Source organism: Ensifer sp. ENS07, assembly GCF_014852185.1.
In the GTDB taxonomy this organism is placed as follows: domain Bacteria; phylum Pseudomonadota; class Alphaproteobacteria; order Rhizobiales; family Rhizobiaceae; genus Ensifer; species Ensifer adhaerens.
The window spans coordinates 111767-167066 of the sequence record NZ_JACVBE010000015.1; the positions used below are offsets into that span (position 1 = coordinate 111767).

56 protein-coding genes (1 of these 56 only partly in view) are annotated in these 55300 nt (G+C 63.7%); 19 read left to right on the plus strand and 37 right to left on the minus strand.

Annotated features, from left to right (window positions below):
• Positions 1 to 46 precede the first annotated feature (46 nt).
• The 4 genes from IB277_RS31420 to IB277_RS31435 are packed head-to-tail and all read left to right on the plus strand — an operon-like array spanning position 47 to position 3589.
• Positions 47 to 952 (plus strand): metal ABC transporter substrate-binding protein, encoded by a 906-nt coding sequence (locus IB277_RS31420; RefSeq protein WP_034802475.1) that lies wholly within the window; start codon positions 47 to 49, stop codon positions 950 to 952.
• The gene (locus tag IB277_RS31425) at positions 949 to 1884 is read left to right on the plus strand and encodes a manganese/iron ABC transporter ATP-binding protein (RefSeq protein ID WP_034802478.1); all 936 of its coding nucleotides are present in this window, start codon (positions 949 to 951) and stop codon (positions 1882 to 1884) included. The genes IB277_RS31420 and IB277_RS31425 overlap by 4 nt, the downstream gene beginning before the upstream one ends.
• A complete protein-coding gene (locus IB277_RS31430; RefSeq protein ID WP_034802481.1) occupies positions 1881 to 2741 on the plus strand; it encodes a metal ABC transporter permease in 861 nt (286 codons plus the stop codon). The genes IB277_RS31425 and IB277_RS31430 overlap by 4 nt, the downstream gene beginning before the upstream one ends.
• Positions 2738 to 3589 carry a metal ABC transporter permease gene (locus IB277_RS31435; protein ID WP_060611074.1) on the plus strand — a complete coding sequence of 284 codons (852 nt, stop codon included), beginning with the start codon at positions 2738 to 2740 and terminating at the stop codon, positions 3587 to 3589. The genes IB277_RS31430 and IB277_RS31435 overlap by 4 nt, the downstream gene beginning before the upstream one ends.
• A 40-nt stretch (positions 3590 to 3629) precedes the next feature.
• Here IB277_RS31435 and IB277_RS31440 read toward each other — a convergent pair whose 3' ends face one another.
• Both IB277_RS31440 and IB277_RS31445 read right to left on the minus strand, forming a co-directional pair.
• Positions 3630 to 4379: a F0F1 ATP synthase subunit A gene (locus tag IB277_RS31440; protein ID WP_090295342.1), complete on the minus strand. Its 750-nt coding sequence runs from the start codon at positions 4377 to 4379 to the stop codon at positions 3630 to 3632.
• Positions 4380 to 4709: 330 nt separating this feature from the next.
• Positions 4710 to 5615: an aminoglycoside phosphotransferase family protein gene (locus IB277_RS31445; RefSeq protein WP_090295339.1), complete on the minus strand. Its 906-nt coding sequence runs from the start codon at positions 5613 to 5615 to the stop codon at positions 4710 to 4712.
• 41 nt (positions 5616 to 5656) lie between these two features.
• Here IB277_RS31445 and IB277_RS31450 point away from each other — a divergent pair, with 41 nt between their 5' ends.
• Both IB277_RS31450 and IB277_RS31455 read left to right on the plus strand, forming a co-directional pair.
• Complete coding sequence (locus tag IB277_RS31450) at positions 5657 to 5818, plus strand: hypothetical protein (RefSeq protein ID WP_192372584.1); 162 nt, start codon at positions 5657 to 5659, stop codon at positions 5816 to 5818.
• Between the two features lie 81 nt (positions 5819 to 5899).
• Positions 5900 to 6814 (plus strand): DUF6030 family protein, encoded by a 915-nt coding sequence (locus tag IB277_RS31455; protein WP_060521384.1) that lies wholly within the window; start codon positions 5900 to 5902, stop codon positions 6812 to 6814.
• A 36-nt stretch (positions 6815 to 6850) separates the two neighbouring features.
• Here IB277_RS31455 and IB277_RS31460 read toward each other — a convergent pair whose 3' ends face one another.
• Positions 6851 to 7282 carry an Lrp/AsnC family transcriptional regulator gene (locus IB277_RS31460; RefSeq protein WP_043619168.1) on the minus strand — a complete coding sequence of 144 codons (432 nt, stop codon included), beginning with the start codon at positions 7280 to 7282 and terminating at the stop codon, positions 6851 to 6853.
• Between the two features lie 125 nt (positions 7283 to 7407).
• Between IB277_RS31460 and IB277_RS31465 the strand changes: the two genes are divergently transcribed.
• Entirely contained in the window at positions 7408 to 8511 is a 1104-nt protein-coding gene (locus tag IB277_RS31465; protein ID WP_034802496.1) for a saccharopine dehydrogenase family protein, read from the plus strand.
• A gap of 86 nt (positions 8512 to 8597) precedes the next feature.
• On the opposite strand, the gene IB277_RS31470 is transcribed toward IB277_RS31465, so the two are convergent.
• The 8 genes from IB277_RS31470 to IB277_RS31505 all read right to left on the minus strand — a co-directional run bounded on the left by IB277_RS31470 (position 8598) and on the right by IB277_RS31505 (position 18271).
• A complete protein-coding gene (locus IB277_RS31470; protein ID WP_110818908.1) occupies positions 8598 to 10025 on the minus strand; it encodes a mannose-1-phosphate guanylyltransferase/mannose-6-phosphate isomerase in 1428 nt (475 codons plus the stop codon).
• 178 nt (positions 10026 to 10203) lie between these two features.
• Positions 10204 to 10605 carry a F0F1 ATP synthase subunit epsilon gene (locus tag IB277_RS31475; protein ID WP_034803086.1) on the minus strand — a complete coding sequence of 134 codons (402 nt, stop codon included), beginning with the start codon at positions 10603 to 10605 and terminating at the stop codon, positions 10204 to 10206.
• 120 nt (positions 10606 to 10725) lie between these two features.
• Positions 10726 to 12243: a F0F1 ATP synthase subunit beta gene (atpD, locus tag IB277_RS31480; RefSeq protein ID WP_034802502.1), complete on the minus strand. Its 1518-nt coding sequence runs from the start codon at positions 12241 to 12243 to the stop codon at positions 10726 to 10728.
• A gap of 24 nt (positions 12244 to 12267) precedes the next feature.
• Entirely contained in the window at positions 12268 to 13149 is an 882-nt protein-coding gene (locus tag IB277_RS31485; protein WP_034802504.1) for a F0F1 ATP synthase subunit gamma, read from the minus strand.
• A gap of 27 nt (positions 13150 to 13176) precedes the next feature.
• Complete coding sequence (gene atpA, locus IB277_RS31490; RefSeq protein ID WP_034802507.1) at positions 13177 to 14706, minus strand: F0F1 ATP synthase subunit alpha; 1530 nt, start codon at positions 14704 to 14706, stop codon at positions 13177 to 13179.
• The gene (locus tag IB277_RS31495) at positions 14706 to 15272 is read right to left on the minus strand and encodes a F0F1 ATP synthase subunit delta (protein ID WP_034802509.1); all 567 of its coding nucleotides are present in this window, start codon (positions 15270 to 15272) and stop codon (positions 14706 to 14708) included. Before IB277_RS31495 ends, atpA begins: the two co-directional genes overlap by 1 nt.
• 257 nt (positions 15273 to 15529) lie before the next feature.
• On the minus strand, positions 15530 to 15916 hold the full coding sequence (locus tag IB277_RS31500; protein ID WP_034802512.1) for a hypothetical protein: 387 nt from the start codon (positions 15914 to 15916) through the stop codon (positions 15530 to 15532).
• A 138-nt stretch (positions 15917 to 16054) separates the two neighbouring features.
• Positions 16055 to 18271, minus strand: a complete 2217-nt coding sequence (locus tag IB277_RS31505) for a primosomal protein N' (RefSeq protein WP_090295334.1) — start codon at positions 18269 to 18271, stop codon at positions 16055 to 16057.
• Between the two features lie 179 nt (positions 18272 to 18450).
• Here IB277_RS31505 and fsa point away from each other — a divergent pair, with 179 nt between their 5' ends.
• Positions 18451 to 19104, plus strand: coding sequence for a fructose-6-phosphate aldolase (gene fsa / locus IB277_RS31510; RefSeq protein WP_034802519.1), 654 nt, complete (start codon positions 18451 to 18453; stop codon positions 19102 to 19104).
• Between the two features lie 55 nt (positions 19105 to 19159).
• On the opposite strand, the gene IB277_RS31515 is transcribed toward fsa, so the two are convergent.
• Entirely contained in the window at positions 19160 to 20293 is a 1134-nt protein-coding gene (locus IB277_RS31515) for an AAA family ATPase (protein ID WP_090295332.1), read from the minus strand.
• A 68-nt stretch (positions 20294 to 20361) separates the two neighbouring features.
• Entirely contained in the window at positions 20362 to 21285 is a 924-nt protein-coding gene (locus IB277_RS31520; RefSeq protein WP_034802530.1) for a GNAT family N-acetyltransferase, read from the minus strand.
• Between the two features lie 135 nt (positions 21286 to 21420).
• On the opposite strand from IB277_RS31520, the gene IB277_RS31525 reads away from it, so the two are divergent.
• Positions 21421 to 22356: a tyrosine recombinase XerC gene (locus IB277_RS31525; RefSeq protein ID WP_034802532.1), complete on the plus strand. Its 936-nt coding sequence runs from the start codon at positions 21421 to 21423 to the stop codon at positions 22354 to 22356.
• 99 nt (positions 22357 to 22455) lie between these two features.
• Positions 22456 to 23541 carry a TraB/GumN family protein gene (locus tag IB277_RS31530; protein WP_110818907.1) on the plus strand — a complete coding sequence of 362 codons (1086 nt, stop codon included), beginning with the start codon at positions 22456 to 22458 and terminating at the stop codon, positions 23539 to 23541.
• Between the two features lie 44 nt (positions 23542 to 23585).
• On the opposite strand, the gene IB277_RS31535 is transcribed toward IB277_RS31530, so the two are convergent.
• Positions 23586 to 24824, minus strand: coding sequence for an MFS transporter (locus IB277_RS31535; RefSeq protein ID WP_090295326.1), 1239 nt, complete (start codon positions 24822 to 24824; stop codon positions 23586 to 23588).
• Between the two features lie 124 nt (positions 24825 to 24948).
• Here IB277_RS31535 and IB277_RS31540 point away from each other — a divergent pair, with 124 nt between their 5' ends.
• On the plus strand, positions 24949 to 25545 hold the full coding sequence (locus IB277_RS31540; protein ID WP_090295324.1) for a TetR/AcrR family transcriptional regulator: 597 nt from the start codon (positions 24949 to 24951) through the stop codon (positions 25543 to 25545).
• On the opposite strand, the gene IB277_RS31545 is transcribed toward IB277_RS31540, so the two are convergent.
• Entirely contained in the window at positions 25542 to 26018 is a 477-nt protein-coding gene (locus IB277_RS31545; RefSeq protein WP_090295322.1) for a DUF2867 domain-containing protein, read from the minus strand. The two genes, IB277_RS31540 and IB277_RS31545, sit on opposite strands and share 4 nt — an antisense overlap.
• A 199-nt stretch (positions 26019 to 26217) precedes the next feature.
• On the opposite strand from IB277_RS31545, the gene IB277_RS31550 reads away from it, so the two are divergent.
• On the plus strand, positions 26218 to 26712 hold the full coding sequence (locus IB277_RS31550) for an acyl-CoA thioesterase (RefSeq protein WP_034802542.1): 495 nt from the start codon (positions 26218 to 26220) through the stop codon (positions 26710 to 26712).
• Between the two features lie 149 nt (positions 26713 to 26861).
• On the opposite strand, the gene lpdA is transcribed toward IB277_RS31550, so the two are convergent.
• The 17 genes from lpdA to sdhC form a co-directional block, all read right to left on the minus strand.
• On the minus strand, positions 26862 to 28268 hold the full coding sequence (gene lpdA, locus IB277_RS31555; RefSeq protein ID WP_090295320.1) for a dihydrolipoyl dehydrogenase: 1407 nt from the start codon (positions 28266 to 28268) through the stop codon (positions 26862 to 26864).
• A gap of 24 nt (positions 28269 to 28292) precedes the next feature.
• Positions 28293 to 29045: an SDR family oxidoreductase gene (locus IB277_RS31560; RefSeq protein WP_090295465.1), complete on the minus strand. Its 753-nt coding sequence runs from the start codon at positions 29043 to 29045 to the stop codon at positions 28293 to 28295.
• The gene (locus IB277_RS31565) at positions 29042 to 29542 is read right to left on the minus strand and encodes a hypothetical protein (RefSeq protein WP_089044341.1); all 501 of its coding nucleotides are present in this window, start codon (positions 29540 to 29542) and stop codon (positions 29042 to 29044) included. Before IB277_RS31565 ends, IB277_RS31560 begins: the two co-directional genes overlap by 4 nt.
• A 2-nt stretch (positions 29543 to 29544) precedes the next feature.
• Positions 29545 to 30186 carry a LysE family translocator gene (locus tag IB277_RS31570; RefSeq protein ID WP_090295318.1) on the minus strand — a complete coding sequence of 214 codons (642 nt, stop codon included), beginning with the start codon at positions 30184 to 30186 and terminating at the stop codon, positions 29545 to 29547.
• A complete protein-coding gene (locus IB277_RS31575; RefSeq protein WP_090295317.1) occupies positions 30183 to 30608 on the minus strand; it encodes a VOC family protein in 426 nt (141 codons plus the stop codon). Before IB277_RS31575 ends, IB277_RS31570 begins: the two co-directional genes overlap by 4 nt.
• A 31-nt stretch (positions 30609 to 30639) precedes the next feature.
• Positions 30640 to 31053 (minus strand): MAPEG family protein, encoded by a 414-nt coding sequence (locus IB277_RS31580; protein WP_060521399.1) that lies wholly within the window; start codon positions 31051 to 31053, stop codon positions 30640 to 30642.
• A 151-nt stretch (positions 31054 to 31204) separates the two neighbouring features.
• A complete protein-coding gene (gene odhB, locus IB277_RS31585) occupies positions 31205 to 32437 on the minus strand; it encodes a 2-oxoglutarate dehydrogenase complex dihydrolipoyllysine-residue succinyltransferase (RefSeq protein WP_192372586.1) in 1233 nt (410 codons plus the stop codon).
• A gap of 56 nt (positions 32438 to 32493) precedes the next feature.
• Complete coding sequence (locus tag IB277_RS31590) at positions 32494 to 35490, minus strand: 2-oxoglutarate dehydrogenase E1 component (RefSeq protein WP_060521400.1); 2997 nt, start codon at positions 35488 to 35490, stop codon at positions 32494 to 32496.
• A gap of 244 nt (positions 35491 to 35734) precedes the next feature.
• Positions 35735 to 36637, minus strand: coding sequence for a succinate--CoA ligase subunit alpha (gene sucD / locus IB277_RS31595; RefSeq protein WP_034802559.1), 903 nt, complete (start codon positions 36635 to 36637; stop codon positions 35735 to 35737).
• A gap of 15 nt (positions 36638 to 36652) precedes the next feature.
• Positions 36653 to 37846 carry an ADP-forming succinate--CoA ligase subunit beta gene (sucC, locus tag IB277_RS31600; protein WP_090295314.1) on the minus strand — a complete coding sequence of 398 codons (1194 nt, stop codon included), beginning with the start codon at positions 37844 to 37846 and terminating at the stop codon, positions 36653 to 36655.
• A 108-nt stretch (positions 37847 to 37954) separates the two neighbouring features.
• Positions 37955 to 38920 (minus strand): malate dehydrogenase, encoded by a 966-nt coding sequence (gene mdh, locus IB277_RS31605; protein WP_034802565.1) that lies wholly within the window; start codon positions 38918 to 38920, stop codon positions 37955 to 37957.
• 183 nt (positions 38921 to 39103) lie between these two features.
• On the minus strand, positions 39104 to 40258 hold the full coding sequence (gene zapE, locus IB277_RS31610; RefSeq protein ID WP_090295312.1) for a cell division protein ZapE: 1155 nt from the start codon (positions 40256 to 40258) through the stop codon (positions 39104 to 39106).
• A 59-nt stretch (positions 40259 to 40317) separates the two neighbouring features.
• Positions 40318 to 40866, minus strand: a complete 549-nt coding sequence (locus IB277_RS31615; RefSeq protein ID WP_034802570.1) for a protease inhibitor Inh/omp19 family protein — start codon at positions 40864 to 40866, stop codon at positions 40318 to 40320.
• Positions 40867 to 41165: 299 nt separating this feature from the next.
• Positions 41166 to 41945 (minus strand): succinate dehydrogenase iron-sulfur subunit, encoded by a 780-nt coding sequence (locus tag IB277_RS31620; protein WP_034802573.1) that lies wholly within the window; start codon positions 41943 to 41945, stop codon positions 41166 to 41168.
• 18 nt (positions 41946 to 41963) lie between these two features.
• Complete coding sequence (gene sdhA, locus IB277_RS31625; protein ID WP_060521403.1) at positions 41964 to 43805, minus strand: succinate dehydrogenase flavoprotein subunit; 1842 nt, start codon at positions 43803 to 43805, stop codon at positions 41964 to 41966.
• Positions 43806 to 43812: 7 nt separating this feature from the next.
• Entirely contained in the window at positions 43813 to 44193 is a 381-nt protein-coding gene (sdhD, locus tag IB277_RS31630; RefSeq protein WP_034802578.1) for a succinate dehydrogenase, hydrophobic membrane anchor protein, read from the minus strand.
• Positions 44194 to 44209: 16 nt separating this feature from the next.
• Positions 44210 to 44602, minus strand: a complete 393-nt coding sequence (gene sdhC / locus IB277_RS31635) for a succinate dehydrogenase, cytochrome b556 subunit (protein WP_060586452.1) — start codon at positions 44600 to 44602, stop codon at positions 44210 to 44212.
• Between the two features lie 305 nt (positions 44603 to 44907).
• Here sdhC and IB277_RS31640 point away from each other — a divergent pair, with 305 nt between their 5' ends.
• Positions 44908 to 45729 carry a hypothetical protein gene (locus tag IB277_RS31640; RefSeq protein WP_090295311.1) on the plus strand — a complete coding sequence of 274 codons (822 nt, stop codon included), beginning with the start codon at positions 44908 to 44910 and terminating at the stop codon, positions 45727 to 45729.
• A 76-nt stretch (positions 45730 to 45805) separates the two neighbouring features.
• On the opposite strand, the gene IB277_RS31645 is transcribed toward IB277_RS31640, so the two are convergent.
• The 5 genes from IB277_RS31645 to tsaD are packed head-to-tail and all read right to left on the minus strand — an operon-like array spanning position 45806 to position 49425.
• Positions 45806 to 46465, minus strand: a complete 660-nt coding sequence (locus tag IB277_RS31645) for a methyltransferase (RefSeq protein WP_110818903.1) — start codon at positions 46463 to 46465, stop codon at positions 45806 to 45808.
• A 48-nt stretch (positions 46466 to 46513) separates the two neighbouring features.
• Positions 46514 to 46945: an EVE domain-containing protein gene (locus IB277_RS31650; RefSeq protein WP_090295307.1), complete on the minus strand. Its 432-nt coding sequence runs from the start codon at positions 46943 to 46945 to the stop codon at positions 46514 to 46516.
• A 7-nt stretch (positions 46946 to 46952) separates the two neighbouring features.
• The gene (locus IB277_RS31655) at positions 46953 to 47246 is read right to left on the minus strand and encodes a YciI-like protein (RefSeq protein WP_034802587.1); all 294 of its coding nucleotides are present in this window, start codon (positions 47244 to 47246) and stop codon (positions 46953 to 46955) included.
• A gap of 56 nt (positions 47247 to 47302) precedes the next feature.
• The gene (locus IB277_RS31660; RefSeq protein WP_090295306.1) at positions 47303 to 48304 is read right to left on the minus strand and encodes an NAD(P)H-dependent glycerol-3-phosphate dehydrogenase; all 1002 of its coding nucleotides are present in this window, start codon (positions 48302 to 48304) and stop codon (positions 47303 to 47305) included.
• Positions 48305 to 48330: 26 nt separating this feature from the next.
• Entirely contained in the window at positions 48331 to 49425 is a 1095-nt protein-coding gene (tsaD, locus tag IB277_RS31665; RefSeq protein ID WP_077968123.1) for a tRNA (adenosine(37)-N6)-threonylcarbamoyltransferase complex transferase subunit TsaD, read from the minus strand.
• A gap of 74 nt (positions 49426 to 49499) precedes the next feature.
• On the opposite strand from tsaD, the gene hemC reads away from it, so the two are divergent.
• From hemC to IB277_RS31695, 6 genes are all read left to right on the plus strand, one after another.
• A complete protein-coding gene (gene hemC / locus IB277_RS31670) occupies positions 49500 to 50429 on the plus strand; it encodes a hydroxymethylbilane synthase (RefSeq protein ID WP_089044334.1) in 930 nt (309 codons plus the stop codon).
• A gap of 4 nt (positions 50430 to 50433) precedes the next feature.
• The gene (locus tag IB277_RS31675) at positions 50434 to 51147 is read left to right on the plus strand and encodes a uroporphyrinogen-III synthase (RefSeq protein WP_090295304.1); all 714 of its coding nucleotides are present in this window, start codon (positions 50434 to 50436) and stop codon (positions 51145 to 51147) included.
• 102 nt (positions 51148 to 51249) lie between these two features.
• Positions 51250 to 52530 (plus strand): COG4223 family protein, encoded by a 1281-nt coding sequence (locus tag IB277_RS31680; RefSeq protein ID WP_192372588.1) that lies wholly within the window; start codon positions 51250 to 51252, stop codon positions 52528 to 52530.
• An 11-nt stretch (positions 52531 to 52541) separates the two neighbouring features.
• Positions 52542 to 54188 carry a heme biosynthesis protein HemY gene (locus IB277_RS31685; protein ID WP_090295301.1) on the plus strand — a complete coding sequence of 549 codons (1647 nt, stop codon included), beginning with the start codon at positions 52542 to 52544 and terminating at the stop codon, positions 54186 to 54188.
• Positions 54189 to 54214: 26 nt separating this feature from the next.
• Entirely contained in the window at positions 54215 to 54697 is a 483-nt protein-coding gene (locus IB277_RS31690) for a TerB family tellurite resistance protein (protein WP_090295299.1), read from the plus strand.
• Position 54698: 1 nt separating this feature from the next.
• A protein-coding gene (locus IB277_RS31695) for a glutamine amidotransferase (RefSeq protein ID WP_371589731.1) crosses the window boundary here: on the plus strand, positions 54699 to 55300 show its 5' portion. Its footprint extends 139 nt past the window's final position; the window shows 602 of its 741 coding nt (coding positions 1–602); the start codon lies at positions 54699 to 54701; the stop codon falls past the right edge of the window.

Consider the following 55300-nt stretch of genomic DNA (forward strand, 5'->3'; position numbering starts at 1 on the left):
CAAATCATTCCCCTACTCCTGTGAGCATCAACACTGGGAGTAGAGAATGATCGATCAGACGAGGCGCGCGATCCTGGCGGCAATGACGGCCGTCGCAGCCATTGCGCTCGTTCCAGGCGCCGCTTACGCGCAGGAGAAATTCAAGGCAGTGACGACTTTTACGGTCATTGCCGACATGGCAAAGAACGTCGCGGGCGACGCGGCCATCGTCGAATCGATCACCAAGCCGGGCGCCGAGATCCACAACTACCAGCCGACGCCGCGCGATATCCTGAAGGCGCATGACGCCAAGCTGATCCTCTGGAATGGCCTGAACCTGGAGCGCTGGTTCGAGAAATTCTTCCAGAACTTCGACGATGTTCCCGGTGTCGTCGTCTCGACCGGCATCGACCCCATGGGCATTGCCGAGGGCCCCTATACCGGCAAGCCCAATCCGCATGCCTGGATGTCGCCATCGGCCGCGTTGATCTATGTCGACAACATCCGCGACGCCTTCGTGAAGTATGACCCTGATAATGCCGAGACCTACAAGGCCAATGCCGAGGCCTATAAGCAGAAGATCGAGGCGACCATTGCACCGATCCGCGCCGAGATCGCCAAGATCCCCGAGGACAAGCGCTGGCTGGTCTCGAGCGAAGGCGCCTTCAGCTACCTGATCCGCGATTTCGGAATGAAGGAACTCTATCTCTGGCCGATCAACGCCGACCAGCAGGGTACCCCGCAGCAGGTCCGCAAGGTGATCGACGCCGTCCGGGCGAACCATATCCCTGTGGTCTTCTCCGAAAGCACGATTTCGCCGGACCCGGCAGAACAAGTGGCGCGCGAGACCGGTGCAAAATACGGCGGTGTGCTCTACGTTGATTCCTTGAGCGAAGCGGACGGCCCGGTTCCGACCTATGTCGACCTGCTGCGCGTCACATCGGAAACCATCGCCAAGGGTCTTGCACAATGAACCTTCAGGTGAAGACGCGCTCCGGGCCAGCACCTTCTTCCGGTGAGCAAGGAAGCGGCATCCGCGTCGCGGGTGCCACCGTCACCTACCGCAACGGCCTGCGGGCGCTGCGTGACGCCAGCTTCGAGATCCCGACCGGCACGATCACCGCGCTCGTCGGCGTCAACGGCAGCGGCAAGTCGACGCTGTTCAAGGCGATCATGGGTTTTGCCCGCCTGTCGCGCGGCGAGATCGCGATCCTCGGTCTTTCCGTGCCGGACGCGCTGAAGAAAAACCTCGTCGCCTATGTGCCGCAGGCCGAAGAAGTCGACTGGAACTTCCCGGTGCTGGTCGAGGACGTGGTCATGATGGGCCGTTACGGCCACATGAACATGTTGCGCATCCCGAAGAAAGTCGATCACGAAGCGGTCGAGGCAGCCCTTGCCCGCGTCGGCATGAGCGACTACCGCAAGCGCCAGATCGGCGAACTCTCCGGCGGCCAGAAGAAGCGCGTCTTCCTCGCACGCGCCCTTGCCCAGGACGGCAAGGTCATCCTGCTCGACGAACCCTTCACCGGCGTCGACGTCAAAACCGAGGACGCGATCATTCGGCTTTTGATCGGCCTTCGCGACGAGGGCCGGGTCATGCTGGTCTCGACCCACAATCTCGGCAGCGTACCGGAATTCTGCGACCGCACCGTGCTTCTGAAGAACACCGTGCTCGCCTATGGCCCGACCGAGACGACCTTCACCCGCGAGAACCTCGAGCTCGCCTTCGGCGGCGTGCTGCGGCACTTCGTGCTCGGCGGCGATAGCCTGCACGACGACGCCGATCCCCGCCAGCTTGCCGTCATCACCGACGACGAGCGTCCGCTCGTCATGTATGGCGACAAGGACCGCATGGTGGCGCAACCGGCAAAGCCCGAGACCAACGGGGAACAGAACGGCAAATGATCGCCACGCTCTCCGAACCCTTCACCTACGGCTACATGCTCAACGCCATGTGGGTGAGCGCACTGGTCGGCGGCGTCTGCGCCTTCCTGTCCTCCTATCTGATGCTGAAAGGCTGGTCGCTGATCGGCGACGCGCTCTCGCACTCGATTGTGCCCGGCGTTGCCGGCGCCTACATGCTCGGCCTGCCCTTCTCGCTCGGCGCCTTCTTCTCCGGGGCCCTTGCCGCCGGCGCCATGCTGTTTCTCAATCAGCGCACAAGGCTCAAGGAAGACACGATCATCGGGCTGATCTTCACCTCCTTCTTCGGCCTCGGCCTCTTCATGGTCTCGCTGTCGCCGACGTCGGTGAACATCCAGACAATCGTGCTCGGCAACATCCTGGCGATCACGCCCGCCGACACGCTGCAATTGGCGATCATCGGCATCGTCTCGCTCATCATCCTGACGGCCAAGTGGAAGGACCTGATGGTGACCTTCTTCGACGAGAGCCACGCCCGCTCGATCGGCATCCCGACGACCTTCCTCAAGGTCTTGTTCTTCACGCTGCTTTCGGCCTGCACGGTCGCGGCCCTCCAGACCGTCGGCGCCTTTCTCGTCATCGCCATGGTCGTAACACCGGGCGCCACCGCCTATTTGCTGACGGATCGTTTTCCGCGGCTGATCCTCATCAGCGTCGCCATCGGCACGCTGACGAGCTTCTTCGGCGCCTATTTCAGCTATTTCCTCGATGGCGCCACCGGCGGCATCATCATTGTGCTACAGACGCTGATCTTCCTCACGGCCTTCGTCTTTGCCCCGAAGCACGGGCTTCTGGCCGCGCGCCGGCGCGGCGCCGAACCGGTGGAGGCCGGCCGATGATCTCGCTCGACATGATGCTTGCCGTGTTCGAATTCGAGTTCATGCGCAACGCGCTTTTGATCTCGGTGCTGGTGGCGATCCCGACCGCGATGCTCTCCTGCTTCCTGGTGCTGAAGGGCTGGTCGCTGATGGGCGATGCGATCTCACATGCCGTCTTTCCCGGCGTGGTGATCTCCTACATCGTCGGCCTGCCGCTCGCCGTCGGTGCCTTTGCCGCCGGCATGTCCTGCGCGCTGCTCACCGGCTATCTCAAGGAAAACAGCCGCATCAAGCAGGATACCGTCATGGGCGTGGTCTTCTCCGGCATGTTCGGTTTCGGCCTGGTGCTCTACACCAAGATCCAGAGCGACGTGCACCTCGATCACATCCTCTTCGGCGACATGCTCGGCATCGGCTGGCCGGACATTGTCGAGACCGGCGCGATCGCGCTCGTCGCCGCCGGCATCCTCGCGGTCAAGTGGCGGGATTTCCTGCTGCATGCCTTCGACCCGGCCCAGGCCAAGGCGGTCGGCCTGCCGGTCAACTGGCTGCACTATGGGCTGCTGGCGATCCTGTCGCTAACGATTGTCGGTGCGCTGAAGGCGGTGGGGCTGATCCTCGCCATCGCCATGCTGATCGCGCCCGGCGCCATCGCCTTCCTGATCACCCGGACAATGGGCATGATGCTCATCGTCGCCGTGCTGATCGCGATGACGGCGTCCTTCACCGGCGTCTATCTGTCCTTCTTCATCGACAGCGCGCCGGCGCCGACCATCGTGCTCCTGATGACCGCAATGTTCCTGATGGCCTTCGCCTGGTCGTCCTGGCGGACCTACCGCAACGAAGCCCGGCGCGTGGCGGCCGAATGAAAAAGAGGCTCCCCTTGGCGGGGGAGCCTCTTGCCTTTTCTCAGTGGCTCGGATGCAGCGCGTCGTTGAGATACATGCAGGTCAGCATGGTGAAGATATAGGCCTGGATCAGGGCCATCAGCAGCTCCAGCCCCGTCAGCGCCACCGTCATCAGCAGGGGCATGATCGCCGCCAGAATGCCAAGCGCGCCGAAACCGCTCAAGCCCACGACGAAGCCGGCGAAAACCTTGAGCGTGATATGACCGGCGAGCATGACCGCGAACAGACGGACCGAGTGGCTGACCGGGCGCGACAGGTAGGAGACCACCTCGATCGGGATGATGATCGGTGCCAGGATCAACGGCACGCCTGAGGGCATGAACAGCCTGAGAAAGCCGAGGCCGTGCCGGTAGAGGCCGTAGAGCGTGACCGTCAGGAACACCAGCATCGCCAGCGCGAAGGTGACGGCGATATGGCTCGTTACCGTGAAGGCATAGGGAAACATGCCGATCAGGTTGGCGGTCAGGATGAACATGAACAGCGAGAACACCAGCGGGAAGAAGCGCATGCCCTTTTCGCCGGCGTTGTCGCGCAAAGTCTTTGCCGCAAACTCATAGAGGATTTCGGCAGCCGACTGCGCCCGGTTCGGCACGAGGCCGCGTCTCCTGGTCGACAGGATCAGGAAGAGGCTGGCGATCGCGATCGTCAGCACCATGTAGGCGGCCGAGTTGGTAAAGCTGATCTGGTGGCCGCCGACTTCGGCGATTGGGAAGAGCGACTTGATCTCAAATTGTTCGATGGGTCCGGCCATCATCAACCTCGTGCGTTGGTGACGAAACGTCGGCGGCGCGCGCAGGCGGCCACCTGCGCGCTTCAATATGTTGGGAAAGCGATCGGCGGCCGAGATCGTTCCACGAAACGATGGCTTCCGGCGGGGCAATTGGGCTGCTCGATGAAGGAATTGGTCACGCGGACGTGCCGCGGGCTACAGGGCTGCATGGTACGATCGTCTCCAATATCTCGGTCGAGATAATGGGGCCGTCCCCAGGCGAAACACCGACGCGGGTCGTCCCGCGTCCGCCTGACCTAGAGGCAATTTGCGCCGGGGTCAAGTCGGCGCTTGGCCGCCGCGCAACCGGTCTCAGCCGTAGCGACGGTGATCCGCAAGCACCTCGTCGATCACCACGCGCTGCTTTGCCTTTTCGCTCGCGGGCGCGCCAGTCATGTCGGCAAGGACGATCAGCGCCTTCCACAGCGTCCAGCCGCGGCCGCGCGCCCAGGCGCCGCGATCGAGAGCCATGCCGTCGCGGAAAACCTCGCGGCTCTCGCCGTCGAAAAACGTCCAGGCGATCGCCAGATCGCAGGCCGGATCCCCGACGCCGGAGGTGCCGAAGTCGATGACGCCGCTCAAGCTGCCGTTCTCGACCAGCAGGTTGCCCCAGGCGATATCGCCGTGAAACCAGACAGGCGCTCCTTCGAAAGACGCGGCAAGTGCGGCCTCCCACACCTCTGCTGCCACTGTCGTATCGACATTGTCCGCAAGCAGCGTGAGCGCCTGACGCGTCTGCGCGTCATAGAAGGCGGGCGGTCCGCCGCGATGGAAATTGTGATCGCCGGGCAAGGGTGCCCCGATGGCATCCGCTTGCATCAGCGCGCGCAGGAACCGCGCCAGGTCCTTCGCCACCTGACTGACATCGTCGACCCGCTCGACAGCCAGTGTTTGCCCGGGGAGATAACGATAGACCGACCAGGGCCAGGGAAAACCTTCTCCCGGCACGCCCTTGCCGAGAGGCACCGGAATGGGCAGCGGCAGTTGCGACGCCAGCAGCGGCAGCCAGCGATGTTCCTTTTCGACCTGCAGAACGTAGTGTTCGGCGCTCGGCAACCGGACGGTCATCCGGTCGCCGAGGCGAAACGTCCGGTTATCCCAGCCGCCCGGTTCGATCGGCCGTACGTCGAGTTCCGACCATTGCGGAAACTGCGCCGCGAGCAGCCGGCGCACCAGTGGTACGTCGATCGAGGGAGTTGCGGATGTCGGCTCTGTCATGACGAACGTACGCCCCGTTTGAATGTCTGCGGACGCAAGCTATGCAATCGCTTCCGGATTTCTACTTTTTAGTTCACGCCGACAACCATTCACCGGCGCGTTGCACCGGGATGCAACAGTCGCCGCGCGGTTATCGGCGGTTGCATATTGCCGTCGCGACGGATTTCGAGGATGAAGAAAGCTTGGACATCTTGCTAGCCTGAGATCATGGAAACCCGGCAGACCGATCGCCCTTCGCTGGAGGCTCCGCAGCTCATCGCCCATCATCGGGCGGGCGAGGCTGCATGAGCACGGCCAAGGGCAAGACGCCCGCCGGCAAGCCGGCCCGCAGCACCGGTCTGCGCTTCTTCATCGTGGCCCTGCTGCTGATCGTCACCGCAATCGTCGCGACGGCCCTGCTCGCCAACGAGCAGCGCAATCTGAAAAGGGTTCTGCTCGCATTCGGCCTGCCGACGACCTTCCTCGAACGGGGAAAGCCAGACGAGACGACGGGCACGAAGCGCGCGAGGCGCGTGCCACCGCGCATCGCCCTGCCCGCCTGGACCTTCCAGGATCTGCAGACGCCGGAGCAGCCGTTCCTGCGCGCCATCCGCAGCGACCCCAAGGCGCTTTGCGACGAGTTGCGCGACGCCGGGTTTCGGGAACTCGAATGGAAATCGAGCGCCGGCGAACAGGCCCAATGGGAATGCTCCTCGCTCATTTCCTTCCCCCGGCCGGGCGAGGACAAACCCTCCTCGATCTTCATCTTCGTCAAGGGCAGCGGCGAGGAAGAGATCTCATCGTTCCGGGTCAAGCTCAACATCGAGCGCCAGGAGGACAGCCAGGCGGTGACGACGGCGGCGGCCCGCGCGGCATCCGTGTTCCTCGACCACGTGCGCTGGGCGGATGCGGCCAGCGTCACCTTGCAGATCCAGGCGCTGAGGGAATTCGACCTCAAGCGCTTCGGCAGCCGCATCCAGCTCAAGCGTGAATCCGACGAGGAGACGCAGCGCTACAATTTCCTCGCCAATCAACCCGCCCGCGCCCGCCCGAAGAACATTGCCGAACAATATTTCGACCGCAGCAAGTGGCTCGCCTATGGCGATGGCAGCCTGCGCAGTTTCGTTCGGGGGCCGAGCGCCTGGAACGCTCCAGCCAAGGTGCCCGACGGAACGGGTAGCAACAAAGAGGAATCCGCGCCGTCCGCTAGCCCACCCTGACGGCCGCGTCGCTTGTCGCTTGAGCCGAAGGACGGCCTAGCGGTCGATCCGCGTCGAGAGGATGATCGACGACAGCGTCCGGTCGACACCGTCGATTTCGCCGATCCGATCGATCAGCAGATCGAGTTCGCTGATCGACGTCGCGGCGACCACGGCGATCAGATCGAAGCTGCCGCTGACCGAATGCAGCGTCTGGATTTCCCGGATGGCGCTCAGTTCTGGGGTCACGCGCGAGAGCGCCCGCGGCGCAATGGTGATCAGCACATGCGCCTTGACTAGCCCCTTCTCGTAGCTTTCCGAGAGGCGCACGCCATAGCCGGCGATGATGCCTTCGCGCTCCAACCGCTCGATACGGGCCTGCACCGTCGTGCGCGACAGACCAAGCCTTCGGGCAATCGTCGCCGTCGGCATGCGGGCGTTCTCGCTCAAGATGGCGAGAAGCTCGCGATCCTTGTCGGTGATCTGCATTTCGTCGATCCTGTTGGGCAATCTGCCGAATTTAGATAGGCGATTTAGTCATATCAGCGCTTCAAATCAACAGCCCCTCCCGCGACAATAGAGACACAAACAGTTCTCATACCCCGGGGGAAAGAATGAAGAATATCGTCGTCATCGGAGCAGGCAAGATCGGCTCCACCATCGCTCGCATGCTGGCCCACACCGGCGACTACAGCGTCTGCGTCGCCGACCGCGCCGCCGAGCAGCTGGAACAGGTCGAAAAGCATGCCGCGATCACGACGGCAACCGTCGACATCGGCGACAAGAAGGCGCTCGTCGCCCTTCTCTCCGGCAAGTTTGCCGTGCTCAGCGCCGCTCCGTTCCACCTGACGGTCGCAATCGCCGAAGCCGCTGCCGAAGCCGGCATCCACTACCTGGATCTTACCGAAGACGTCGAATCCACCCGCCAGGTCAAGGCGATCGCCGCCAAGGCGAACACCGCCTTCATCCCCCAGTGCGGCCTCGCACCGGGCTTCATCTCGATCGTCGCCAACGATCTCGCCAGCCGCTTCCAGACGCTGGAAAGCGTGCGCATGCGCGTCGGCGCCCTACCGCAGTACCCGTCGAACGCTCTGAACTACAACCTCACCTGGAGCACCGACGGCGTCATCAACGAATACATCGAGCCCTGCGAGGCGATCGTTGAGAGCAACCTGATCGAAGTTCCGGCCATGGAAGAGCGCGAAGAATTCTCGCTCGATGGCGTCACCTACGAAGCCTTCAACACCTCGGGCGGCCTCGGCACGCTCTGCGAGACGCTGAAGGGCAAGGTCCGCACGCTGAACTACAAGACGATCCGCTACCCGGGTCACGCAGCCATCATGAAGGCGCTGCTGAACGACCTCGGCCTGCGTCACCGCCGCGAAGTCCTCAAGGACATCTTCGAAAATTCGCTACCGACCACCACCCAGGACGTCGTCGTGATCTTCGTTACCGTTTCGGGCTTCCGCGACGGTCGCCTGATCCAGGAAACCTACGCCAACAAGGTCTATAGCGGCGTCGTTGCCGGTCGCATGCAGAGCGGCATCCAGATCACCACGGCCGGCAGCATCTGTGCCGTGCTCGATCTGCTCGCCGAAGGCAAGATCGCCCAGAAGGGTTTCGTTCGTCAGGAAGACATCGGCCTCGACACCTTCCTCGCCAACCGCTTCGGTCACTACTACGCCCAGAAGGGCGAGAGCGCGCGCGTCGCCGGCTGAGCCAATCAGTCCTGACGCGCCGACTTCAATGCCCGGGTTCAGCCCGGGCATTTTTCGTTTCACGGTCCGCCAACGATGCGATGCGCTTAGTTGCGGCCGAATTCGTCTTCAATGCGAACGGTGTCGTCGTCGCCGAGATAGGAGCCGGTCTGCACCTCGATCAGCTCGAGCGGAATCTTGCCCGGGTTGTGCAGCCGGTGCACCGTGCCCTGCGGAATGAACACGGACTCGTTCTCGTGCAGGAGCCGCGTCTCGCCGCCCATAGTGATCTCCGCCGTGCCGCGCACGACGATCCAGTGCTCGGCGCGGTGATGGTGCTTCTGCAGGGAGATCTTCTTGCCGGGCGTCACACGCAGCCGCTTCACCGAGAAGCGCTCGCCGTCGGAAAGCGCGGCCACCGCGCCCCAGGGACGGTAGGCAGTGGGGTGCACTTCCGTCAGCGCTGCGGTTTTGGGAGAACGCGCGAGCGCCTTGACGATATGGCCGACGCTCTGGCTGTCGTCTAGCCGCCCGACATAGACGGCGTCCTCGCCGGCGATGACGGCCACGTCTTCCAACCCCTGCACCGCCAGGTGAATGTCGCGTGACAGAACCAGCGAGTTGCGGGTGTTCGACACCGTCGCCCGGTCCGTGACGACATTGCCGTCGTCATCCTTGCGCCCGGTCTTCCACACCGCATCCCAGCTTCCGAGATCCGACCAGGGGAAGGACGACGGCACAACGGCTGCATGGTCGGTCTTTTCGAACACGGCGTAGTCGACGGAAATATCCGGAGCGGCTGCAAAGCTCTCGCCGTGCAGCCGGGTGAAATCGAGATCCTTGTAGGCACCTTCGACCGCAGCCTTCGCTGCGTCGAAGACTTCGGGCGCAAAGCGCTTCAACTCGTCGAGGAAGAGCGTCACCGGCAGCATGAACAGGCCGGAGTTCCAGAGATAGCGCCCGGTCGCGATCATCGACTCGGCTTTCGCCCGATCCGGCTTCTCGACAAAACGCACCACCCGGTTCGTACCTTCGGCCAGCTCGTCGCCACACTCGATATAGCCGTAACCGGTGGCCGGCTCGGTCGGCGTGATGCCGAAGGTCACCAGCTCTCCCCGCCCGGCGGCCGCCTGCGCTCTCAGGATGCAGTCCTCGTAGAGGACGCCGGCATCGATCTCGTGATCGGAGGCGAGCACCTGCATGATCGCCCCTTCGCCGTAGCGGCCAAGGACTGCAAAGGCGGCGGCGGCAAGGGCCGGTGCGGTGTTGCGCGCCACCGGCTCCAAGAGGATGTCGCCGAGCTCAGCCTCGATCGCACGGGCTTGCTCGGCGACGATGAAGCGAAAGTCGCTGTTGGTGACAACGATGGCAGGTTCGTATCGCGTGCGGTCGCCCACGCGTTCGAGCGTCTGCTGGAACAGCGATCGCTCGGAAAGAATCTGCAGGAACTGCTTGGGCGCGGCGGAGCGCGAGAGCGGCCACAGTCGGGTGCCCTTTCCGCCGGCCATGATGACAGGAACAATCTTCGACGTCATGCCAGCGGTCTCTCTTCCTAGGCTGAACGATGCCGGCTCAGTACAGCAGCTCTAATGAAGAATGGCTAAAGCGGCCGGTCCGGCTGCTATTGGTTACAAGATCGGACAAAACAGGCAACAAAAAACCCCGCTCGAGGGCGGGGCTTTCTCATTCGCTTCACCCTTCCGGGTGTCCCTTTCAGGCCGGGATCACGATCTCGCCGAGCTTCGTCAGTTCGGCGACGAACTGCTCCAGACGGGTCTTCTTTTCGTCGCCGGCGCCTTCCAGCTCGGCACGAACCGCGTCGATACGGCTTTCGAGAGCCGTGCGGTCGAGTTCATCGACATGAACGGCGGATTCGGCGAGCAGCGTGCAGCCGGTCGGCAGGATGTCGGCAAAGCCGCCAAACACCGCAAAGCGCTCCGTCTTGCCGTCGGCCAGCTTCACCGTGACCACGCCGGGCTTCACCGTCGTCATCGTCGGCGCGTGATTGGCCATCACGGTCATCTCGCCCTCGGTCGCCGGGATGACGACTTCCGTCACCTTTTCAGAGACGAGCAGGCGCTCGGGGGAAACAAGCTCAAAGTTGAAATCGGCCATGACCATTCACTTCTTGTGGGCGCGCCACCTGAGAGGCGGCTGTGCATGTCTTCCCTATCCTTGCGAAAGGACAGGATGAAAGCCTCGGCGCTTGTGCAGCGCCGAGGCTTAACAGTGCTATCAAGCGGCTTCGGCAGCCAGCTTCTTGGCCTTTTCAATCGCTTCTTCGATCGAGCCAACCATGTAGAAGGCAGCTTCCGGCAGGTGGTCGTACTCGCCGTTGACCAGGCCCTTGAAGCCCTTGATCGTGTCTTCGAGAGCGACGAGCTTGCCCGGCGAACCGGTGAAGACTTCGGCGACGAAGAACGGCTGCGACAGGAAGCGTTCGATCTTACGAGCGCGGGCAACGGCCAGCTTGTCTTCTTCAGACAGTTCGTCCATGCCCAGGATGGCGATGATGTCCTGGAGCGCCTTGTAGCGCTGCAGGGTCGTCTGCACCTTACGCGACACTTCATAGTGCTCTTCGCCGACGATCATCGGGTCGAGCATGCGCGAGGTCGAGTCGAGCGGGTCAACGGCCGGGTAGATACCCTTTTCGGCGATCGAGCGCGACAGAACGGTCGTTGCGTCCAGGTGGGCGAACGAGGTTGCCGGTGCCGGGTCGGTCAAGTCGTCGGCCGGAACGTAGATGGCCTGAACCGAGGTGATCGAGCCCTTGGTCGTCGTGGTGATGCGTTCCTGCATCTGACCCATGTCGGTCGCCAGCGTCGGCTGGTAACCCACGGCCGACGGAATACGGCCGAGCAGAGCCGACACTTCGGAACCTGCCTGGGTGAAGCGGAAGATGTTGTCGACGAAGAACAGAACGTCCTGGCCCTTGTCGCGGAAGTCTTCAGCGATCGTCAGACCCGTCAGGGCGACACGAGCGCGGGCGCCCGGCGGTTCGTTCATCTGGCCGTACACGAGAGCAGCCTTGGAGCCTGCGCCACCGCCGTGCTTGTTAACGCCGGACTCGATCATTTCGTGGTAAAGGTCGTTGCCTTCGCGGGTACGTTCACCCACGCCTGCGAACACCGAGTAACCACCGTGCGCCTTGGCGACGTTGTTGATCAGTTCCATGATGAGAACGGTCTTGCCGACGCCTGCGCCGCCGAAGAGGCCGATCTTGCCGCCCTTTGCGTAAGGAGCGAGAAGGTCGACGACCTTGATGCCGGTGACGAGGATCTGCGCTTCCGTCGACTGCTCGACGTAGGACGGCGCTTCCTGGTGGATGGCGCGCTTGCCCGAGGTGACGAGCGGGCCTGCTTCGTCAACCGGCTCGCCGATGACGTTCATGATACGGCCGAGCGTTTCGTCGCCAACCGGAACCGTGATCGGTGCGCCGGTGTCGGTGACCGACTGGCCGCGGACGAGACCTTCGGTCGAGTCCATGGCGATCGTACGGACGGCGTTTTCGCCGAGGTGCTGTGCGACTTCGAGAACGAGGCGGTTACCGTTGTTGTCGGTTTCCAGCGCGTTCAGGATCTGCGGAAGCTGGCCTTCATCGAACGCGACGTCGACGACGGCGCCGATGACCTGCGTTACGCGACCGACAGCGCCGGTTGCGGCTGCTGCTGCGGTCTTGGCGGAAGCTGCCTTCCTCGGTGCAGCGGGCTTCTTCTCCGCTGCGGTTTCTTTCGGGGTAGCTGCCTTAGCCATAATCCTTACCCTCTTCTCGTGACCTTAGAGCGCTTCCGCGCCCGAGATGATTTCAATGAGTTCCTTGGTGATCTGAGCCTGGCGCTGACGGTTGTAGTTCAGCGTCAGCTTGTTGATCATCTCACCAGCATTGCGCGTCGCGTTATCCATCGCGCTCATCTTGGCGCCCATTTCGCCGGCGACGTTCTCGAGCAAGGCCCGGAAGATCTGCACCGAAATGTTGCGCGGAATGAGATCGCTGAGGATCGCGCCCGCGTCCGGCTCATATTCGTAGACAGCGGAAGCATCCGATGCTTCCGCTGCGACCGGGCCGGCCGAAGCGGGGATCAGCTGCTGAGCCGTCGGAATCTGGGCGATAACGGACTTGAACTCAGAATAGAACAGCGTGCAGACATCGAACTCGCCCTTTTCGAAGAGCGCGATGATCTTGTGGCCAATCTGGTCGGCGTTTTCAAAGCCGATCTTCTTGACCTCACGCAGGTCGACACGATCGATGATCAGCGACGCGTATTCGCGGCGCAGAATATCGAAGCCCTTCTTGCCGACGCAGATGATCTTGACCGTCTTGCCGGCTGCAAGCAGCTTGCGAACGTGGTCGCGGGCATGACGGGCGATCTGCGAGTTGAAGCCGCCGCAAAGGCCGCGTTCAGCCGTGCAGACGACCAGAAGGTGCGTATCGTCCTTGCCGGTTCCGGTCATCAGCGCAGGCGCGCTGTCGTCCGCGCCAACCGCCTGGGCGATGTTGGCGAGAACGGCAGCCATACGCTGCGAGTAAGGCCGGGCGGCCTCGGCCGCCTCCTGCGCGCGCCGAAGCTTCGCCGCGGCGACCATTTTCATCGCCTTGGTGATCTTCTGCGTCGCCTTGACGGAGGCGATCCGGTTCTTCAGATCCTTAAGTGAAGGCATCCGTTATCCGTCCTAAATGAAATCCGCTCAGGCGAAAGACTTGGCGAAGCTGTCGATTGCAGCCTTCAGCTTGCCCTTGACGTCGTCGGAGATCGCCTTGTCCTTGCGGATGGTTTCCAGGATGTCCTTGCCTTCCGAACGCATGTACGAAAGCAGGCCCTGCTCGAACTTGCCGACCTGGTTGACCGGCAGCTTGTCGAGGTAACCGTTGACGCCTGCGAAGATGACAGCGACCTGTTCTTCCGTCTTCAGTGGCGAGAACTGCGGCTGCTTCAGGAGTTCGGTCAGGCGGGCGCCGCGGTTCAGCAGGCGCTGCGTAGCGGCGTCGAGGTCCGAGCCGAACTGCGCAAAGGCGGCCATTTCGCGATACTGGGCGAGTTCGCCCTTGATCGAGCCGGCAACCTGCTTCATCGCCTTGATCTGCGCGGCCGAGCCAACGCGCGAAACCGACAGACCGACGTTAACGGCCGGACGAATGCCCTGGTAGAACAGGTCGGTTTCGAGGAAGATCTGGCCGTCGGTGATCGAGATCACGTTCGTCGGGATGAACGCCGAAACGTCGTTACCCTGCGTTTCGATGACCGGCAGAGCCGTCAGCGAGCCAGCGCCCATGTCGTCGTTCAGCTTTGCAGCGCGCTCGAGCAGACGGGAGTGCAGGTAGAAAACGTCGCCCGGGTAAGCTTCGCGGCCCGGCGGGCGGCGCAGCAGGAGCGACATCTGGCGGTAGGAAACAGCCTGCTTCGACAGGTCGTCGTAGCCGATCAGGGCATGCTTGCCGTTGTCACGGAAGTATTCGCCCATCGCGCAACCGGCGAACGGTGCGAGGTACTGCATCGGAGCCGGGTCGGAAGCGGTCGCAGCAACGATGATCGAGTACTGCAGAGCGCCACGCTCTTCCAGAACCTTCACGAACTGGGCAACGGTCGAACGCTTCTGGCCGATTGCGACGTAGACGCAATACAGCTTGTCACCTTCCGGACCATTGTCGTGAATGGCCTTCTGGTTGAGGATCGTGTCGAGGATGATCGCGGTCTTGCCGGTCTGGCGGTCGCCGATGACGAGTTCGCGCTGGCCACGGCCAACCGGGATGAGGGCGTCGATGGCCTTGAGGCCGGTCGACATCGGCTCATGCACCGACTTGCGCGGAATGATGCCCGGAGCCTTGACGTCAACGCGCGAGCGCTGCTTGGCGTTGATCGGGCCCTTGCCGTCGATCGGGTTGCCGAGCGCGTCGACGACGCGGCCGAGCAGTTCCGGACCAACCGGAACGTCCACGATGGCGCCAGTCCGCTTGACGGTGTCGCCTTCCTTGATGTCGCGGTCCGAACCGAAGATAACGACACCGACGTTGTCGGCTTCGAGGTTCAGCGCCATGCCGCGAATTCCACCCGGGAATTCGACCATTTCGCCTGCCTGGACATTGTCGAGGCCGTAGACGCGGGCAATACCGTCACCGACGGAAAGCACCTGACCGACTTCGGAGACTTCTGCTTCCTGGCCGAAATTTTTGATCTGATCTTTGAGAATTGCGGAAATTTCCGCGGCGCGGATATCCATCAGCCGACCTCTTTCAGTGCAAGCTTAAGGGTAGAGAGTTTGGTGCGAAGGGAAGTGTCAATCTGGCGGGACCCGACCTTGACGATCAGACCTCCAAGAATAGACGGGTCGACGGTGACGTTGACCGCCACGTCTTTGCCGGTGACGCTCTTCAGCGTCGCCTTCAATTCAGTTTCCTGCGCCGCGGAGAGCGCATGGGCCGACGTGACGTCGGCGGAAATTTCACCACGATGGCGCGCGGCGATCAGGCGGAACGCCTTGATCATGCCCGGCAGCGCGAAGAGGCGGCGATTGCGGGCAACGACCTTGAGGAAGTTACCGACGAGCCCGGAGATGCCAGCCTTCGCGGCAACTGCCGAAATGGCCTTGAACTGGTCGTCTGCAGAAAAGACCGGGCTGGCGATCAGCCGCTTCAGATCGTCGCTGCCGTCGATCAGGGCCTGGACGCGGGTAAGATCCGCACCGACTGCCTCGACCGAACCGGCGCTGAGCGCGAGTTCAAAAAGCGAGGACGCATATCTTTCTGCAACACCGGAAATAAGCTGGGATGTGTCTGCCACGGGCACAAGCTTCTCTCAATTTCATCCAAGAACTGCGCTGGCGGTGGGCCGTCAACTTAAAATCTTGAATTTGCTGCAATAATTTGCAGGATATCGAGGCCTGGCGACCCACTTCCCCCGCAATTCGCGGTTCGTCTAGCATAGGATGTTTGGACTCGCAACACGCGAAGGGCAGGAATGCGGCATAAGTCGGCCACCTTTGGCCGAATTTTGCCGTAAATTCGGTCCTGCGCTGTGAATCGCGGGGAAGCCCGCAATCGCAATCAGATCATGCCGAAGACATAGGCGAGCGGAAGGATGGCGAGTGCCGCCTGAACGATGAGCGCCGCCCAGTTGTAGAGCGTGCTGCCGTTGTCGCTCATCATCGAGAGGATTCGGCCGAAGGCGGCGAGCGCAAAGGCCGCGCCGACAGCGAGATAAACCATCGGCTGGGCGAGCAGAATGGCGGCAAGACCGAGCCCCACATGCATGCCGCCCATGGTCGAGCGCGCCTCGGCAAGGCCGCCGCGCCGCCCCTCGGCAATACCGATGCCGGCTGCGCGAAAGGTCAGCCGCGGAGCAAACAGCATGACGACGCCGATCAACGCTGCTACCGCCGCCGCGCAGAAGGCGAGGAACTCGCCGGTTTCCGTCGGAATATAAAACTCCATGCCCGTTCCCGCAGATGAGCCCGTTGTCATGCTGCCCCGTCGTCGGCCGGAGCAATGCGTCCCTGACCTCTAGCGCATGTAGCCCCGGTTGTGAATCGCCCACGGGCTTCAGAATGCGGCGATCACAGGAAACTTGAACTACAGGAAGCTCTGCGGATCGATGTCGAGCTGGACGCTGATCGAGCCGCGCTCCTTGGGACCGGCGGCGATCATCGCCTTGACGAAGGCCTGCATGTCGCTGTTACGCCGGCCATGCACCAGCAGCCGGAAGCGATGCCGCCCACGCACCAGCGCCAGCGGCGCCTCGGCCGGACCGAGAATACTGATACCCTCGGTGCGGGGGGCGGCCATCCGCAAGCCGCGCGCGTGGCCCTCGGCATCCTGGCGCGTGTCGGCCGAAACGATCAGCGAGGCAAGCCGGCCAAAAGGCGGCAGCAGCGCTTTCTCGCGCTCGGCGATCTCGCGGTCGTAGAAGGCGTCGGCATCGCCGGAAACGATCGCCTGCATCACCGGATGCTGCGGCTGATAGGTCTGCAGCAAGCCGAGGCTTTTGAGACCCGTTCGGCCCGCACGACCCGTCACCTGCGAGAGCAGCTGGAAGGTCCGCTCCGCCGCACGCGGATCGCCGTTCGCAAGACCCAGATCCGCATCGACAATGCCGACCAGTGTCATCAGGGGGAAGTTATGTCCCTTGGCGACGAGTTGCGTGCCGATGACGATATCGGCTTCGCCACGCGTGATGGCTTCAAGCTCCAGCCTCAACCGTTTGACGCCCATCAGGTCGGAAGAAAGCACGATGGTGCGCGCCTCGGGGAAATGCCGCTCCACCTCTTCGGCGATGCGCTCGACCCCCGGCCCGCAGGCCACCAGATGATCGAGCGTGCCGCATTCCGGGCAGGCTTCCGGCGTGCGCTCGGAGTAGCCGCACTGGTGGCACTGGATCTGCCCGCGGAAGCGATGCTCGACGAGCCAGCTCGAACAATCCGGGCACTGGAAGCGATGGCCGCAGACGCGGCAGAGCGTCAGCGGTGCGTAGCCGCGACGATTGAGGAAGAGCAACGCCTGTTCGCCACGCTCGACCGCCTTGCCGACCTGGTTCAAGAGCACCGGCGACAGAAAGCCGCCGCGTGCCGGCGGGTGCTGACGCATGTCGACGACGCCGAGCCGCGGCAGCGCCGCATCGCCGAAACGGGTCGGCAGGTGGATCGGCTTGTAACGGCCGACGTCGCCATTGACCCGGCTTTCGAGCGACGGCGTCGCCGAGACGAGCACGACGGGAAAGCCGGTGATGCGACCACGAACGACCGCCATGTCGCGCGCATTGTAGAAGACGCGATCTTCCTGCTTGTAGGCGGGGTCGTGCTCTTCGTCGACGATGATGAGGCCCAGTTCCTCGAAGGGCAGGAACAGCGCCGAGCGGGCGCCGGCCACGACGCGGACGGTGCCTGTCGTCACCTGGCGCCAGACCTTTTCGCGGGTGCGGGGAGCCAAGTCCGAATGCCACTCGGCGGGCTTGGCGCCAAAACGATCCTGGAAGCGCTCGAGGAAGCTCGACGTCAGCGCGATTTCGGGAAGCAGGATCAGCACCTGCTTCCCGGCGCGAAGGGTCGCAGCGATCGCCTCGAAATAGACCTCGGTCTTGCCGGATCCGGTGATGCCGTCGATCAGCGACACCGAGAAGCCGCCCTCCTCTACCGCTGCCAGCAGATCGGCGGCCGCATCCTTCTGTGGGCCTTCGAGCCGGGGCGCGGCGAAATCGGGATCTGGCAAGGCGACGACAGGCGGCGGCGCCATGAAGACGGTCTCGAAGACGCCTTGCTGGGTTAGCCCTTCGATCACACTCGACGACGTGCCGGCGGCATGCGCCAGCCCCGAACGAGTCCAGGAAAAACCGTCACTGGCGGCAGCGATTACGCGCTCGCGCGCAGCCGTCATGCGCTCCGGCCGCATCTCGGTGAGTCGCAGTGCCTCCACCATCGGTTCGGGATCGAACGCCGCCGGTGCGCGGAGCGCCATACGCGCCACCAGCCCCGGCGGCGTGACGGTATAAGCGGCCACCCAATCGAGAAAGGTCCGCATGTCGCGCGTCAGCGGCGGGCAGTCGAAAGCCTTCTCGATCGTCTTGAGTTTCTTGGCATCGACGCTCCCGTCATCATCGCCATCCCAGACCACGCCGACGACGAGACGGGGGCCCAGAGGCACCTGCACGATCGAGCCCGGTTCGACCGCCATGCCGTCGGGAACCGCATAGGAATAGGCTTTCGGCGCCGGCATGGGCACCAGGACCGGCACGACGCGACGGGCCGAAACGGGCCCGAGCAAATCGCCGAATAAATCGGTTGAATCGCGAGTCATTTTGCCGTGACCTTGCCACGTGTTTCGGTTAAAGAAAACTGCGCTGCGAACCGCAGCCTTGCAGGCCGCAGGGTTTGTCACGGTTCCACCAGAGTTTCAACGCGCGCGATCTCTGCCAACGGAATTCCTCCCCGGTAGATATGCGCCGAACGGCAATCGTGCCCCAAGGGAGTGACCCCATGAAATTTTTCGTTGATACCGCCGACGTCAAGGAAATCCGTGAGCTGAACGATCTCGGCCTCCTCGATGGCGTCACCACCAACCCGTCGCTGATCCTGAAGTCGGGCCGTGACATCACGGAAGTCACCAAGGAAATCTGCGGCATCGTCGAAGGCCCGGTTTCGGCTGAAGTGACCGCAACCGAATACGCCGAGATGATGAAGGAAGCCGCCGTTCTCTCGAAGATCGCCGACAACATCTGCATCAAGCTGCCGCTGACGCTCGACGGCCTCAAGGCCTGCAAGGCGCTGACGTCTGACGGTCACCAGACCAACGTGACGCTGTGCTTCTCTGCCAACCAGGCCCTGCTCGCCGCCAAGGCCGGCGCGACCTTCGTCTCGCCTTTCGTCGGCCGCCTCGACGACATCGCGTTTGACGGCATGGACCTGATCCGCGAGATCCGCCACATCTACGACAACTACGGCTACGAGACCGAAATCCTCGCAGCTTCGATCCGCACCGTGAACCACGTCAAGGAAGCCGCCCTCATCGGCGCGGACGTCGTCACCGCACCGCCGGCAACGCTGAAGGCGCTGGTCAAGCACCCGCTGACCGACAAGGGCCTCGAAACCTTCCTGGCCGACTGGGCCAAGACCGGCCAGAAGATCGCCTGATACTTTCAGGAAAGTTCAGAAAGAGCCCGGCCACCGCGCCGGGCTTTTTTGTTGCCTACTCGTCATCGTCCATCAGCCCTGTCAGCCGCATGCCGTCGATCCAGGTGGCGCTGTCCTTGCGGATCACTCGCCGCGGACGAATGCCCGAGCGTTGACGCACTTCCTGCGCCAGCCGCTCCGAATGGGTGACGATCCAGACCTGGCTTTCGCGCGACGCGCTGGCGATCATGTCGGCAAGCGCCGGCAGCATGTCCGGGTGCAGGCTCGTCTCCGGCTCGTTGAGCGCGATGAAGCGCGGCCGGCGATAGGAAAGCAGTGCGGCCGCCAGCGCCAGAAAACGCATCTGCCCGTCGGAAAGCTCGCGCGGCGAAAACGGTCTGTTGGGAAAATCCGGAAAGACCAGCGAAAACTCGGCGAACTGGCCAGGTTCGGGAACACCGAGGTAAGCGCCGCCGAACGCGTCGGCGATGGCCCGGTCGAGATCGACCGTGTCCTCGCGCGTGTGACGGAGCGTTGCAAAGACGGCCGCCATATTGACGCCGGTCTCGTCGAGCATCGGCGCGGTCACCGCAAGGCAGGGCAGCCGCAACGGCGAATCGCGGTCGGTGCGGAAGCCGTGAAAAAAGCGCCACTGCTCGACCGCACGGCGGAAGGTGCCGACCTCCGGATAATGGCCGGCATCGCCGAGCAGCGAGATCGCCGTTTCGGACGTCAGCGCCTGCTCCGGATAATCCTCCATCCGCCCGCGTTCGCCGCGCACGAAGATGCCGGGGCCCACGCGTTTCATCATCGTCACCGGGCGGCGGCCGGTTTCGACCGTCAGTTCCTCTTCCTTGACCTGTGGCTCATAGGCGAACCCGGCCGCAGCCTTCGGCGGACGCAGCCCGGCCTCGATGCGGTAGCGGAAGGTGATGGCCCGCTCCTCGTCCAGAAGCTCGGTTTCGAGCCTTATGCGCGCCGGCTTGTCGGCACGCCGGCGGCCGCTCCAGAGCGCCGACGACATTCCGCCCTCTTCGGCAATCTCGCGCGCCAAAGTGCCCCGCGTGGCGGCTTGCACGAGTTGAAGCGCCCGGTAGAGATTGGACTTGCCGACGCCGTTTTCGCCGATGAACAGGTTGACCCCGGTCAGATCCATGCGGATCGACCTCAGCGAACGGTAGTTTTCGGCAAACATGGATTGAAGCTGCATGGCTCAGACCTAGCCGATCCGCCGCGCGGGGTGAAGCCCGCCAGCGTTTCCGTAAGCCACGACAGTCGCTAGAGCGCGGCCGCCGTTTGCAGCCGGGGCTTGAAGGCCGCGTCGGCATCCAGCGCCAGATCGAAGACCGTGTGTCGTTCGAGCGCCTTCGTCACCTCGCCCGTTTCACCTTCCAGCGCCTCCGGCGGGATGAGGTTGCCGATGCGAAAGTCGAAAAGATCGCCCTTCTTGTTCAGCAGTTCGTGGAACACGGTCATGTCGCGCAGCTCGGTCGACCATTTGGCGAACCAGTAGAACAGGCCGGAATTGCGGGCGCTCATATGCACCGGCAGGATCGGCAGGCCGTATTTGCGCGCAAAGCCCACGGCCGATGTCTTCCATGGCCGCTCGTTGAGACATCCTTCGGCCCAGTAGGCGATGCGTCCCGAGGGGAAGAGCACCGTCGCCTTACCCTCGCCGATCGCCCGGTTGGTCACCTGCAGCGTCTCACGCGCCTTCAGCTTGCTCTTGTGTTCCTCGCGCCATTCGACCGGGATGACCATTTCGACGAAGCGCGGATTGACGCGGATGGCGTCGCGATTGGCGAAGAACATCATGTCCGGCCGCCGGCTCTTCAAGAGGTCGAAAACGGCGATCCCATCGGCAATGCCGGTCGGGTGGTTGCTGACGAGCAGGAAGCCGCCCTTGGCGGGAATGCGCTCGGCCCGGTCGACCCGCACCTCCAGCGAAAGCAGCGAGCTCAGGTGCTCGAAGGCCTGGAATCCCGGCATGTTGGCGACGGCATCGGCGAACTCGTGCGCCTTGCGATAGTTCAGCAACGTGTAGAGAAAAGGCCGCATCAGCGGCCATAGCGGGCTCTTGACGATCCGCTGGCCACGCTCCGCGATCAGCGTGTCGACGATGTGGCCAGGCTGCCCCTGGGAGACCAGGGTGATTACTTCTGCAAAATGCGCGAATCCGTTCACCGAATCCCGTCCCGCCATAGTCCGATCCGTTTGTTTGCGGCTGACCATCGCAATTCTATATGATCGAAGGATGACAGATTCCAAGGGTGCATTAGCAAAAACCTAAGATGCGTCAGGGCATTGTCGCGGACCGACAAACTCAGGAAAACGACAATGAACGAGTTCCTCGTCATCGGCCATCCCGAGCTACTTGCCGAGCGTCAGCGCTGGCTGGACGGCCTCATGCGGGAGCGCCGCCTCTCCGACAATACCGTCGAGGCCTATGAGCGCGACACCCGGCAATTCCTGACATTTCTCACCGGCCATCTCGCCGGGCCGCCACGGCTTTCCGATATCCGCACGCTGAGGCCGGCTGACCTTCGCGGCTTCCTCGCCCAGCGTCGCAAGGGCGGCGCCGGCGCCCGCACGCTCGGCCGCGGGCTGGCCGGGCTTCGCTCCTTCCTGCGCTATCTCGAACGCAACGGCCTTGCCAACGCGGCCGGTGCGGCTGCGGTGCGTTCGCCCAAACAGCCCAAATCCCTGCCGAAGCCGCTCACCGATCGCGAAGCGCTGAATGTCGTGACGTCCGAGGCGCAACTTGCCGAGGAACCCTGGATCGCGGCGCGCAACGCAGCGGTGCTGACCCTGCTCTACGGCTGCGGCCTGCGCATTTCCGAGGCGCTCGGCCTCACGCCGTCAGCATTTGCCGGCGCGCCCTCGTCGCTGCGCATCGTCGGCAAGGGCGACAAGACCCGCATCGTGCCGCTGATCGAAGCGGCGCGCGAGGCCGTCGCCACCTACTTGAAGCTCTGCCCCTATCCGATCGCGGCCGATGCGCCGCTGTTCCTGGGCGCGCGCGGCGCCAAGCTGCAGCCGGCGATCATCCAGCGCGAAATGCAGAAGCTGCGCGGGGCGCTCGGCCTGCCCGAGACGGCAACGCCGCATGCGCTGCGCCACTCCTTCGCCACCCATCTGCTGGCCGGCGGCGGCGATCTCAGGACCATTCAGGAACTGCTCGGCCATGCCAGCCTGTCGACCACCCAGGTCTATACCGGCGTCGATTCGGCTCGGCTTCTGGAAATCTACGACCGCGCTCACCCGCGCGCCTGATTTTCGGCGAAAGGGCGGATTAACCATGCCCGTTAGGGAAGCCGTGACCGGCCCGGGCCTAGGGTCGACTATCGACCATGCGACTGTCAGGGAAGAACGATGACCGCCTTTGCGAGACCTCAGCAAAACCTGCCGCGGCACCTGCTTGCGCGGCTCGCCGATGGCGCACTTTGGCTGGCCGCCCTGCTCCATGTCATGCTCGCCGCCTGCCTCCTTGTCGCTCTCGTCTTCGTCGCTGAGGCTGATGCCACGGAGGTCGAATGTGGCGGCGCGAATGTTCTGACCGCGCTTGCAAAATCCGACCCGACGAAACTGGCCGCACTCGAAGCGGAAGCTGCCGCCATCCCGAACAGCAAGGGCATCTTCTGGAAGATCGAGAAGGACGGTGTCGCGCCGTCCTGGCTGCTTGGCACGATGCATGTCACCGATCCGCGCGTGCTGGCCCTGCCGACTGAGGCGCCCGCCGCCTTTGAGGCAGCCTCGACCGTCATCGTTGAATCGGACGAGATCATCGATGAGAAGAAGTCGGCCGCCGCGATCCTGATGCGGCCCGATCTCACCATGCTTCCGGACAACAAGACGATCGCCGACTTCCTGAAGCCCGACGACCGCGAACAGCTCGAAACAGGCCTTAAGGCACGCGGCATTCCGCTGACCCTGGTTTCCCGCATGAAGCCCTGGATGATCGCGAGCTTCGTCGCGCTGCCCGCCTGCGAAATGAGCCGCAAGGCTGCAGGCGCCTCCTTCCTCGACAAGAAGATCGCCGAGGATGCCGTCAGTCAGGGCAAGAGGCTGAAGGGGCTGGAAACGCTGGTCGAGCAGCTCGCCGCCATGGACTCGCTGCCGACCGAACTGCATCTACGCGCCCTCATCGAGACGCTCGCGCTCGGCAAGACCATCGACGACGTCTTCGCGACGATGACCGATCTCTATCTCGTAGGCGACACCGGCATGATCATGCCGATGATGAAAGCCGTTTCGAACAAGAGCGCCGAGGATTTCGGCTATGCCGATTTCGAGCAGCGCATCATCGTCGACCGCAACAAAACCATGGCGACGCGCGCCGAACCGATCCTCAAGGACGGCGGCGCCTTCATGGCGGTCGGCGCACTGCACCTGCCGGGCAAGGAAGGTCTGGTCGAACTGCTTCGCGCCCAGGGTTTTACGGTCACGCGCGCCAACTGACGGGCCGGCCGTCAGCGAGCGCCCGCCGGCACGACGCTCCCTTCTCAGCCTTGCGCACCGGCACGGGAAACGACCTCGGACGCGCGCGCAGTGGTAGAATCACTCTCGATCCACGACAGACGGCGATAACCCCAGAACGCTGCGGCAAGGATCAAGGCCCCGGCGGCGAGCGCAATGGTGAAGCCGGCCTGAACGCCGAAGCGCGCGACCACGCCGCCTGACACCGCCGCGCCCGCCGCAACACCGATGCCGAGACCGGTGGTCAGCCAGGTCAGCCCTTCCGTCAGCTTCGACGGCGGCACGGCGGTTTCGCCGATGCTCAAGGCAACGATCATCGTCGGCGCAAAGAACACGCCCGAAATGAACATCATCGTCGCAAGGCTGCCGATCCCGTCGGCAAAGAGCAGCGGCAATGTGCTGGCGGCGGTCATGCCCGCACCGATCATGAACAGCTTCGCCAAAGGCAGGCCGATCCGGACCGCACCGAACGCCAGACCGGCGATGCAGGAACCGAGGGCATAGAGGGAGAGCACGAGGCTCGCCGCCGCTGGACGCCCTTCGGCCTCGGCAAAGGCGACGCTGACCACGTCGATCGTGCCGACAATGATGCCCATGCCGGCGAGCGCGACAATCAGCACGCGCAGCGCCGGGTAACGAAGGACCGAACCGGGCGCCATCGTCTCGGCCGGCTTGACCGGTGGCTCGGTGCCTTTTTGCAGCACGAAGGCGGTGACCCCGATGGCCAGGCATGCCGCAGCCGCCAGCGGTCCGGCCTCGGGAAACAGGCCGACGCTTAAGCCCACGGCGATCGGCGGCCCGACGATGAAGCAGATCTCGTCGAAGACCGATTCGAGCGAAAAGGCGGTCTTCAGCTCCGGACGGCCGCGATAGAGCTCGGTCCATCGCGCCCGGGTCATCGCCGACATGCTGGGCGTGCACCCGGCAAGAATGGAAAAGACGAAGAGTGTCCAGTCCGGCGCCCGCCAATGGGTCGAGACGAGGAGAGCCGAGCTGCCGAGAAGGCTGAGTGCCGCGGCGACCGGCAGGACGTGGCTCTGGCCGAAGCGATCGACGAGCCGGGAAACCTGCGGCGCCAGCAGTGCCGAGGCCAGCGTGAAGGCGGCGGCCACACCGCCAGCCAGCCCGTAGCTGCCGCGGGACTGAGCCAGCATGGTGATGATGCCGATGCCCATCATCGACAATGGCAACCGTGACACCAATCCCGCCAAGGTGAAGCCCACCGTGCCTTTGGCAGCAAAGATCTGTGCATAGGGATTGGCCATGAAAACTCCTGCAATACATGTCTGAGCGTCGCGTCATTAACATACGCCGCGTATGGCCGTGATATTGACATACGCTTCGCATGTCAATTAACATACGAACCGCATGCAAAAGGAGGAGCTGCAAATGACAAGGCGCGCGCGCAGCGACATGATCGCGGAAACGAAGGCAAAGCTGATCGCCGCCGCCCGGGAAGCGTTCAGGCAACGCGGATATGCGGAGACTTCGATGGACGATTTCACCGCCTTGGCCGGGCTCACGCGTGGGGCGCTCTATCATCATTTCGGCGACAAGAAGGGCCTGCTGCGTGCGGTCGTGGAGACTCTGGACGGCGAGATGGACGCACGGCTCGACGCAGCCTCCGCGACCCCGGAGCCGTGGGACGGTTTCGTGCGCCGCTGCAGGCTCTATCTGGAAATGGCGCTCGAACCGGAAATCCGACAGATCGTGTTGAAGGATGCGCCGGCCGTACTCGGAGCAAGCGTGCTGGAACCGAGCCGGCGCCAATGCCTCGCGTCGTTTGCCACCAGGCTTTCGGCGATGATCGCCGCGGGCGTCGTACGTCCGGGAAATGCCGAGACATTGGCGCGGCTGATCAATGGCGCGCTCTCCGATGCGGCGCTCTGGATTGCCGAGGCGGAAGATCCGGCCATGCGCCTCACCAGCGCACGCGACAATCTCGACCTGCTTTTGTCCGGACTGAAAATTGAACCCCGGACTTAACCGCCGGGACCTGCCACCCGCGCCAGAAGTGTCGGCACGATAGCCTTGTGAAACGGCGTGACGGCCATGAGGTAAACCCGCCCGAGCGTGTTGTGCCTGCGCACAAGCGTGGTGACGCCGACGATCTGATTGACCGCCGACCCCGCCCGGACGTCGACGACGATGCGGAAATCGAGATGCTTGTCATCGAAGCCGAGCACCACTTCGTCATCACTCTTCGAAACGACAGGAAACGCCCCGATCAGTCCCAGACGGCTGGACGGCGCCGCCGACTTCAGGCCGATGATCGAGACGATGCGGTTGCGCAGGCGCAGCAACACGCGGACCCATCGCGGCGACCGGCCAAGCGAACGTTCGGCGGCTTCCGCCGCGGTCACGCCCTTGCCATCAAGGGCAAGCTCGAAGCGGTCGGCCCAATCGGCATTCGGTAGATGCCGGCTCGGCAACGATATGGCCACGGCTCTCGGTTTCATCTTTCCTCCTGACGCGCGCGTCGTCTGTCCTTGCAGACATGATCGCGCCCTCCCCCGTGCCTGGACAGAAGACCGCTTGTCGCAGCCCTCGGGCCAATCGTCACATCCCCTCTTCCAGATCCTCCGCCCTCCACCCCTTCCCTTCGCTCCGGCAAGCTGCATAACTCAGGCGGGACGCTGCAAAATCTGGAGATGGACAATGGAAACCAGCTACGACACACGCGAACTCGAGATGGTCGTACTGATGACGCCGGATATGGCGAACTTCAGCGGTAAGGTCCATGGCGGTGCGCTGCTCAATCTCCTCGATCGCGTGGCCTTCTCCTGTGCCTCGCGCTATTCTCAGCAATATGCCGTGACGCTCTCGGTCGACCAGGTCACCTTCCGCCAGCCGATCCATGTCGGCGAGCTCGTCACCTTCCGTGCAGCCGTCAACAATGCCGGCCGCACCTCGATGGAAATCGGCATCCGGGTCGAGGCCGAGAACATCAGGAGCGGCGAGCGCCGCCACACCAATTCCTGCTATTTTACCATGGTCGCCGTCGATGCCGACGGCAGCCCGACTCCGGTTCCGACCCTTGTCACCGACACGGCCGACCGCAAACGCCGGCAGCGCGCTGCCGAGGCCCGGCGCAGCCTGAGGCGCGAGTTCGAGGAGCGTTTCCACGCCCTCAGGTCTGCTTCAGAAGAATGATACGGTCGCTTGGCGAACAGGACTGCCGATGGCGACAATGTCAGCGGGCGCTGACGCCACTGAGTGTGCAATGACCACAAGGGCCAGCCGGCACGCACGAGCGCGGCCGGAAACAGGGGGCCGCGTGATCGCAGCCCCCTGCATGATCCTTACATGTGGATCGGCTTGAAGAAGGTCGAAAGTGCCGCTTCCTTGACCGCTTCCGACATGGTCGGGTGCGCGTGGCAAGTGCGGCCGAGGTCTTCCGACGAACCGCCGAATTCCATCAGAACCGCGATCTCGTGGATCATCTCGCCGGCGCCGAAGCCGACGATATGGCCGCCGAGCACACGGTCGGTTTCCTTGTCCGCAAGGATCTTCACGAAGCCGTCGGTGGCGAGCATCGCGCGCGCACGGCCATTGGCGGTGAAGGGAAACTTGCCGACCTTGTAGGCGACACCAGCCGCCTTCAGCTCTTCTTCGGTCTTGCCGACGGAGGCGACTTCCGGCTGGGTGTAGACGACGCCGGGGATGACGTCATAGTTCACGTGGCCGGCCTGACCGGCGAGGATCTCGGCAACGGCAACACCTTCGTCTTCCGCCTTGTGGGCGAGCATCGGGCCGCGCACGACGTCGCCGATCGCGTAGACGCCGGCGACGCTTGTCTGGAAGTGATTGTCGATCTCGACGCGGCCGCGCTGGTCCATGACGACGCCCGCTTCCGCAAGGCCAAGACCGTCGGTGTAGGGCTTGCGGCCGGTGGCGATCAGCACGACATCGGCATCGAGCGTCTGGGCGTCACCGCCCTTGACCGGCTCGAACGTCACCTTGGCGCCCTTGCCGTCCTTGACGACGCCGGTCACCTTGGCGCCGAGCTTGAAGTCCATGCCCTGCTTGGCGAGCATGCGCTGGAACTGCTTGGCAACCTCGCCATCCATGCCGCCGAGAAGCGTGTCGAGATACTCGACAACGGTGACCTTGGCGCCGAGGCGGGCCCAGACCGAGCCGAGTTCGAGGCCGATGACGCCGCCACCGACGACGATCATGTTGGCCGGAACCTTCTCGAGCGCGATGCCGCCCGTCGACGAGATGATCACCTTCTCGTCGATATCGACCTTGACGCCCGGGATGCCAGCGACGTCGGAGCCGGTGGCGATCACGATGTTCTTGGTTTCGAGGATCTGTTCCTCGCCCTTGTCGTTGGTGACGGAGACCTTGCCCTGGCCGAGCACCTTGCCGGTGCCCTGGATGCCGTCGATCTTGTTCTTCTTGAACAGGAACGAGACGCCGTCGACATTGGCCTTAACGGTCGCGTCCTTGTGGGCCATCATCTTTTCGAGGTTCAGCTTCGGTGCCGCGACTTCGACGCCGAGCGCGTCAACACCGTGGGCAACCTGATGGAACATCTCGGAAGCATGCAGCAACGCCTTCGACGGGATGCAGCCGATGTTGAGGCAGGTGCCGCCGTAGGTGGCGCGCTTTTCGACGACGCCGACCTTCAGACCGAGCTGGGCCGCCTTGATCGCGCAGACATAGCCGCCGGGGCCGCTGCCGATAACGATGAGATCATAAGCCATTAGAATATCCTTCCTTCAGGACGGTTACCGTCCGCCGCTGACATTGAGAATTGCCCCCGTCACATAAGTCGCCTTATCCGACAGGAGGTAGAGAACCGCGTCAGCGACTTCCTCGGCCGTGCCGGGTCGCTGAACGGGAATGGTGAAGGCGAGATCACGCGCCCGGTCCGGCAGGCCGCCGGAGGCGTGGATCTCGGTATCGATGATGCCGGGCCGTATCGCGTTGACGCGAATGCCTTCGGTCGCGACCTCGCGCGAAAGCCCTGTCGTGAAGGTGTCGATCGCACCCTTCGAGGCGGCGTAATCGACATACTGCGCCGGCGAGCCAAGCGTGGCGGCAACCGAGGAGATGTTGACGATGACACCGCCCTGGTGCCCGTATCGTGTCGACATGCGCCGGACGGCTTCCGCTGCACAGCGGATGGAGCCGGTGACGTTGATGCGGAACATGCGCTCAAGCCGCTCGGGCGACATCTCGTCGACACGTGCCGTCTGTCCGACGATGCCGGCATTGTTGACGAGCCCGTCCAGCCGGCCGAAAGCCGAATCGACGGCAGCAAAGATCGCTTGGACATCCGCCTCGGAGCCGACATCGCCCTGAACTGCGATCGCCGTGCCGCCGGCCCGCTCGATCGCGCCGACAACCGCATCGGCCGCATCGCGGTTCGACGCATAATTGACAACGACCCGCCAGCCGGCTTTTGCAGCGCCAAGGCAGATTGCAGCACCGATGCCGCGGCTGCCGCCGGTCACGAGAAGAACAGGGCTCGCACTCATGCGGCGCATCCCTTGAACGTGAAGGCATCCCAACTGTCGGCCTCGGCCTTGCCCTTGCCCCAGGCGGTCGAAGCGCGAAGCGACGGACCGAAGTCGGGAAGCAGCAGTTGCTCGGCCGCCGTCTCGGTCTCTTGCGGGATCTCGCTGATCGCGCCGGCCTTGTCGAGCGCGTAGACGACACCCTGCCACACAGTACAGGCGCGCAGTTCCTCGCCGGTCGCATCCCCCTCGGGGCAATTGTGCATGATCAGCCCGGTCGCCCGTTCCGGCTCGCCCGCCGGCATGACGACGCCATCGAGCAGCAGGCCGGGCTTGAGAACCGCCACCTTGAAGTGGTTGCTGGTCGCGGCGCTTGCCGAGCCGACCGGTTCGAAACGCAGCTCGTAGGCCCCGTCGCGGTCGCCGTAGATCGCGTGCGACTGCTTGCAGTCAGCGGCGATCGCCGGCGCAGCAAAGGCAAGACCGAGCAGGGCTGAAAGGAGACGACCGGAGCGCATGATCAGGCAGCCTTCTCCGTCGCGAGCTTGAGGCCGAGCGCGATGAAGACCACGCCGCTGGCGCGGTCGATCCACTTGCTGGCGCGGGTAAACGCAGCACGCATGCGCGGCGTCGTCATGAACAGGCTGACGCCGACGAACCACGAGATCAGGCAGGTCGCCATGACAAGGCCGTAGCCGAACTTGATCATCATCGGCGTATGGGCGTGAACGACCGTCGAGAAGATCGACAGGAAGAAGAACACCGGCTTGGGGTTGAGCGCGTTGGCGGCAAAGCCGAGGCCGAAGGCCTTGGCCGCCGACTGGCCCTTGACCGGCCGGTTGCCTTCCGTGTGGTCGACGTTGATCTCCGTCTGGCCGGCGCGAAGCGCCTTGATGCCGATATAGATCAGGTAAGCGACGCCGCACCATTTGACGATGTTGAACAGATAGATCGACTGCGAAATGATCAGCCCGAGGCCGAGGATCGTGTAGGTCACATGGAACATCAGCGACGTGCCGATGCCGAAGGACGTGATGATCGCCGGGCGGCGGCCATGCACGATCGACTGGCGCATGACCATCGCGAGGTCGGCGCCGGGTGAGACGATGGCGAAGGCGAAGATCGCCATCAGCGATGCGAGTTCGAAGAAATACTGGCTCATGGGTTTGCGACCGGTGCGTTGAAGGCCCAGACGTGGCCGAAGGGATCCTGGATGCGCGCGTAGCGTGCGTGCCAGAAGGTATCCTGCGGCTCCAGAACTGTCGATGCCCCGGCGGCCACCGCCTTGTCGTAGGCTGCGTCGACATCGGCAGCCTTCGCCAGGTTGATGCTGATCGCAACGCCGGTACCGCCGATCGTGTTCGGCGAAAGCACGCTGCCGCCGAATTCGGGGAATTCGTCGTGCAGCATCACCTCGCCGCCGTAGATCGCCAGACTGGCGTGCATGACGCGTTTGCCGTCCTCGGCCATCGCGTGGAATGTATTCACCGCACCGAGCGCCTTCTCGTAAAAGGCGATGGCGGCAAGCCCGTCCTTGACGCAGATATGCGCCTGGATCGGCGGAACGTCGGGTCCGAATGCCATGCCAGTCTCCTCTTGCCTTGTCGCCGGGATGCTATGCCATGAGCCGGACGACCATCAGCAACAGCGCAATGATCGACACGAACCAGACGAGGGTGCGCAACACGGGAACGCCGGCCGCGTAGAGAACAGTGTAAGCCAGCCGTGCCAGAAGCCAGGTCACTGCGCCGATGGCGCCGAGACCGCCGGTCTTGCCGGTCACCGCCAGGGCGAGCGCAAGCCCAACAAAGGCCGGATAGGTTTCCAGCATGTTGCGAAGCGACCGCAGCAAACGTCCTGCCACGATGCTCTTCGAAACGCGCTGTTCGTCGCGGGGGCCGAGCAGATATTTGAAACCGAGATCGCCGGCGAGATCGAGCGACAGCGCCTGCACCAGGATGTGCACGATCAGGAACACCACGCTCCAGCCAAGCACCCAGATTTCAGTCGACGCTGCGGCGGCTTCCATCATCCCTCGCAATCGCAGGAGCGGTTCGGATCGACATCATCGGCCCTGACGGCCAGTCTCTCCGGCCAGGCCGCAGAGACGGTTTTCGCCGCGCGTGATCGCGGACGGCGAACGGCGGGGGCATGAAGGACGCCCCCGCTGTTTCCGGATATCAGAGATCGAGAACCAGGCGTTCCGGATCTTCCAGGCTTTCCTTGACGCGCACGAGGAAGGTCACGGCTTCCTTGCCGTCGACGATGCGGTGATCGTAGGAGAGCGCGAGGTACATCATCGGGCGGATGACGACCTGGCCGCCGATGGCGACCGGACGCTCCTGGATCTTGTGCATGCCGAGGATGCCCGACTGCGGCGCGTTGAGGATCGGCGAAGACATCAGCGAACCGTAGACGCCACCGTTGGAGATGGTGAAGGTGCCGCCCTGCATGTCGGCCATCGACAGCGCGCCGTCACGGGCAGCCTTACCGAGGCGACCGATGTCCTTTTCGATCTCGGCGATCGACATCTGGTCGGCATCGCGAACGATCGGAACCACAAGACCCTTGTCCGTGCCGACGGCGACGCCGATGTGGCAGTAGTTCTTGTAGATGATGTCGGTGCCGTCGATCTCGGCGTTGACGGCCGGGATTTCCTTCAGCGCGTGGGTGACGGCCTTAGTGAAGAAGCCCATGAAGCCGAGCTTCACGCCGTGCTTCTTCTCGAAGATGTCCTTGTACTTGTTGCGCAGCGATATGACGGCGCTCATGTCCACCTCGTTGTAGGTGGTGAGCATGGCGGCAGTGTTCTGCGCATCCTTGAGGCGACGGGCAATCGTCTGGCGCAGGCGGGTCATCTTGACGCGCTCTTCGCGAACGACGTCTTCAGCCGTCGACGGCGCACGGGCCTGGACCTTGGCTGGCTCGGAAGCGGCCGGCGTCGAGATGCCCTTGGCGACGGCTGCAAGGACGTCGCCCTTCAGCACCTGGCCACGCTTGCCGGAGCCGTCGACCTGATCGGCCGAGAGGTTGTTTTCGGCAAGCAGCTTGCCAGCCGACGGTGCCGGCGGCATCGACGAGGCAGCCGGTGCTGCAGCAGCGGCCGGGGCGGCAGCAGCCGGCTCGGCCTTCTTTTCGGCGGCAGCAGCCGGAGCGGCCGCTGCGGCGCCAGCGGCACCTGCAGCGATCTGGCCGAGCAGCGCGCCGAGCCCGACGGTCTCGCCGGCCTGGGCGACGATTTCAGAGAGCGTGCCTGCGGCCGGAGCCGGAACTTCGATCGTCACCTTGTCGGTTTCGAGTTCGAGCAGGGGTTCATCGGCCTTGATGGCGTCGCCGACCTTCTTGAACCAGGTGCCGACGGTCGCTTCGCTGACGGATTCGCCAAGGGTGGGAACGCGGATTTCTGTTGCCATGATTTTTGTTCCGTTGATCAGATATCTGTTTCTATTGGCTCAGAGCGTGGGGAGCATCAGCCCCCCAGCGCGTCCTCGAGGAAGGCGGCAAGCTGCGCCAGGTGCTTCGACATCAGGCCCGTCGCCGGCGATGCGGCAGCCGGACGGCCGGTGTAGCGCACGCGCTGATACTTGGCGTCGATATGGGCGAGAACCCATTCGAGGTACGGGTCGATGAACGACCAAGCGCCCATGTTCTTCGGCTCTTCCTGGCACCAGACCATCTCCGCGTTGCGGAAGCGGCTGAGCTCGTTGATGAGCGCCTTGGCCGGGAACGGATAGAGCTGTTCGACGCGCAGCAGGTAGATGTCGTCGATGCCGCGCTTTTCGCGTTCTTCGAGCAGGTCGTAGTAGACCTTGCCCGAGCAGAGCACGACGCGACGGATCTTCGAGTCCTTCTGCAGCTTGATCGGGCCGTCCTTGATCACCTCGGCATCGTCCCACAGCAGGCGGTGGAACGAGCTCTCGCCGGCCATTTCCGACAGGCTGGAGATCGCACGCTTGTGACGCAGCAGCGACTTCGGCGTCATCAGGATCAGCGGCTTGCGGAAGTCGCGCTTCACCTGGCGGCGCAGGATGTGGAAGTAGTTCGCCGGCGTCGTGACGTTGGCGACCTGCATGTTGTCTTCCGCGCAGAGCTGCAGGAAGCGTTCCAGGCGAGCAGACGAGTGCTCCGGACCCTGGCCTTCATAGCCGTGCGGCAGCAGGCAGACGAGACCCGACATGCGCAGCCACTTGCGTTCGCCCGACGAGATGAACTGGTCGAAGACGACCTGCGCACCGTTGGCGAAGTCGCCGAACTGAGCTTCCCAGAGGGTGAGCGCGTTCGGACGGGCGAGCGAGTAGCCGTACTCGAAGCCGAGAACCGCCTCTTCCGAAAGCATCGAGTTGATGACTTCGTAGCGCGCCTGGGTCGGCGACAGGTTTGCGAGCGGGATGTAGCGCTCTTCCGACTGCTGATCGTAGAGCACCGAGTGGCGCTGCGAGAAGGTGCCGCGTTCGCAGTCCTGACCCGACAGGCGGATCTTGGTGCCTTCCGTGACCAGCGTGCCGAAAGCGAGCGCCTCAGCCATGGCCCAGTCGACACCCTCGCCGGTCTGGATCATGTTGGCGCGGTTTTCCATGAAGCGCTGGATCGTGCGGTGCGCGCTGAAACCAGCCGGGATCTCAGAGATCTTGCGGCCGACTTCCTTCAACTGCTTCATCGGCACCGAGGTCTTGCCGCGGCGCTGTTCGTCCTGGTTGTCGGCAGAGCGCAGGCCCGACCAGACACCGTCAAGCCAGTCGGCCTTGTTCGGCTTGTAGGACTGGCCGGCCTCGAACTCCTGTTCGAGATGCGCACGCCAGTCGGCCTTCATCTTCTCGACTTCGCCTTCGGAAATCAGGCCCTCGGCGATCAGGCGGTCGGAGTAGACCTGGACGACGGTCCTGTGGGCGCGGATGACCTTGTACATCTTCGGCTGCGTGAACGCCGGCTCGTCGCCTTCGTTGTGGCCGAAGCGGCGATAGCAGAACATGTCGATGACGACAGGCTTGTGGAACTTCATCCGGAATTCGGTGGCGATCTTGGCCGCGTAGACAACCGCTTCCGGATCGTCGCCGTTAACGTGGAAGATCGGCGCTTCGATCATCTTGGCGACGTCGGACGGATAGGGCGACGAGCGCGAGAAGGCCGGATTGGTGGTGAAGCCGATCTGGTTGTTGATGATGAAGTGGACCGTACCGGCAACGCGGTGACCGCGCAGGCCGGAAAGCCCGAGGATTTCAGCAATCACGCCCTGGCCGGCAAAGGCAGCGTCGCCGTGCAGCAGAAGCGGCATGACCTTGGAACGTTCGCGCAGCGGAATGATGTCGCCTTCAAAGACGGTCGCCATCTGGTCCTGCTTGGCGCGTGCCTTGCCCATGACCACGGGGTTGACGATTTCCAGGTGCGACGGGTTCGCCGTCAGCGACAGGTGAACCTTGTTGCCGTCGAATTCGCGGTCGGAAGACGCACCGAGGTGGTACTTCACGTCGCCCGAACCTTCGACGTCGTCAGGCGCGTAGGAGCCGCCCTTGAACTCGTGGAAGATGGCGCGGTGCGGCTTTGCCATGACCTGGGAAAGCACGTTCAGACGGCCGCGGTGGGCCATGCCGAGCACGATTTCCTTGAGGCCTTCCTGGCCGCCGCGCTTGATGATCTGCTCGAGCGCCGGGATGAGCGACTCACCGCCGTCGAGACCGAAGCGCTTGGTGCCCTTGTACTTGACGTCGATGAACTGCTCGAAGCCTTCGGCCTCGATCAGCTTCTGCAGGATCGCCTTCTTGCCTTCCGGCGTGAAGTCGACGCCCTTGTCCGGACCTTCGATGCGCTCCTGGATCCAGCCCTTCTCTTCCGGGTTGGACATGTGCATGAACTCGACGCCGATCGTCGAGCAGTAGGTGCGCTCGAGGATTTCGACCATCTCGCGGAGGGTCGCGTATTCGAGGCCGAGCACGTTGTCGATGAAGATCTTGCGGTCGAGATCCTTGTCCTCGAAACCGTAGTTCGAGGGCGAAAGCTCGTTGTAGTCTTCAACCGGGGCAGCCAGGCCGAGCGGGTCGAGCTTGGCATGCAGGTGGCCGCGGGCGCGATAGGCGCGGATCATCATGATGGCGCGGACGGAATCGCGCGTCGCCTGATGGATGTCAGCAGCGCTGGCGACGGTGCCGGTGGCGGCCGCCGTTTCCTCGGCCTTCGCCTTGACCTTCTTCTCGATGACCTTCTCGACCGTGCCCCAGTCGCCATCGAGCGCCGAGACCAGTTCGCCATTGGCCGGGATCGGCCAGTTGTTCTTTTTCCAGGAGGCGCCCTTGGCTGCCTTCACCACATCTTCCGGCCGGTCGGCGAGCGCCTTGAAGAAGGCCTGCCATTCAGCCGACACGGACGCCGGGTCCGCCTCGTAGCGTGCATGGAGCTGCTCGATATAGGCGGCGTTGGCGCCGTCCAGAAACGAAGTGAGCTGGAATTGCTCGTTGGCCTCTTGCCTTGTCATGGTCTCACGCGGACTGATCTGTCCGCCTCCTGACTGAAGTTGGGTTGCCGGGTATCCCGGTCGTTCATGTTCGTTCGGCGCGTCCGGGCGCCGGGCCTTTTTCCTACGGCGCCGCGCATCGTCAGGACGCGCTGGGTCACCGTGGCAGTCATTGCCGCATGTCCTGATCTTCAATCAGCCAAGGAAACAGGCGGCAGGCACGTTGTCCGGGCCGGATCGACCGGCCCGGACAAATGGTTTGAGATCAGCCCTTGAGGACTTCGACCAGCGTCTTGCCGAGACGAGCCGGCGAAGGCGATACGCGGATGCCTGCCTGCTCCATCGCAGCGATCTTGGATTCCGCATCGCCCTTGCCGCCGGAAACGACAGCGCCGGCGTGGCCCATGGTACGGCCCTTCGGAGCGGTACGGCCCGCGATGAAACCGGCCATCGGCTTCTTGCGGCCCTTCTTGGCTTCGTCGATGAGGAACTGTGCAGCATCCTCTTCGGCCGAGCCGCCGATTTCGCCGATCATGATGATCGAGGTCGTGGCTTCGTCCGCCAGGAACATCTCAAGCACGTCGATGAACTCGGTGCCCTTGACCGGGTCGCCGCCGATGCCGACGGCCGTCGTCTGGCCGAGGCCCTCGTTGGAGGTCTGGAACACGGCTTCATAGGTCAGCGTGCCGGAGCGCGAGACGATGCCGACCGAACCCTTGCGGAAGATCGAGCCCGGCATGATGCCGATCTTGCATTCTTCCGGCGTCAGGATACCGGGGCAGTTCGGGCCGAGCAAACGCGACTTGGAGCGGTCGAGGCGAGCCTTGACGCGTACCATGTCGGCAACCGGGATGCCTTCGGTGATGCAGGTGATGAACGGGATTTCCGCATCGATCGCCTCGATGATCGCGTCCGCGGCACCTGCCGGCGGAACGTAGATCACGGATGCGTCCGCGCCGGTCTTTTCACGGCCTTCGGCAACCGAGGCGAAGATCGGCAGGCTTTCGCCCTTGGAGCCGGTCCAGGTTTCGCCGCCCTTCTTCGGGTGAATACCGCCGACCATCTGCGTGCCGTAATAGGCAAGCGCCTGTTCGGTATGGAAGGTGCCGGTCTTGCCGGTCAGGCCCTGAACGAGGACCTTGGTGTTCTTGTTAACGAGAATCGACATGAGGTGGTCCTTCAGTTAGCCGTTGATCGCGGCGACGATCTTCTTGGCAGCATCGTCCAGATCGTCGGCGGCGGTGATCGCCAGGCCGGATTCATTCAGGATCTTCTTGCCAAGCTCGACATTCGTGCCTTCGAGACGAACGACCAGCGGAACCTTGAGGCCAACTTCCTGCACGGCCGCAACGACGCCTTCAGCGATGACATCGCACTTCATGATGCCGCCGAAAATGTTGACGAGGATGCCCTCGACCTTCGGGTCGGCCGTGATGATCTTGAAGGCTGCCGCGACCTTCTCCTTGCCGGCGCCGCCGCCGACGTCGCAGAAGTTCGCCGGCTCCTTGCCGTAGAGCTTGATGATGTCCATCGTCGCCATGGCAAGGCCGGCGCCGTTGACCATGCAGCCGATGTTGCCGTCGAGCGCGACATAGGCGAGATCCCACTTCGAGGCCTCGATTTCCTTGGCGTCTTCTTCGGTCTCGTCGCGCAGAGCCTTGATGTCGTCGTGGCGGAAGAGCGCGTTGCCGTCGAACGAGACCTTGGCGTCGAGAACGCGCATGCGGCCGTTCTTCATGACGATCAGCGGGTTGATCTCGAGCAGGCTCATGTCCTTCTCGACAAAGGCCTTGTAGAGGATCGGGAAGAGCTTTTCAGCGTCAGCCTTGGCTTCGCCGTCGAGCTTCAGGGCCGCGGTGAGCTTGGCAAGATCAGCGGCGGTGACGCCGGCTTCCGGGTTGATCGCGACGTTGACGATCTTTTCCGGCGTGTCGTGCGCAACAGCCTCGATGTCCATGCCGCCTTCCGTCGAAACGACGAAGGCAACCTGGCCGACCGAGCGGTCGACGAGCAGCGACAGATAGAGTTCGCGCTCGATGTCGGCGCCGTCCTCGATGTAGAGGCGGTTCACCTGCTTGCCGGCCGGGCCGGTCTGCGCGGTGACGAGCGTGTTGCCGAGCATTTCCTTGGCATGAGCCTTGGCTTCGTCGATCGAGAAGGCAAGACGAACGCCGCCCTTGGCGTCGGCGGACAGTTCCTTGAACTTGCCCTTGCCGCGGCCGCCCGCATGGATCTGGCTCTTGACCACGTAGAGCGGGCCCGGGAGCGACTTGGCAGCAGCTTCAGCTTCGTCAGCCGAGAAGATCGCGACACCTTCCGCGACCGGTGCGCCATAGCTCTTCAGGAGAGCCTTGGCCTGATATTCATGAATGTTCATGGTGTTTTTCCTGTCTGAGCATTGTGCGGGCAGGTGGGGCACCTACCCGCACCAATGCGGCAAAAACAATGAGGTCGAGCGGATCAGCGTCCGCCCGACGGGAGGCGATTACTGCTTGAGGCTCGGCGCAATGCCGATGCAGGCTTCGCAAAGACCGGCGACCGAAGCGACGGACTTGTCGAACGCTTCCTTCTCGGCCTTGTTGAGATCGATCTCGATGATGCGCTCGACGCCGCCGGCGCCGATAACGGTCGGAACGCCGACATACATGTCCTTGACGCCGTACTGGCCGGTCAGGTGTGCCGCGCAGGGCAGAACGCGCTTCTTGTCCTTGAGGTAGGCTTCAGCCATTTCGATCGCCGAGGCGGCCGGTGCGTAGTAGGCCGAACCGGTCTTGAGCAGGCCGACGATTTCGGCGCCGCCGTCACGGGTGCGCTGGATGATTTCTTCGAGGCGTTCCTTGGTGACCCAGCCCATCTGCACGAGGTCGGTCAGCGGGATGCCGGCAACGGTCGAGTAGCGGGCGAGCGGCACCATGGTGTCGCCGTGGCCGCCGAGAACGAAGGCGGTGACGTCCTGGACCGAGACGTTGAATTCCTGCGAGAGGAACAGGCGGAAGCGCGAACTATCGAGAACGCCGGCCATGCCGACGACCTTGTTCTTCGGCAGGCCCGAGAACTTCTGCAGCGCCCACACCATGGCGTCGAGCGGGTTGGTGATGCAGATGACGAAGGCGTTCGGGGCATACTTCTTGATGCCGGCGCCGACCTGTTCCATGACCTTGAGGTTGATGCCGAGCAGGTCGTCGCGGCTCATGCCCGGCTTGCGAGCGACGCCGGCGGTGACGATGCAGACATCAGCGCCTTCGATGGCGGAATAGTCGCTCGCACCCGTCAGGTTCACGTCGAAGCCTTCGACCGGGGAGGACTGGCCGATGTCGAGACCCTTGCCCTGCGGAATGCCGTCGGCGATGTCGAAGAGGACGATGTCGCCCAGTTCCTTCAGGCCGGCGAGATGCGCCAGCGTGCCACCAATCATCCCTGAACCGATAAGTGCGATCTTGTTGCGAGCCATGAAAGTGCTTCCTTTGTGATCCCAATATGATCAAGGCCTGAAACGCGGCAAACGCCAAACCTTCGCCGGAAGCCATTAAACGGCAATCGGTAAAATATCAATCGATACTTTTTGGTGGAACAATTTCAATCGGTTAGATCATAAAATTCTTACGTAAACGTAAGAGTTTTCGCCACATCTGCGTCACGAAACAGCAACATTTGCGGGATGCGCAGCGGCATATTCCTCGCTTTGCATCTCGATCAGACGTGAAACCGTGCGGTCGAACTCGAAGCCTTCCGTGCCCTTTTTCTGGGTCAAGAGATCCTGCGGCTCTGCCGCCGCCGAGGCAAAGAGCCGGGCGCCGTTGTCGTAGAGCGTATCGACCAGCAGGATGAAGCGCTTGGTCTCGTTGCGCATATGCGGACCGAGATGCGGTACGTGGTCGACGAAGATCGTCGAATAGCGCTCGAGGATGGCGAGATAGTCGGCAGCCCCAAGCGGTTGCTGGCAGAGGTCGGCGAAATTGAAGCGTGCACTCTTTCCGGACGCGGCCGGTACGGGGATCTTGCGCCCCTTGCGCGGCACGTCCGCCGGAGCGGCCGGCACATTGCCGGTCTCATGAGCCCAGGCGCGCGCCATCGCCGCATCCGCCTCAGGCCCGAGCGGCGAGAGCCACACCGGGCTGCCGTCGGTCTTTGTCAGCCGGTAGTCGGTGTCCGTGTCCAGCGAGATAACCTCGGCATTTGCCTTAAGGAGTTCGATGAACGGCAAAAACAGGCTGCGGTTGAGGCCATCGCGATAGAGATCGTCGGGCGCCACGTTCGAGGTCGCAACCAGCACGCAGCCCTTGGCGAAGAGTTCGCCGAACAGGCGGCCGAGGATCATCGCATCGGCGATGTCGGTCACGGAGAATTCGTCGAAGCAGAGCAGCCGCGCTTCACCGAAGAGCTCGGAGGCGACGGGCGGGATCGGATCGGCCTGCTTGGTCTCGCCGTTCTTCAGCTTCTGCCGGTGCTTGTAGATGCGCTCGTGCACATCGGCCATGAACTCGTGGAAATGCGCCCGGCGCTTGCGCTGGATCGGCACCGCCTCGAAGAACATGTCCATCAGCATGGTCTTGCCGCGCCCCACGCCGCCGTGGATGTAGAGGCCCTTGACCGGCGGGTGGTCCTTCTTGCGCGAGGCAAACAGCCAGCCGAGCGCATTGGTCTTGCGCGACGGGCGGCTGGCGAGCAGCTCGGCCGAGAGATGATCGAACCGCCGCGCGATCGTAAACTGCGCCGGGTCACGCTTGCGCTCGCCGTTCGCGACGAGCGCTTCGAGCTTGCGGTAAATGCTGTCGTCAGGATTGAGCACGTCTCACCCGAGATGGGACGGAAAACAAAAGCCCGGCATGAGACCGGGCTGGAGAAGCGTCAGCGGCTGAGGCTGACCGGCTGGCCGCCATTGGTCGAGCCGTCGAAACGCGCGTCGGCCGTCTTGTAGAGGCGGGCGATGGCATTGCCGCTACGGTCCTTGAGGACCACCTGCTTGCCGGCCACTTCCCAGGAGCCCATGGTCGTCAGCTCGCCGGCGCAACCGCGGGTGCCGCCGCGCGAACCGGAGCCAAGATTGGTGAGCGTCAGGAACATGTCGCAGGAGCTGCCGGCGCTGGAGACGCGCCAGTTGCCGACCATCGCTTCCTTGGTGACGTCGAGCCCGCCACCTGCAGCCGCGGCGACCTGCGTGCCGGGCTGCTGGACAGCGCCGCCGGCAACCGCCGTGCCGCTCGCCGGTGCAGCCGGGAATTGCGACGTGTTTCCGGTTGGTGCCGGAAGCTGGTTCGACGAAACCGAAGGGACCGGTGCGGCCTGGATGGGAGCGGGCGAGGCGTCCTGGGAGCTGAAACCGCCCATCGACGTCCGTTGGCATCCGGCCAGCGCAAGCACAACCGCCAGCCCCGCCGCCGCATGAATTACCCGCATATCCCTACTCCTGTTCGTGTCCGCGAACCATGATGCAACGCGATAATATAGGCCGAAATACAGCAAATCCACCTGACAAATCAAGGGACGACGATTCCTGGCGACCTGTTGCAGGATTGAAACGTCCGCAGGGCCGGATCGCGCGCCACGTCCTCGCTGCGTATCATCGCCTCCTGCCGTCGGCCCGCCTCTCCCGCATCGGCACAATCACGAATTGTCCGCCGCCCTGGAGAGGCGCAAAACAGAAAACGGCGAGCCAGGGCCCGCCGTTTCCAAAACTTCATGTCCGGTCCGGCCGATTACACACGGCGCTCGACCAGCATCTTCTTGATCTCGCCGATCGCCTTGGCCGGGTTCAGGCCCTTCGGACAGGCCTGGGCGCAGTTCATGATCGTGTGGCAACGATAGAGGCGGAAGGGATCCTCGAGGTTGTCGAGGCGCTCGCCGGTCGCTTCGTCGCGGCTATCGATCAGCCAGCGGTAGGCCTGCAGCAGAACCGCCGGACCGAGGTAACGGTCGCCGTTCCACCAATAGCTCGGACAGGAGGTCGAGCAGCAGGCGCACAGGATGCACTCGTAGAGGCCGTCGAGCTTGAGGCGGTCCTCGTGGCTCTGCTTCCATTCCTTGGCCGGCGTCGGCGACACCGTCTTCAGCCAGGGCTCGATCGAGCGGTGCTGGGCGTAGAAGTTGGTGAGGTCGGGAACCAGGTCCTTCACGACCGGCATGTGCGGCAGCGGATAGACCTTTACCGCACCCTTCACCTCGTCCATTCCCTTGGTGCAAGCAAGCGTGTTGGTGCCGTCGATGTTCATGGCGCACGACCCGCAGATACCTTCGCGGCAGGAGCGGCGCAGCGTCAGCGTCGGGTCGATCTTGTTCTTGATGTAGAGCAGACCGTCGAGCACCATCGGGCCGCAATCGTCGACATCGATGTAGAAGGTATCGATGCGCGGATTGGCACCGTCATCCGGGTTCCAGCGATAGATGCGGTATTCGCGAACGTTGGTCGCGCCGGCAGGCTTCGGCCAGACCTTGCCTTCCGTCATCTGCGAGTTCTTGGGGAGAGCGAGTTCAACCATGTGGCTTGTTCCTCAAGATCAATAGACGCGGGCCTTCGGCTCGATCTTCTTGGGATCGATGCCGTCGGCGATCAGGTCGGTATGGACGGGGCGGTAGTCGAGCTTGACGTCGCCGGCCTCGTTGACCCAGGCGAGCGTGTGCTTGCGCCAGTTGACGTCGTCGCGGCCGCCGAGCGGACCCTCGGTGTAGTCCTCGCGGGCGTGCGAACCACGGCTCTCCTTGCGCGCTTCGGCGCCGTAGATCGTCGTGATCGCGTTGGCCATGAGGTTTTCGAGTTCCAGCGTCTCCACGAGGTCCGAGTTCCAGATCATCGAGCGGTCGGTGACCTTGATGTCGGGCATCTCTTTCCAGATCGCCGAGATGCGCTTGCAGCCCGATTCCAGCGATTCCTGGGTACGGAACACGGCCGCGTCTTCCTGCATGGCGCGCTGCATCTTTTCGCGCAGCACGGCGGTCGGCGTGGAGCCATTGGCGTTACGCAGGCGGTCGAAGCGGTCCATGATCCGGTCGCAGGCGGCCTTGTTGAGTTCCGGCACCGGCTCGTTGCGGTCGATGACCTGGCCGGCGCGGATGGCGGCGGCACGGCCGAAGACCACGAGATCGATCAGCGAGTTGGAGCCGAGGCGATTGGCGCCGTGTACCGAGGCGCAGCCGGCTTCGCCGACGGCCATCAGGCCGGGCGCAATGCGCTCCGGGTTCTGGCTGTCAGCATTCAGGACTTCGCCCCAGTAGTTGGTCGGCACGCCGCCCATGTTGTAGTGCACCGTCGGCAGAACCGGGATCGGCTCGCGGGTCACGTCGACACCGGCAAAGATCTTCGCCGATTCCGAGATGCCCGGCAGGCGCTCGTGCAGGACGGCCGGATCGAGGTGATCCAGGTGCAGGAAGATGTGATCCTTGTTCTTGCCGACGCCGCGGCCTTCGCGGATTTCCATCGTCATGCAGCGCGAGACGACGTCACGCGAGGCAAGGTCCTTGGCGGACGGCGCATAGCGCTCCATGAAGCGCTCGCCTTCGGAGTTGACGAGGTAGCCGCCTTCGCCGCGTGCGCCTTCGGTGATCAGGCAGCCCGCACCGTAGATGCCGGTCGGATGGAACTGGACGAATTCCATGTCCTGCAGCGGCAGGCCGGCGCGTGCAATCATGCCGCCGCCGTCGCCCGTGCAGGTGTGCGCCGAGGTCGCCGAGAAGTAGGCGCGACCGTAACCGCCGGTCGCCAGCACCACCATCTTGGCGGAGAAGCGATGGATCGTGCCGTCGTCGAGGTTCCAGGCGACGACGCCGGTGCAGCGGCCGTCATCCGACATGATCAGGTCGAGCGCGAAATACTCGATGAAGAACTCGGCGTTGTTGCGCAGAGACTGACCATAGAGCGTGTGCAGGATCGCGTGGCCGGTACGGTCGGCAGCAGCACAGGTGCGCTGGACCGGCGGGCCTTCGCCGTAGTTCTGCATGTGGCCGCCGAAGGGCCGCTGGTAGATCTTGCCTTCGGCATTGCGCGAGAACGGCACGCCATAGTGTTCGAGCTCATAGACCGCCTTCGGCGCTTCCATGGCGAGATATTGCATGGCGTCGACGTCGCCGAGCCAGTCGGAACCCTTGACGGTGTCGTAGAGGTGCCACTGCCAGCTATCCGGAGTCATGTTCTGCAGCGAGGCGGCAATGCCGCCCTGGGCGGCAACCGTGTGCGAGCGGGTCGGGAAGACCTTGGTGATGCAGGCGGTCTTCAGACCCTGCTCGGCCATGCCGAGCGTCGCGCGCAAGCCCGCACCGCCGGCGCCGACGACGACGACGTCGAAGGCGTGATCGACATATTGATAGGCCTTGCCGTTTGCAGCGGGTGAACTGTTCGATGCCATGGCGAAATTACCCTGCAAAAGCGATCTTCAGGATGGCGAAGAGACAGAGCCCGCCAACCGCGATCGTGAAAAATGTATTGAGCATGAGAAGCACGATCTTCATGCCTTCACCATGCACGTAGTCTTCGATGATCACCTGCATGCCGAGCCGCATGTGAACGAGGCCCGAGAGCACGACGAGCGCCATGACGACGGCGACGAAGGGGTTCGCGAGCGCGGCGACGACATCCGCATAGGGCGCACCTGCGTAGCGAACGAGAAAGATGACGAAGAAGATCAACAGCGGAACGTTGGCGACGGCCGTCAGGCGCTGGCGCCAGAAATGGTCCGTGCCTTCCTTGGCCGAGCCAAGACCGCGAACCTTGCCGAGAGGAGTGCGCATATCCATGAGTATTCTCCCTCAGTCAGCGAACGAGATAGCCAACCACCCAGATCAGCAGCGTCAGCGCCACCGAACCGATGATCGTTGCCTTGGCCATCCTGGTGGCGAAGTGCTTCTCGTAGCCGTAGCCGAGATCCCAGGCAAAGTGGCGCAAGCCGCCGAGCATGTGGTGCACCAGGGCCCAGGTATAGCCGAACAGCACCAGCTTGCCGATCAGCGTACCGAACAGCCAGCTGACCCAGTCGTAATAGGCAGCACCCGACGCAGCGGCGATCAGCCACCAGGCGACGAGGATGGTCCCGAAGTAGAGCGCACCACCGGTGATGCGGTGCACAATGGACATGACCATCGTCGGGATAGGTTTATAGATTTGAAGATGCGGCGAGAGTGGCCGGCTTCTTGTGACATTCGTCATCGGAACCTCACGGAATGCCCGGATTTCCGCCCAAAAAACTGGACGATTTTAGTCCGGTATCGCACCTGATTGTGCGCAATTCAGTCATTCGGACCTTTAATCACCATAAAGCTTAACGACAAGTGTGTTTGCGGTGCAAAATCAATTTAATCGATTAGACGAATTGCGCCATTTTCCTGCCAGCCGAAGACATGGGCCGGCGTTAACGATAGCGACAAAAAGCCAAGCAATTCCGTGACTTTCCCGACGATGTGGCCCAGAGTGCCCTTAACGATTTGTTAAGCGTCACCCGGAGGGCGAGCAGAATGATTCTGTTCAGGGCAATCCATGCGACCAAAGTGCTAGCGCTTGCCGGCCTGGTCATCGCCACCAGCTACATCCCGATGGAAGCTCGAGACCGGGGCGGACTGTCGGGGGTACAGACACGAACACGCCATGTCAGGATGAACGCCGATCACGGCTATCCACGTCACGATTTCGACCGGAGGGGTTATCGCAACGACTGGGACCGCCATCGCGGACCGCGCCGCGACTGGGCGTCCAACGGTGGCCCGCCGGAAGTGAACACGCGCACCCGGCACGTTCGCCTGCCGCGCTACCGCCCCTACCCCGGCGCTTACGCCGGACGGCCGGAGCATCGTGGCGGATGGGTGCGCGACGGAGCCGGTCGCGACTACTGGACATCCGACGCCCGCAGGCACGACGGTCGCCCAGGCATCTCTGACGTGCCGCCGCAGGTCTCGACCCGCACCCGCCATGTCCGCCTGCCGCAATATCGGGCCTATCCCGAGCGGTGGGGCAATGGCGGCGGATGGGGGCGCGATCAGGCCGGGCGCGAGATCTGGACATCGAGCAACCAAGGCCGAGACTATCGCCCGAGCTATTATGGCGGTGATGAATATCCGGACATCATTCCTGGTATCGGCACCTATGTCGGCGGCATTTCGGCCTATGTCGACGTCGGCAACGGCATCTATTTCAGCCAGGAAGGCGACTACGGCTACGCGGATGAGGCAGACATTGCACCGCCGCCCGAGGCGAAACGCGGCAAGATCATCAACGTCACGCCACAGACCATGAACGGTTCCTGCACCTACGAACACGGCGTCTGCGTCATCCGCCGGTAATCGCAGCTACAGCGATATCAGCCCGTCAGGCCAACGGTTTCGATGATCGGGGGCATCGTCGGAAGTGCGGGTATAATTAATCGCGTACGGCCGTGCCAAAGCGCCAGACGGTGGTACGCTTGACCTCGCTGTCCTCCAGCGCCCGGGTGACGGGGACCTCGTAGCTGGCAAGCGCCGTCATCATCTCGCGCGGGCAATAGGAACGTCCTGGATCGCCGACGATCACCGAGGCGCCGTTCGCGGCAAGTCCCGAAAACCACGGTTTCAACCGGTCGGCAAAAGCCTTGTCGTAGAAGACGTCGCCGGCGAGATAGACCTCGGCTTCAAGATCGCGGCCAGTGATGTCCTCGCCGGTATAGGAAAGCGTGACCCCGTTGAGTGCGGCATTGAGCCGGACGGCCGTTTCCGCCCAGGGGTCGATATCGGCGGCCAGCACCGATACTGCACCCGCCTTCATCGCCGCGATCGCCACCAGACCCGAACCGGAGGCAAAGTCGACGACACGGCGGCCGCGCACCGCTTCGGGGTGATCGAGGATGTAGCGGGCGAGCCCCTGCCCGCCGGCCCAGGCGAAGGCCCAGAACGGCGGCGGCAGGCCGATCTCCTGCAACTCTTCCTCGGTCTTCAGCCAGAGCTCATGCGCTTCGGTCGCCAGATGCAGACGGATCTCCGGCACATGCGGCGGCGTGAGCACATCGGTGTTTTCGAGGATGAAGCTTTCCGGATCGGTCTTCACAAAACTCTCCGCGCCTGCCCGAGCGTCCCGGACAGGCGGAAAACAAGACTAACGCGGCGGATTGTCGAGCCCGCCCATGCGGCAGACCTCGAGCCATTCGTCCTCGGTCACCGGCTGCACCGACAGGCGCATGGAGGTGACGAGCGACATCTTGGCGAGCTTCGGATTGTCCTTGATCTCCTTCAGCGTCACCGGCCGCGGCATGTCGACAACCGCGCGGATATCGACGCAGTCCCAGCGGGCGTCACCCTCGGCGGTCGAATCCGGATGCGACAGCGCGCAGACCTCGGCGATGCCGACGATCTCAAGCCCTTCGTTCGAGTGGTAGAAGAAGCCCTTGTCGCCGATCTGCATCGCCCGCATGTTGTTGCGCGCCTGATAGTTGCGCACGCCGGTCCATTCGGTGCCCTTGGCGCCGGCATCCTTCTGCATCTGCCAGGACCATTTGAACGGTTCGGATTTGTAGAGCCAATGCGCCATCTTGGTCTCAAGCCTCCGGATTGTTGAAGACCCAGTTGAAGGCCTTGATCTCGACATTGGAAAAGAGCCCGGCCTTGGCATAGGGATCGGCTTCGGCGATCGCACGCGCCTCGTCGATCGTCTCTGCCTTGACGAGCACCAGGCTACCGGTCGGCTTGCCGTCGTCGCCGAGGAACGGACCGGCCATCTTCAAAATGCCCTTGGCGTTAAGATCGTTGAGATAGGCGACGTGATCAGGGCGGGTATCGAGCCGAAGCTGCAGCGCGCCTGGCTTGTCGGTACAATGAAGTGCGAAGAGCATGCTTCCTCCTAGAGTTTTCGTTGGCGCGGGATGCGGGCGGAAGATCGCCGCTCCCTTCATTCCTGAGTGATCGGGCGGGTCATCAACTGTTCGAGCGCGGTGCGGACATCGAGCTTGCCGTCGATGATCGCCGCCACCGCTTCGGTGATCGGCATTTCGACGCCGAGATCATGGGCAACGCGGGCAGCAACCGATGCGGCGAACGCGCCTTCGACCAGTTCGCCCTTGCGTCCGCTGGCGCGACCATCCTTGCCGAGCGCGATGCCGAAACGCAGGTTGCGCGACTGGTGGCTGGTCGCCGTCAACACCAGATCGCCAAGGCCGGAGAGACCGCGCACAGTATCGGCCTCGCCGCCCTCGGCAGCAATGAAGCGCGACATCTCCGCAAGGCCACGCGAGATCAGCGCGGCACGGGCGCTGTCGCCAAGGCCTGCGCCCTCGACGATGCCACAGGCGATCGCCAGCACATTCTTCAGCGCGCCGCCGAGCTGCACGCCGATGCGATCCTGCGAGGGATAGAGCCGGAAGGTCGGACCCGAGAGCACCTCGGCCAGCATCGTCGCCGTCTGACCATCGGCCGCGGCGACCACCATAGCCGTCGGTAGGCCCTTGGCGATATCGGCGGCGAAACCCGGACCGGAGAGCACGCCGACTGCATGGCCGGGCAGCTCCTCCGCCAGCACGTCGGTCAGCAACCGTCCCGTCGCCTGCTCCATACCCTTGGCGCAGGTGACGATCGTGGCAGCCGCATTGATATGAGGACCATACTGTCTCGCCGCATCCCTATGCGCCTGCGACGGCATCACGAAGAGCACGACCTCGGCATCGGCAAGAACCGAGACATCGGCCGTATGCTTCAGCGCCGGCGGCAGGTCGATGCCCGGCAGGGCGTCCTCATTGCGGCCGGTGTCGCGGCAGGATTCGGCAATCTCCGGACGACGGGCAAGCAGCGTCACGTCGCTGCCTTCGGTCGAGGCGGCAACCGCGGCGAGCGCGGTGCCAAAGGCGCCTGCGCCGACCACGACGATCTTCGGCCCGTTCTTGGAAATGTCGTTCATGCTCTATCCGTATGCTTTAGATCTTGTCACGCCTTGGCGCCGCGTTTACCCGAACCGAGCAGCGCCTGCGCCTGGGCGTCGAGCGGCCAGCGCGAGCGCGGCGCGACATCAAGGCCGTCGGCCGCCATGCCTGCCGCCAGCCGCTCGGCACCGGCCCAGGCGATCATTGCCGCGTTGTCCGTGCAGAGCGAAAGCGGCGGCGCGATGAAGTCGAAACCGGACTGCGCGCACAAGGTCTGCAGCGTCGAGCGCAGCACCTGATTGGCGGCGACACCGCCGGCAACCACCAGCGCCGGGCGCGCCACACTGCCATGCTCCGCCTTGAAGCGCTTCAGGCCGCGCCCGACCCGATCCTTGAGCGTGCGGGAAATCGCCCGCTGGAACGAGGCGCAGATATCGGCGATGTCCTGCTCCGTTACCGGCTCCAGCGATTGCGCCGCCTGGCGCACCGCCGTCTTCAATCCCGAAAAGGAAAAATCGAGCCTGGCGTCACCGACGAGCGGTCGCGGAAAATCGAAACGCTGCGGATCGCCGGCAAGTGCTGCCCGCTCGACCGCCGGACCACCCGGATAGGGGAGGCCGAGCAGCTTGGCCGTTTTGTCGAAGGCTTCGCCGAGCGCATCGTCGATCGTCGTGCCCCAGCGTTCGTATTCGCCGACGCCCTTGACGAGGATCAGTTGCGTGTGACCGCCGGAAACGAGCAGCATCAGATAGGGGAAGGAGAGCCCATCGGTCAGCCGCGCGGTCAGCGCGTGGCCTTCGAGGTGATTGACGGCATAGAGTGGCTTGCCGGTTGCGCGCGCGATCGCCTTGCCGGTCATCAGCCCGACGATCAGGCCGCCGATCAGACCGGGACCACTTGTCGCAGCAATGGCGTCGATGTCGGAAAGCGTGACGCCGGCCCTGAGCAGCGCTTCCTCGATCAGCGTGTCGAGCGCCTCCACATGGGCGCGCGCCGCGATCTCCGGAACCACGCCGCCATAGGCGCTGTGCTCTTCCAGCTGGCTTAAGACCACGTCGCCGAGGATGTGGCCCTTACCGTCGGAATCGCGCAAAATGACGGAAGCGGCGGTTTCGTCGCAGCTTGTTTCTATGCCGAGGATGCGCAGGGGCGGAGACATCGGGAACTACTCAAAGATTGCGGTCGCACCGAAAGGTGGGTACACGGAACTCCGGTAACAATGGATAGCCTTTGATGCAAACAAAACCTTTCCGGATCGGCACGCGCGGCAGCCCGCTGGCGCTCGCTCAAGCCCATGAAACGCGCGATCGCCTCGCAGCGGCGCATGGTCTGGCGCCGGAAATGTTCGAGGTCGTCATCCTTTCGACCAAGGGCGACCGGATCACCGACCGCTCGCTCGCCGAGATCGGCGGCAAGGGCCTGTTCACCGAAGAGATCGAGCAACAATTGCTGTCGGGCGAACTCGATTTCGCTGTGCATTCGTCCAAGGACATGCCGACGAAACTGCCTGACGGCCTCTGTCTTTCCGCCTTCCTGCCGCGTGAGGACATTCGAGATGCCTTCATCGGTCGGACGGCAAAAAAACTGATGGAACTGCCGCAAGGCGTGACCGTCGGCTCGTCGTCGCTGCGCCGCCAGGCGCTGATCCGCCGGCTGCGTCCGGATATCAATGTCATCACCTATCGCGGCCAGGTGGAAACGCGGCTGAGAAAGCTCGCCGAGGGCCAGGTCGATGCGACACTGCTTGCCTATGCGGGCCTCAAGCGTCTCGGCATGACCGACGTTCCGACCGAACTGCTCGACCCCCAGGAATTCCCGCCGGCGCCGGCCCAAGGCGCGATCTGCATCGAGAGCCGCATCGGCGACAGCCGCATCAACGACCTGCTCGCAGCCATCGACGATCCCCGCACCCATGAGGCAGTCGCCTGCGAGCGTGGCTTCCTCGCGACGCTCGACGGCTCGTGCCGCACGCCGATCGCCGGTCTCGCCACCTCGGACGGCACCCATCTCAGCTTTTCCGGCATGATCCTCACGCCCGACGGCCAGACCCATCACCGGGTTACGATCGAGGGCAAGGCCACCGACGCCGAAGCGCTTGGGCAAAAGGCCGGAGAAGAGATCCGCGCCAAGGCCGGCCCCGGCTTCTTTGCAAGCTGGACTTAAAGCCATGCGCGTGCTCGTCACCCGGCCGCTCCCCGCCGCCGAGGCGACGGTACGCCGGCTGGAAGCCGCCGGCCACCGGCCGATCCTGCTGCCGCTGATGCAGGCGACCCATCTTGCTGCCGTCTCCGTTGCCGCGCTTGAAGTGCCGCATGCGGCGATCGTGCTCACCAGCGCCGAAGCCATTCGGATGCTCGTATCGTCAGATGCAGACCTGTCACAGCATCTGGCGACCCCGTGCTTCTGCGTGGGCGCCGCCACGGCGCAAGCAGCAGCCGGGCTCGGTTTCTCCGATCTGCGCATAGCGGAGGGTACCGGCCAGTCCCTGGCGGACCTAATCGGCGCGACCATCGACACGCTGCCGCCACTTCCCCTGCTCTATCTGGCAGGAACGCCGCGCTCCGAAGGGCTGGAAAAGGGGCTGAGACAACGCGGCATAGAGCACCGGACGGTCGAGTGCTACCGCATGGAGCCGATCGCCCATTCGCGCGCCGCGATCGAAGATCTGCGGCGGAGCAGCCGTCCCGACGCCGTGCTTTTATACTCGCGAGAGACCGCGCGACAGTTCGTTCGCCTGCTTTCCGAAGCCGGTGTCAATGCTGCTTCCTTTGCGCCGCGCTACCTCTGCCTCAGCCCCGTGGTGGCCGAGGCGCTGCCGGGTAACGTCGTGGCGGAGACCGCCGCAAGGCCCGATGAAGACAGCCTTTTCAGTCTTCTCTAACATCGAATTCATCCAAAAACGGAACGGAGGGGCTTTCCCTCACCGTTCCGGCTGACTAGGTTTGAAGGAAGAGCCGACAGGCACTAACGGTAAGAGGTCACCATGGTATCGGAAAACCCGCCGCGCCGCTCGAAGTCCGAGAAGGAACCGCTGACGATCGACCTCGAAGCGGAGAAAACCGTTGCGGAACCGGCCGGCCCGGAAGCAACCGGCGAGACGCTGGCAGACGCTGCGGCCGAAAACACAGCGCACAAAGCCGAGACGGATGAGCCGATAAGGGACACCAGCGACGACAGCGCCGCCGGATCCCGCCTGGACGAAGAAATCGAGGAGCAGCGCGCCGATGCCGCTGCCGACGCGGCCGCGGCCGTCTTCGCCGAAGAGCCGCCGCATGTGGCCCGCGAGCCCGAACCGGCACCGCCGCAGAAGCCGGTATCGAACTCCGGTGCGCTCGCAGCCGGCATCGTCGGCGGTCTCGTGACGCTGCTCGGCTTCGGCGGCCTGCGATATGCCGGCATCGTGCCTGGACTTGGGCCGACCCGCGGCGTCGAGCAGAACATTTCCGGCGAACTGCAGGCCCTGCGCGACCAGATCGCGGCGCTGCCCACCCCCGCAGCCGTCGTCGACAACACCGCACTCGAAGGTCGTATCGCCGCGCTCGAACAGTCGGCCTCCCAACCGGCTGCGAGCGGCGCGCCGAGCGCCGAGGTCGAGACGCTGAAGGCGGAAGTCGACAATCTCACCAAGGAGCTTGCAGGTCTGAAGACGGCGCTCGCCGATGCGCAGCAGTCGGCGACCGCCGAGAAGGCGGAACTGACGAGCCGCATCGAGACCGCCGAGCAGAAGCTCAACGAGCCGGTCAACGATATCCAGATGGCGAAAGCCGTTGCGGTCACTGCACTGAAGTCGGCGATCGATCGCGGCGGGCCTTTCCTCGCCGAACTCGACGCGCTGCGCAGCATCGCGCCGGACGAACAGGCCGTCGCCGCGCTCGCCCAGGATGCCCAGGTCGGCGTGCCGACCCGCACGGATCTGCGCCGCGAGTTCCCGAAAACCGCCGACGCCATGCTCGACGCTCTCAACCAGCCCGACCCGAACGAGGGTATCTTCGACCGGCTGGTGTCCAGCGCCATGTCTGGCATCCGCGTGCGTCCCGTCGGCAGCGTCGAGGGTGAAACGCCCGAAGCCGTCATCGCCCGGATCGAGGACAAGCTGAACAATGGCGACCTCAAGGGCGCCGCTCTGGAGTGGAATGGCGTGCCCGACACCGCCAAGCCGGCGGGCGAGGCTTTCAAGGCCAAGCTCGACCAGCGTTTGCGGGTCGAAGCCGCGATCGATGCCGCCGTCGCTGCGACTATGGCAAAACCAGGCACGGAAGGCTGAGGGAACCAGATATGATCCGCATTCTGATTTTCATCCTGATCGTGCTTGGTCTCGGCCTCGGCTTCGCCTGGCTCGCCGACCGGCCGGGCGAACTTTCGGTCGTCTGGCAGGGCCAGTTGATCGAGATGAGCCTGATGCGCGCGGCATCGCTGCTGATCTCGCTGATTGCCGCGGTGCTGATCGTCGTCTGGCTGGTGCGCACCATCTGGCTTTCGCCGCACACGGTCACCCGCTATTTCCGCGCCCGCAAGCGCGACCGCGGCTACCAGGCGCTGTCGACCGGCCTGATCGCCGCCGGCGCCGGTGACGCCAATCTTGCCCGCAAGATGACCGCCCGCACCCGCGGCCTGATCAGCGCCGACCAGGAACCGCTGATCCACCTGCTCGAAGCCCAGACCGCACTGATCGAAGGCAAGTACGACGACGCCCGCCGCAAGTTCGAGCTGATGGCCGACGATCCGGAGACGCGCGAACTCGGGCTTCGCGGCCTTTATCTCGAGGCCAAGCGGCTCGGCGCCCACGAGGCCGCGCGGCAATATGCCGAGCGCGCCGCCGAAAAGTCGCCGCACCTGCCCTGGGCAGCGCTTGCAACCCTCGACAGCCAAAGCCAAGCGGGACAGTGGGACGATGCTTTGCGTCTGCTCGACCAGAGCCGTGTCGCCCACGTGGTCGATCGCAAGGAAGCCGATCGCAAGAAGGCAGTGCTGCTGACGGCGCGCGCAATGACGAAGCTCGAGGGCGACGTGAAAGGTGCGCGGGACGATGCGCTTGCCGCGCTGAAGCTCGACGAACATCTCGTGCCGGCGGCGCTGACGGCCGCCAAGGCGCTGTTTCGCGAGGACAACCTGCGCAAGGGCACCTCGATCCTGGAGAAGAACTGGAAGCACGAGCCGCATCCGGACGTGGCCCGGCTCTACGTGCGCGCCCGCGGCGGCGACACTGCGGTCGACCGGTTGAAACGGGCGCGCAAGCTCGAAGCCTTGAAGCCCAACAATGCCGTGGCGATGGCTGCCGTCGCCGAAGCCGCGCTCGAAGCGCGCGAACTGCTTCTGGCGCGCACCAAGGCGGAAGCCGCCGCCCGGCTCGACCCGACCGAGAGCATCTTCCTGCTGCTTGCCGACATCGAAGAGGCCGACACCGGCGACGAGGGCCGCATCCGTCACTGGATGGCGCAGGCGCTGAAGAGCCCGCGCGATCCGGCCTGGACCGCCGACGGCGTGACCTCGCCGACCTGGCTGCCGGTCTCGCCGGTGAGCGGCCGGCTCGATGCCTTTGAATGGAAAGCGCCACCGCATACGCTTTCGGCCACCGTCGACCACGACCAGTCGAACGCCGACGAGGCGATCCGCAGCCTGCCCGCCGTGGTGGAGGCGCATGTGCACCAGCCCGCACCCGCAGCCCGGCGCAGTGAGACGCCGGTGATCCTGGAGGCCGAGCGCGAGGAGCCGCGTCCGGCACCGCAGCCGATCAAGGTCGCCGAACGCAAGGCGCCGGAACCGGTTGCCGACAAGCCTCCGGTCAAGGCGGAGAAGGAAGAGGGTGCGAATGGCGAGCACAGGCCCGATCCCTTCTTCGGCCGCCCGCCGGATGACCCCGGCGTGCGCGATCCGGCCGCTGGCGAGAAGGCGCCGGAAAAGACGACTTTCCGATTGTTCTGAGTTCTCAAGGGGCTGTGGCAAAATACATGTTTGAACGCTTACGGACGTTTCTCGATGGTCTGACCGGCCCGGCGAAGCGCATAGAGCATGGCGATCCGCGCGTGGCGGTCATCGCTCTCTGTTTCCAGGTGATGGAGGCCGACGGCCGGATCCTCGCGTCCGAGCGGCGCAAGATGCGCAAGGTCATCAAGGAGCATTACAAGCTCGACGATGCCTCGCTCTCCGCTTTGATCGCAGCCGGCGAGACTGCCGAGAGCGAGGCGATCGACTTCTACCAATTCACCGCCGAGCTCAAGCGTCACCTCTCCGAGGAGCAACGCGTCGAACTCGTCGGCATGCTCTGGGACGTCGTCTATGCCGATGGCGAGCGCAGTGAGATGGAAGATCACGTGATCTGGCGTATTGCCGATCTGCTCGGCGTTTCCGGTCGCGACCGGGTGTTGCAGCGCCAGGAGGCGGCGGCCAGAAGCGACACGGTCGAGAAAGCCGAGTCACAACAGGATAACTGAAATGCCGATGCCCGACGACAGCGCCCGAAAACCCGTCCTGATCATCCTGCATCAGGAGCGATCGAGCGCCGGCCGCGTCGGCCAGATACTCGAGCAGAAGGGTTTTGGGCTCGACATCCGTCGTCCGGCGCTCGGCGACGATCTGCCGGAAACGCTGGAACGGCACAGCGGCACGATCGTGTTCGGCGGTCCGATGAGCGCCAATGACGAGGAAGAGTTCGTCCGCCGCGAGATCGACTGGCTTTCCGTGCCGCTCAAGGAAAACAAGCCCTATCTCGGCATCTGCCTCGGCGCGCAGATGCTGGCGCGCAACCTCGGCGGCTCGGTGGCACCCCATCACGAGGGCATGACCGAGATCGGCTGGTATCCGCTGGTTGCGACCGAGGCCGGCAAGGCGCTGATGGACTGGCCGGCCATGGTCTACCATTTCCACCGCGAAGGCTTCGACCTGCCTTCCGGTGCCGAGTTGCTCGCAACCGGCGACACATATCCCAACCAGGCCTTCCGCTATGGCGACAATGCCTGGGGCATCCAGTTCCACGGCGAACTCACTCGCGCGATGATGCATCGCTGGGTGGTGCACGGCGCCCATCGCTTCGAGAT

What these genes read in the sequence shown, in the direction of transcription:
- IB277_RS31590 (WP_060521400.1), bottom strand. Translation starts at nt 35,490, where the DNA reads ATGACAAGGCAAGAGGCCAACGAGCAATTCCAGCTCACTTCGTTTCTG.
- IB277_RS31685 (WP_090295301.1), top strand. Translation starts at nt 52,542, where the DNA reads ATGATCCGCATTCTGATTTTCATCCTGATCGTGCTTGGTCTCGGCCTC.
- lpdA (WP_090295320.1), bottom strand. Translation starts at nt 28,268, where the DNA reads ATGGCTTATGATCTCATCGTTATCGGCAGCGGCCCCGGCGGCTATGTC.
- IB277_RS31525 (WP_034802532.1), top strand. Translation starts at nt 21,421, where the DNA reads ATGAACGAGTTCCTCGTCATCGGCCATCCCGAGCTACTTGCCGAGCGT.
- IB277_RS31435 (WP_060611074.1), top strand. Translation starts at nt 2,738, where the DNA reads ATGATCTCGCTCGACATGATGCTTGCCGTGTTCGAATTCGAGTTCATG.
- sdhD (WP_034802578.1), bottom strand. Translation starts at nt 44,193, where the DNA reads ATGGATATGCGCACTCCTCTCGGCAAGGTTCGCGGTCTTGGCTCGGCC.
- IB277_RS31615 (WP_034802570.1), bottom strand. Translation starts at nt 40,866, where the DNA reads ATGCGGGTAATTCATGCGGCGGCGGGGCTGGCGGTTGTGCTTGCGCTG.
- odhB (WP_192372586.1), bottom strand. Translation starts at nt 32,437, where the DNA reads ATGGCAACAGAAATCCGCGTTCCCACCCTTGGCGAATCCGTCAGCGAA.
- IB277_RS31535 (WP_090295326.1), bottom strand. Translation starts at nt 24,824, where the DNA reads ATGGCCAATCCCTATGCACAGATCTTTGCTGCCAAAGGCACGGTGGGC.
- IB277_RS31450 (WP_192372584.1), top strand. Translation starts at nt 5,657, where the DNA reads ATGCAATCGCTTCCGGATTTCTACTTTTTAGTTCACGCCGACAACCAT.
- IB277_RS31640 (WP_090295311.1), top strand. Translation starts at nt 44,908, where the DNA reads ATGATTCTGTTCAGGGCAATCCATGCGACCAAAGTGCTAGCGCTTGCC.
- IB277_RS31560 (WP_090295465.1), bottom strand. Translation starts at nt 29,045, where the DNA reads ATGAGTGCGAGCCCTGTTCTTCTCGTGACCGGCGGCAGCCGCGGCATC.
- sdhC (WP_060586452.1), bottom strand. Translation starts at nt 44,602, where the DNA reads ATGACGAATGTCACAAGAAGCCGGCCACTCTCGCCGCATCTTCAAATC.
- IB277_RS31455 (WP_060521384.1), top strand. Translation starts at nt 5,900, where the DNA reads ATGAGCACGGCCAAGGGCAAGACGCCCGCCGGCAAGCCGGCCCGCAGC.
- IB277_RS31575 (WP_090295317.1), bottom strand. Translation starts at nt 30,608, where the DNA reads ATGGCATTCGGACCCGACGTTCCGCCGATCCAGGCGCATATCTGCGTC.
- IB277_RS31465 (WP_034802496.1), top strand. Translation starts at nt 7,408, where the DNA reads ATGAAGAATATCGTCGTCATCGGAGCAGGCAAGATCGGCTCCACCATC.
- sucD (WP_034802559.1), bottom strand. Translation starts at nt 36,637, where the DNA reads ATGTCGATTCTCGTTAACAAGAACACCAAGGTCCTCGTTCAGGGCCTG.
- IB277_RS31515 (WP_090295332.1), bottom strand. Translation starts at nt 20,293, where the DNA reads ATGCAGCTTCAATCCATGTTTGCCGAAAACTACCGTTCGCTGAGGTCG.
- sucC (WP_090295314.1), bottom strand. Translation starts at nt 37,846, where the DNA reads ATGAACATTCATGAATATCAGGCCAAGGCTCTCCTGAAGAGCTATGGC.
- IB277_RS31430 (WP_034802481.1), top strand. Translation starts at nt 1,881, where the DNA reads ATGATCGCCACGCTCTCCGAACCCTTCACCTACGGCTACATGCTCAAC.
- IB277_RS31680 (WP_192372588.1), top strand. Translation starts at nt 51,250, where the DNA reads ATGGTATCGGAAAACCCGCCGCGCCGCTCGAAGTCCGAGAAGGAACCG.
- atpA (WP_034802507.1), bottom strand. Translation starts at nt 14,706, where the DNA reads ATGGATATCCGCGCCGCGGAAATTTCCGCAATTCTCAAAGATCAGATC.
- mdh (WP_034802565.1), bottom strand. Translation starts at nt 38,920, where the DNA reads ATGGCTCGCAACAAGATCGCACTTATCGGTTCAGGGATGATTGGTGGC.
- IB277_RS31485 (WP_034802504.1), bottom strand. Translation starts at nt 13,149, where the DNA reads ATGCCTTCACTTAAGGATCTGAAGAACCGGATCGCCTCCGTCAAGGCG.
- IB277_RS31470 (WP_110818908.1), bottom strand. Translation starts at nt 10,025, where the DNA reads ATGACGTCGAAGATTGTTCCTGTCATCATGGCCGGCGGAAAGGGCACC.
- IB277_RS31440 (WP_090295342.1), bottom strand. Translation starts at nt 4,379, where the DNA reads ATGGCCGGACCCATCGAACAATTTGAGATCAAGTCGCTCTTCCCAATC.
- atpD (WP_034802502.1), bottom strand. Translation starts at nt 12,243, where the DNA reads ATGGCTAAGGCAGCTACCCCGAAAGAAACCGCAGCGGAGAAGAAGCCC.
- sdhA (WP_060521403.1), bottom strand. Translation starts at nt 43,805, where the DNA reads ATGGCATCGAACAGTTCACCCGCTGCAAACGGCAAGGCCTATCAATAT.
- IB277_RS31505 (WP_090295334.1), bottom strand. Translation starts at nt 18,271, where the DNA reads ATGACTCGCGATTCAACCGATTTATTCGGCGATTTGCTCGGGCCCGTT.
- IB277_RS31445 (WP_090295339.1), bottom strand. Translation starts at nt 5,615, where the DNA reads ATGACAGAGCCGACATCCGCAACTCCCTCGATCGACGTACCACTGGTG.
- IB277_RS31460 (WP_043619168.1), bottom strand. Translation starts at nt 7,282, where the DNA reads ATGCAGATCACCGACAAGGATCGCGAGCTTCTCGCCATCTTGAGCGAG.
- IB277_RS31545 (WP_090295322.1), bottom strand. Translation starts at nt 26,018, where the DNA reads ATGAAACCGAGAGCCGTGGCCATATCGTTGCCGAGCCGGCATCTACCG.
- IB277_RS31675 (WP_090295304.1), top strand. Translation starts at nt 50,434, where the DNA reads ATGCGCGTGCTCGTCACCCGGCCGCTCCCCGCCGCCGAGGCGACGGTA.
- tsaD (WP_077968123.1), bottom strand. Translation starts at nt 49,425, where the DNA reads ATGTCTCCGCCCCTGCGCATCCTCGGCATAGAAACAAGCTGCGACGAA.
- IB277_RS31655 (WP_034802587.1), bottom strand. Translation starts at nt 47,246, where the DNA reads ATGCTCTTCGCACTTCATTGTACCGACAAGCCAGGCGCGCTGCAGCTT.
- IB277_RS31475 (WP_034803086.1), bottom strand. Translation starts at nt 10,605, where the DNA reads ATGGCCGATTTCAACTTTGAGCTTGTTTCCCCCGAGCGCCTGCTCGTC.
- IB277_RS31520 (WP_034802530.1), bottom strand. Translation starts at nt 21,285, where the DNA reads ATGGCGGGACGGGATTCGGTGAACGGATTCGCGCATTTTGCAGAAGTA.
- IB277_RS31690 (WP_090295299.1), top strand. Translation starts at nt 54,215, where the DNA reads ATGTTTGAACGCTTACGGACGTTTCTCGATGGTCTGACCGGCCCGGCG.
- IB277_RS31570 (WP_090295318.1), bottom strand. Translation starts at nt 30,186, where the DNA reads ATGAGCCAGTATTTCTTCGAACTCGCATCGCTGATGGCGATCTTCGCC.
- IB277_RS31550 (WP_034802542.1), top strand. Translation starts at nt 26,218, where the DNA reads ATGGAAACCAGCTACGACACACGCGAACTCGAGATGGTCGTACTGATG.
- IB277_RS31565 (WP_089044341.1), bottom strand. Translation starts at nt 29,542, where the DNA reads ATGCGCTCCGGTCGTCTCCTTTCAGCCCTGCTCGGTCTTGCCTTTGCT.
- IB277_RS31425 (WP_034802478.1), top strand. Translation starts at nt 949, where the DNA reads ATGAACCTTCAGGTGAAGACGCGCTCCGGGCCAGCACCTTCTTCCGGT.
- IB277_RS31620 (WP_034802573.1), bottom strand. Translation starts at nt 41,945, where the DNA reads ATGGTTGAACTCGCTCTCCCCAAGAACTCGCAGATGACGGAAGGCAAG.
- IB277_RS31530 (WP_110818907.1), top strand. Translation starts at nt 22,456, where the DNA reads ATGACCGCCTTTGCGAGACCTCAGCAAAACCTGCCGCGGCACCTGCTT.
- IB277_RS31660 (WP_090295306.1), bottom strand. Translation starts at nt 48,304, where the DNA reads ATGAACGACATTTCCAAGAACGGGCCGAAGATCGTCGTGGTCGGCGCA.
- fsa (WP_034802519.1), top strand. Translation starts at nt 18,451, where the DNA reads ATGAAATTTTTCGTTGATACCGCCGACGTCAAGGAAATCCGTGAGCTG.
- hemC (WP_089044334.1), top strand. Translation starts at nt 49,500, where the DNA reads ATGCAAACAAAACCTTTCCGGATCGGCACGCGCGGCAGCCCGCTGGCG.
- IB277_RS31580 (WP_060521399.1), bottom strand. Translation starts at nt 31,053, where the DNA reads ATGGAAGCCGCCGCAGCGTCGACTGAAATCTGGGTGCTTGGCTGGAGC.
- IB277_RS31540 (WP_090295324.1), top strand. Translation starts at nt 24,949, where the DNA reads ATGACAAGGCGCGCGCGCAGCGACATGATCGCGGAAACGAAGGCAAAG.
- IB277_RS31500 (WP_034802512.1), bottom strand. Translation starts at nt 15,916, where the DNA reads ATGGAGTTTTATATTCCGACGGAAACCGGCGAGTTCCTCGCCTTCTGC.
- IB277_RS31650 (WP_090295307.1), bottom strand. Translation starts at nt 46,945, where the DNA reads ATGGCGCATTGGCTCTACAAATCCGAACCGTTCAAATGGTCCTGGCAG.
- IB277_RS31420 (WP_034802475.1), top strand. Translation starts at nt 47, where the DNA reads ATGATCGATCAGACGAGGCGCGCGATCCTGGCGGCAATGACGGCCGTC.